General features: G+C 71.3%; 43 protein-coding genes and 1 pseudogene. 20 read left to right on the forward strand and 24 right to left on the reverse strand.

Annotated features, from left to right (window positions below; all coding sequences use genetic code 11):
* Positions 1 to 148: 148 nt before the first annotated feature.
* Positions 149 to 367 carry a DUF2277 domain-containing protein gene (locus ABD296_RS35100; protein WP_344277455.1) on the forward strand — a complete coding sequence of 73 codons (219 nt, stop codon included), beginning with the start codon at positions 149 to 151 and terminating at the stop codon, positions 365 to 367.
* Between the two features lie 10 nt (positions 368 to 377).
* On the opposite strand, the gene ABD296_RS35105 is transcribed toward ABD296_RS35100, so the two are convergent.
* Both ABD296_RS35105 and ABD296_RS35110 read right to left on the reverse strand, forming a co-directional pair.
* Positions 378 to 992, reverse strand: a complete 615-nt coding sequence (locus ABD296_RS35105; RefSeq protein WP_344277458.1) for a hypothetical protein — start codon at positions 990 to 992, stop codon at positions 378 to 380.
* Between the two features lie 107 nt (positions 993 to 1,099).
* Positions 1,100 to 2,119, reverse strand: coding sequence for an aspartate-semialdehyde dehydrogenase (locus ABD296_RS35110; RefSeq protein ID WP_344277461.1), 1,020 nt, complete (start codon positions 2,117 to 2,119; stop codon positions 1,100 to 1,102).
* A gap of 262 nt (positions 2,120 to 2,381) precedes the next feature.
* On the opposite strand from ABD296_RS35110, the gene ABD296_RS35115 reads away from it, so the two are divergent.
* Positions 2,382 to 2,699, forward strand: a complete 318-nt coding sequence (locus tag ABD296_RS35115) for a PspC domain-containing protein (RefSeq protein ID WP_344277463.1) — start codon at positions 2,382 to 2,384, stop codon at positions 2,697 to 2,699.
* Positions 2,700 to 2,708: 9 nt separating this feature from the next.
* Here ABD296_RS35115 and ABD296_RS35120 read toward each other — a convergent pair whose 3' ends face one another.
* The 3 genes and pseudogenes from ABD296_RS35120 to ABD296_RS35130 form a co-directional block, all read right to left on the reverse strand.
* Positions 2,709 to 4,043 (reverse strand): MFS transporter, encoded by a 1,335-nt coding sequence (locus ABD296_RS35120; protein WP_344277466.1) that lies wholly within the window; start codon positions 4,041 to 4,043, stop codon positions 2,709 to 2,711.
* A gap of 112 nt (positions 4,044 to 4,155) precedes the next feature.
* A complete protein-coding gene (locus tag ABD296_RS35125) occupies positions 4,156 to 4,497 on the reverse strand; it encodes a metallopeptidase family protein (protein ID WP_344277575.1) in 342 nt (113 codons plus the stop codon).
* Between the two features lie 117 nt (positions 4,498 to 4,614).
* Positions 4,615 to 5,337 (reverse strand): annotated as a pseudogene (locus ABD296_RS35130) (MFS transporter); the annotation flags it as partial.
* A gap of 339 nt (positions 5,338 to 5,676) precedes the next feature.
* On the opposite strand from ABD296_RS35130, the gene ABD296_RS35135 reads away from it, so the two are divergent.
* Positions 5,677 to 7,596 carry a glycoside hydrolase family 3 protein gene (locus ABD296_RS35135; RefSeq protein WP_344277473.1) on the forward strand — a complete coding sequence of 640 codons (1,920 nt, stop codon included), beginning with the start codon at positions 5,677 to 5,679 and terminating at the stop codon, positions 7,594 to 7,596.
* Between the two features lie 46 nt (positions 7,597 to 7,642).
* Here the strand turns inward: ABD296_RS35135 and ABD296_RS35140 are convergent, their stop codons facing one another.
* Together ABD296_RS35140 and ABD296_RS35145 are read right to left on the reverse strand one after the other, a co-directional pair.
* Positions 7,643 to 8,494 carry a helix-turn-helix transcriptional regulator gene (locus ABD296_RS35140; RefSeq protein ID WP_344277476.1) on the reverse strand — a complete coding sequence of 284 codons (852 nt, stop codon included), beginning with the start codon at positions 8,492 to 8,494 and terminating at the stop codon, positions 7,643 to 7,645.
* A 292-nt stretch (positions 8,495 to 8,786) separates the two neighbouring features.
* Positions 8,787 to 9,659: a DUF72 domain-containing protein gene (locus ABD296_RS35145; protein ID WP_344277478.1), complete on the reverse strand. Its 873-nt coding sequence runs from the start codon at positions 9,657 to 9,659 to the stop codon at positions 8,787 to 8,789.
* 76 nt (positions 9,660 to 9,735) lie between these two features.
* Here ABD296_RS35145 and ABD296_RS35150 point away from each other — a divergent pair, with 76 nt between their 5' ends.
* The 3 genes from ABD296_RS35150 to ABD296_RS35160 all read left to right on the forward strand — a co-directional run bounded on the left by ABD296_RS35150 (position 9,736) and on the right by ABD296_RS35160 (position 11,973).
* Positions 9,736 to 10,569, forward strand: coding sequence for a patatin-like phospholipase family protein (locus ABD296_RS35150; protein ID WP_344277481.1), 834 nt, complete (start codon positions 9,736 to 9,738; stop codon positions 10,567 to 10,569).
* A gap of 76 nt (positions 10,570 to 10,645) precedes the next feature.
* Positions 10,646 to 11,521 (forward strand): 1-acyl-sn-glycerol-3-phosphate acyltransferase, encoded by an 876-nt coding sequence (locus ABD296_RS35155; RefSeq protein WP_344277483.1) that lies wholly within the window; start codon positions 10,646 to 10,648, stop codon positions 11,519 to 11,521.
* A gap of 50 nt (positions 11,522 to 11,571) precedes the next feature.
* Positions 11,572 to 11,973: an RNA-binding S4 domain-containing protein gene (locus tag ABD296_RS35160; protein ID WP_344277486.1), complete on the forward strand. Its 402-nt coding sequence runs from the start codon at positions 11,572 to 11,574 to the stop codon at positions 11,971 to 11,973.
* Positions 11,974 to 11,975: 2 nt separating this feature from the next.
* Here ABD296_RS35160 and ABD296_RS35165 read toward each other — a convergent pair whose 3' ends face one another.
* Positions 11,976 to 13,439, reverse strand: coding sequence for an arylsulfotransferase family protein (locus tag ABD296_RS35165; RefSeq protein WP_344277489.1), 1,464 nt, complete (start codon positions 13,437 to 13,439; stop codon positions 11,976 to 11,978).
* A gap of 143 nt (positions 13,440 to 13,582) precedes the next feature.
* Here ABD296_RS35165 and ABD296_RS35170 point away from each other — a divergent pair, with 143 nt between their 5' ends.
* On the forward strand, positions 13,583 to 14,644 hold the full coding sequence (locus ABD296_RS35170) for a DUF6745 domain-containing protein (protein WP_344277492.1): 1,062 nt from the start codon (positions 13,583 to 13,585) through the stop codon (positions 14,642 to 14,644).
* A gap of 11 nt (positions 14,645 to 14,655) precedes the next feature.
* Complete coding sequence (locus ABD296_RS35175; RefSeq protein ID WP_344277495.1) at positions 14,656 to 15,123, forward strand: hypothetical protein; 468 nt, start codon at positions 14,656 to 14,658, stop codon at positions 15,121 to 15,123.
* A gap of 21 nt (positions 15,124 to 15,144) precedes the next feature.
* Here the strand turns inward: ABD296_RS35175 and ABD296_RS35180 are convergent, their stop codons facing one another.
* The 3 genes from ABD296_RS35180 to ABD296_RS35190 form a co-directional block, all read right to left on the reverse strand.
* Complete coding sequence (locus ABD296_RS35180) at positions 15,145 to 16,926, reverse strand: flavin-containing monooxygenase (RefSeq protein WP_344277498.1); 1,782 nt, start codon at positions 16,924 to 16,926, stop codon at positions 15,145 to 15,147.
* A gap of 133 nt (positions 16,927 to 17,059) precedes the next feature.
* Entirely contained in the window at positions 17,060 to 18,109 is a 1,050-nt protein-coding gene (locus ABD296_RS35185; protein ID WP_344277501.1) for a glucose 1-dehydrogenase, read from the reverse strand.
* 66 nt (positions 18,110 to 18,175) lie between these two features.
* Positions 18,176 to 19,978 (reverse strand): glycoside hydrolase family 15 protein, encoded by a 1,803-nt coding sequence (locus ABD296_RS35190; protein WP_407061549.1) that lies wholly within the window; start codon positions 19,976 to 19,978, stop codon positions 18,176 to 18,178.
* 170 nt (positions 19,979 to 20,148) lie between these two features.
* Between ABD296_RS35190 and ABD296_RS35195 the strand changes: the two genes are divergently transcribed.
* Positions 20,149 to 20,538, forward strand: a complete 390-nt coding sequence (locus tag ABD296_RS35195) for a DUF2267 domain-containing protein (protein WP_344277505.1) — start codon at positions 20,149 to 20,151, stop codon at positions 20,536 to 20,538.
* A 24-nt stretch (positions 20,539 to 20,562) separates the two neighbouring features.
* Here the strand turns inward: ABD296_RS35195 and ABD296_RS35200 are convergent, their stop codons facing one another.
* Positions 20,563 to 21,372 carry a class I SAM-dependent methyltransferase gene (locus ABD296_RS35200; RefSeq protein WP_344277508.1) on the reverse strand — a complete coding sequence of 270 codons (810 nt, stop codon included), beginning with the start codon at positions 21,370 to 21,372 and terminating at the stop codon, positions 20,563 to 20,565.
* 147 nt (positions 21,373 to 21,519) lie between these two features.
* On the opposite strand from ABD296_RS35200, the gene ABD296_RS35205 reads away from it, so the two are divergent.
* Positions 21,520 to 22,584 carry a S1C family serine protease gene (locus tag ABD296_RS35205; protein ID WP_344277511.1) on the forward strand — a complete coding sequence of 355 codons (1,065 nt, stop codon included), beginning with the start codon at positions 21,520 to 21,522 and terminating at the stop codon, positions 22,582 to 22,584.
* On the opposite strand, the gene ABD296_RS35210 is transcribed toward ABD296_RS35205, so the two are convergent.
* The 3 genes from ABD296_RS35210 to ABD296_RS35220 form a co-directional block, all read right to left on the reverse strand.
* Complete coding sequence (locus tag ABD296_RS35210; RefSeq protein ID WP_344277514.1) at positions 22,585 to 23,529, reverse strand: helix-turn-helix domain-containing protein; 945 nt, start codon at positions 23,527 to 23,529, stop codon at positions 22,585 to 22,587.
* Between the two features lie 100 nt (positions 23,530 to 23,629).
* Positions 23,630 to 24,163 carry a 2,4'-dihydroxyacetophenone dioxygenase family protein gene (locus ABD296_RS35215; protein ID WP_344277517.1) on the reverse strand — a complete coding sequence of 178 codons (534 nt, stop codon included), beginning with the start codon at positions 24,161 to 24,163 and terminating at the stop codon, positions 23,630 to 23,632.
* 127 nt (positions 24,164 to 24,290) lie between these two features.
* The gene (locus ABD296_RS35220) at positions 24,291 to 24,848 is read right to left on the reverse strand and encodes a potassium channel family protein (RefSeq protein WP_344277518.1); all 558 of its coding nucleotides are present in this window, start codon (positions 24,846 to 24,848) and stop codon (positions 24,291 to 24,293) included.
* Positions 24,849 to 24,919: 71 nt separating this feature from the next.
* On the opposite strand from ABD296_RS35220, the gene ABD296_RS35225 reads away from it, so the two are divergent.
* Both ABD296_RS35225 and ABD296_RS35230 read left to right on the forward strand, forming a co-directional pair.
* Positions 24,920 to 26,032, forward strand: coding sequence for a glycosyltransferase (locus ABD296_RS35225; RefSeq protein WP_344277520.1), 1,113 nt, complete (start codon positions 24,920 to 24,922; stop codon positions 26,030 to 26,032).
* A gap of 101 nt (positions 26,033 to 26,133) precedes the next feature.
* On the forward strand, positions 26,134 to 26,418 hold the full coding sequence (locus ABD296_RS35230; protein ID WP_344277522.1) for a hypothetical protein: 285 nt from the start codon (positions 26,134 to 26,136) through the stop codon (positions 26,416 to 26,418).
* 60 nt (positions 26,419 to 26,478) lie between these two features.
* Here the strand turns inward: ABD296_RS35230 and ABD296_RS35235 are convergent, their stop codons facing one another.
* From ABD296_RS35235 to ABD296_RS35250, 4 genes are all read right to left on the reverse strand, one after another.
* Positions 26,479 to 26,889 carry a VOC family protein gene (locus tag ABD296_RS35235; protein WP_344277525.1) on the reverse strand — a complete coding sequence of 137 codons (411 nt, stop codon included), beginning with the start codon at positions 26,887 to 26,889 and terminating at the stop codon, positions 26,479 to 26,481.
* 10 nt (positions 26,890 to 26,899) lie between these two features.
* Positions 26,900 to 27,346, reverse strand: coding sequence for a helix-turn-helix transcriptional regulator (locus ABD296_RS35240; protein ID WP_344277528.1), 447 nt, complete (start codon positions 27,344 to 27,346; stop codon positions 26,900 to 26,902).
* 188 nt (positions 27,347 to 27,534) lie between these two features.
* Complete coding sequence (locus ABD296_RS35245) at positions 27,535 to 29,913, reverse strand: excinuclease ABC subunit UvrA (protein WP_344277530.1); 2,379 nt, start codon at positions 29,911 to 29,913, stop codon at positions 27,535 to 27,537.
* Positions 29,914 to 30,019: 106 nt separating this feature from the next.
* The gene (locus tag ABD296_RS35250) at positions 30,020 to 30,370 is read right to left on the reverse strand and encodes a VOC family protein (protein WP_344277532.1); all 351 of its coding nucleotides are present in this window, start codon (positions 30,368 to 30,370) and stop codon (positions 30,020 to 30,022) included.
* A 204-nt stretch (positions 30,371 to 30,574) separates the two neighbouring features.
* Between ABD296_RS35250 and ABD296_RS35255 the strand changes: the two genes are divergently transcribed.
* Together ABD296_RS35255 and ABD296_RS35260 are read left to right on the forward strand one after the other, a co-directional pair.
* Positions 30,575 to 31,972, forward strand: a complete 1,398-nt coding sequence (locus ABD296_RS35255) for a glycoside hydrolase (RefSeq protein WP_344277535.1) — start codon at positions 30,575 to 30,577, stop codon at positions 31,970 to 31,972.
* Between the two features lie 91 nt (positions 31,973 to 32,063).
* Positions 32,064 to 32,423 carry a VOC family protein gene (locus ABD296_RS35260; RefSeq protein ID WP_344277538.1) on the forward strand — a complete coding sequence of 120 codons (360 nt, stop codon included), beginning with the start codon at positions 32,064 to 32,066 and terminating at the stop codon, positions 32,421 to 32,423.
* 8 nt (positions 32,424 to 32,431) lie between these two features.
* On the opposite strand, the gene ABD296_RS35265 is transcribed toward ABD296_RS35260, so the two are convergent.
* On the reverse strand, positions 32,432 to 35,278 hold the full coding sequence (locus tag ABD296_RS35265) for a helix-turn-helix transcriptional regulator (protein ID WP_344277541.1): 2,847 nt from the start codon (positions 35,276 to 35,278) through the stop codon (positions 32,432 to 32,434).
* A 126-nt stretch (positions 35,279 to 35,404) separates the two neighbouring features.
* Here ABD296_RS35265 and ABD296_RS35270 point away from each other — a divergent pair, with 126 nt between their 5' ends.
* Both ABD296_RS35270 and ABD296_RS35275 read left to right on the forward strand, forming a co-directional pair.
* The gene (locus ABD296_RS35270) at positions 35,405 to 35,944 is read left to right on the forward strand and encodes a dihydrofolate reductase family protein (RefSeq protein WP_344277543.1); all 540 of its coding nucleotides are present in this window, start codon (positions 35,405 to 35,407) and stop codon (positions 35,942 to 35,944) included.
* Positions 35,945 to 36,327: 383 nt separating this feature from the next.
* A complete protein-coding gene (locus ABD296_RS35275; RefSeq protein WP_344277545.1) occupies positions 36,328 to 37,134 on the forward strand; it encodes a pentapeptide repeat-containing protein in 807 nt (268 codons plus the stop codon).
* Between the two features lie 50 nt (positions 37,135 to 37,184).
* Here the strand turns inward: ABD296_RS35275 and ABD296_RS35280 are convergent, their stop codons facing one another.
* Positions 37,185 to 37,742, reverse strand: coding sequence for a dihydrofolate reductase family protein (locus tag ABD296_RS35280; protein ID WP_344277548.1), 558 nt, complete (start codon positions 37,740 to 37,742; stop codon positions 37,185 to 37,187).
* 929 nt (positions 37,743 to 38,671) lie between these two features.
* Here ABD296_RS35280 and ABD296_RS35285 point away from each other — a divergent pair.
* From ABD296_RS35285 to ABD296_RS35295, 3 genes are all read left to right on the forward strand, one after another.
* Positions 38,672 to 39,106, forward strand: a complete 435-nt coding sequence (locus ABD296_RS35285; RefSeq protein ID WP_344277551.1) for a DUF6196 family protein — start codon at positions 38,672 to 38,674, stop codon at positions 39,104 to 39,106.
* Between the two features lie 92 nt (positions 39,107 to 39,198).
* Entirely contained in the window at positions 39,199 to 39,465 is a 267-nt protein-coding gene (locus tag ABD296_RS35290) for a site-specific integrase (protein WP_344277554.1), read from the forward strand.
* A gap of 39 nt (positions 39,466 to 39,504) precedes the next feature.
* Positions 39,505 to 39,918, forward strand: a complete 414-nt coding sequence (locus ABD296_RS35295) for a hypothetical protein (RefSeq protein ID WP_344277557.1) — start codon at positions 39,505 to 39,507, stop codon at positions 39,916 to 39,918.
* Between the two features lie 230 nt (positions 39,919 to 40,148).
* Here ABD296_RS35295 and ABD296_RS35300 read toward each other — a convergent pair whose 3' ends face one another.
* Both ABD296_RS35300 and ABD296_RS35305 read right to left on the reverse strand, forming a co-directional pair.
* A complete protein-coding gene (locus tag ABD296_RS35300; RefSeq protein WP_344277559.1) occupies positions 40,149 to 40,376 on the reverse strand; it encodes a hypothetical protein in 228 nt (75 codons plus the stop codon).
* A gap of 171 nt (positions 40,377 to 40,547) precedes the next feature.
* Complete coding sequence (locus ABD296_RS35305) at positions 40,548 to 40,808, reverse strand: hypothetical protein (RefSeq protein WP_344277562.1); 261 nt, start codon at positions 40,806 to 40,808, stop codon at positions 40,548 to 40,550.
* A gap of 353 nt (positions 40,809 to 41,161) precedes the next feature.
* On the opposite strand from ABD296_RS35305, the gene ABD296_RS35310 reads away from it, so the two are divergent.
* Positions 41,162 to 41,374 (forward strand): hypothetical protein, encoded by a 213-nt coding sequence (locus ABD296_RS35310; RefSeq protein WP_344277565.1) that lies wholly within the window; start codon positions 41,162 to 41,164, stop codon positions 41,372 to 41,374.
* 534 nt (positions 41,375 to 41,908) lie between these two features.
* Here ABD296_RS35310 and ABD296_RS35315 read toward each other — a convergent pair.
* Positions 41,909 to 42,325 (reverse strand): hypothetical protein, encoded by a 417-nt coding sequence (locus ABD296_RS35315; protein WP_344277568.1) that lies wholly within the window; start codon positions 42,323 to 42,325, stop codon positions 41,909 to 41,911.
* Positions 42,326 to 42,715 lie beyond the last annotated feature (390 nt).

A 42,715-nucleotide genomic window follows, 5' to 3' on the forward strand; every position in this document is an offset into this window, starting at 1 on the left:
CGGGACGGGATCTCGGCCCGTCCCGCGCGGCCCGCCGCCTTACGGGGACCCGCCCCCCGCCGGGCCCCGGCGCCCCCCACCTCTGCTGGGCGCCGGGGCCCCACGCACGTCCGGCGGGACTGTCGGTGCCGCGGGTCACAATAGAGACATGTGCCGCAGCATCAAGACGCTCCGCCCGCCGTTCTCCGAGGACGTGACCGACCAGGACGTCCGGGCCGCAGCGCTCCAGTACGTCCGCAAGATCTCCGGGTTCCGCTCCCCGGCGGCCCACAACGCGGAGGCCTTCGACCGCGCCGTCGAAGAGATCGCCCGCTCCACCGCCGCGCTGCTCGACTCCTTGGAGGTCAAGGGCCGCCGCGCAGGTTGACCGCGCCCGGTCAGTTGTGGCAGGTCTGGCCGGCGAGGTCGAGCGCGAGGGAGGTGACGCGGCCGCCCTTGAGCAGGAGGCTGTAGACGGCGTGCGGGTTGCCCGAGACGGGCGCCGACGAGCCGTTCACGCCGGTGGCCAGCCTCGGGTAGGCCTGCTTGACCTGCGCCAGGGTGGAGCCGACGCCGATCCCCTGCGGGGTGCGCATCCCGCCGACGGCGAAGATCGTCGCGATGCCGAGGCGGGCGGAGTAGTAGACGCCGGCCGAGCCCTTCGGGGTGCGGTGCGTCCGCAGGTCGTAGCCATCGCAGCCGCCGGCCCGGCCGCGCACCTTGCCGACGAGCAGCCCGCTGCCGCGCAGCTGGCCCGCCTTCATGCCGAGCCGGAGCGTGCCGTAGCCGAGCGGGCCGAGGGTGGCGGCGCGGGGCGGGACCGCCGTCTTGCGCGGCGCCGTCCGCTGCCCGCCGCCGCCTCCGAGATCCGGGGTGCTGGTCGCGCCGATCGCCGGCGCCGACACGGCGGCGGTCCCGGCCCCCTTGACGTCCCCGCCGCCTCCGCCGCCGCAGGCCCCCAGCAGCACCACTCCCCCTGCCGCCCCCGCGGTCATGATCATAAAACGCCTCATCCGGGCTCCCCCACGAACAAACGATCACGTGCCGGCAGTCAGACGGGGCCGGCACGTGATCGGTTCAATTCGCCCGGATTTGCCGGACTTATCCGGCTTTGCTTGCGCTACTCGGCGGCGACCAGCTCGGCGATCTGGACGGCGTTGAGCGCGGCGCCCTTGCGCAGGTTGTCGCCCGAGCAGAACAGCGCGAGCCCGTTGTCCACGGTCTCGTCGCGGCGGATCCGGCCGACGTAGGTCGGGTCCTGCCCGGCGGCCTGCAGCGGCGTCGGGACGTCCGCCAGCACCACGCCGGGCGCGCCGGACAGCAGCTCGCTCGCCCGCTCCGGCCCGATCGGACGCTCGAACCGGGCGTTGATCTGCAGCGAGTGCCCGCTGAACACCGGCACCCGCACGCAGGTGCCCGACACCTTCAGGTCCGGGATCTCCAAGATCTTGCGGCTCTCGTTGCGGAGCTTCTGCTCCTCGTCGGTCTCGGCGAGGCCGTCGTCCACGATCGAGCCCGCCATCGGCAGCACGTTGAACGCGATGGGCCGCACGTACACCTGCGGGTCCGGGAACTCGACCGCCGCGCCGTCGTGGGTGAGCCGGTCGGCGTTCTCCACGACCTTGCGCGCCTGCTCGTGCAGCTCCGACACGCCCGCGAGGCCGCTGCCCGACACCGCCTGGTACGTCGACACGACCAGCGCGGCCAGCCCGGCCTCGGCGTGCAGCGGCCGCAGCACCGGCATCGCGGCCATCGTCGTGCAGTTCGGGTTGGCGATGATCCCCTTGGGACGGTCCGTCGCGGCGCGCGGGTTGACCTCCGCGACCACCAGCGGGACGTCCGGGTCCATCCGCCAGGCCGACGAGTTGTCGATCACGACGGCGCCCGCGGCGGCGACCTTCGGCGCCAGCTCCTTGGACGAGCCCTTCCCCGCGGAGAACAGCACGATGTCGAGGCCCGCGTAGTCGGCGGCCGCCGCGTCCTCGACGGTGATCTCGGTGTCGCCCCAGGGCAGCTTCCGCCCGGCCGACCGGGCCGAGGCGAACAGCCGCAGCTCGTCCACCGGGAATCCGCGTTCCGCCAGGATGCGAAGCATCACGCCCCCGACCTGGCCGGTGGCCCCGACGATCCCGATCCTCATGCCGCTCCCTCTGCTCGTCCTGCTCTGCTCGTGCGTCCGTCCCGCTACCTGGGCCGACGAGTCTGCCGAGGGGCGGTCCGGGACGTCCAGTCATTAACCCTTCACACCGACCTTAAGCGCCGCTCAAGGGTCGCGGGTACTGCGCCCAACGTGCCCGCGACCGCGGGGATTCCCCTCGGGGACCGCCTCAGGGGCGCGGGTCAGGGACGAATCAGGGCGGTTCCGGATGTCGCGTTCCCCCGTTGATGGGCATCATCGAGGCATGGACATGAACAAGGGCACCACCGAACGGCGGCTCCGCCGCACCCGCGACGGGCGGATGCTCGCCGGCGTCTGCTCCGGCGCCGCCGAGTTCCTCGGCGTGGAGGCCAACGTCGTCCGGCTCGTTCTGGCCGTCTTCACGGTATTCGGCGGGGCGGGCATCGCGCTCTACGTGATCGCCTGGCTGCTGATCCCCGAGGAGGGCGCCGCGACGTCCGTCGCCGAGGACCTGTTCAAGAAGGCCCAGGACAACCCGAACGTGCAGGACGCGGTCCAGCGCACCAAGGACGCCGTCAACAAGAACCGGACCCACGCCTGATCTGATCGTTCAGGGTGCGGGGGCGGAGCGGCGGATGCCGGGCAGGTCGTCGTCGCGGGACGCGGGGACCTCGACGGGCCCGGCCCGGTCGTTCATGGTGGTGATGACGCCGGAACGGACCTGGTTCCAGGACAGCGACAGCATCGCGGCGACCGACAGCCCCATGACGCCCGCGAGGGCCACCACCGTCTCGGGGCCGAGGACCTGCGTCGCGGCGCCGCCGACCAGGATGCCGATGCCCTGGCCGGCGAGGATGCCGGACTGGGCGAGGCCGAACGCCTGGCCGCGGCCGGCCGCCGGCACGGCCGCGACGAACGCCGCGTTGGCCGCGAGCTGGTACGCGCTGCCCATGCCGGCCATCGCCCACAGGACGACCACGCCCCACAGCGGCGGATGCACGCCGGCGCCGACCAGCGGCAGGCAGGCGGCCATCGACATCCATCCCATCAGCCGCAGCCGGTTCGTCGGGCGGACGAACCGGCTGAACAGGAACGCGCCGAACACCATGCCGGTCGGCATCGCCGACATCAGGACCCCGACCGTCACGGCGCTGTCGTCGAACGTCGCCGCGTACGGTGCCGCGAGCCCCTCCGGGACGACGTAGAACGCGCACAGCCACGCGAACGACACCAGCGACCGCAGCACCGGGTCGCCGAACACCAGGCGCGCCCCGTCCCGCGTGCCGCGCCACAGGCCGAGCGATTCGCGCTCCCGGCGCTTCGGCGCGGCGCGCGGCCGCAGGCCGCCCACCAGGACCACCGCCGACATGCCGAACGTCAGCGCGTCGATGGCGAGCGCCTGGTAGGGCCCGACGACCGCGACGATCGCGCCGCCGGCCAGGAACCCGAGCATCTGCGTGCCCTGGTGGGTCATGTTGTTGATCGCCGACCCCGCCACGTACCGGTCGCCCTCCAGGACGTCCGGCAGGACGGCGGCGCGCGCGGCGGTGAACGGGGTGCCCAGCAGCACGGTCGCGAAGACCAGCAGGCACAGCCCCGCGAACGGCATCGTCACCAGCGCCATCAGGGCGACCAGGCACGCCCGCAGCACGTCGCAGACGATCATGACCGTGCGGCGCGGGAACAGGTCGGCGAGTCCGGACAGCACCGGCCCGCCCACGATCGGCGGCAGGTACGTCAGCGCGTAGGTGACGGCGGTCTGCAACGCGGAGCCGGTGTGCTGGTACACCAGCACGGCCAGCGCCACCTGCGCCAGCTGATCCCCGACGAACGACAGCGCCTGCGCCAGCCAGAGGGCGCGGAACTCACCCACCGCGAACACCTCGCGGTAGGTCGCCTGCTCCTCCGCCGGACGCCGGTGCCGGCCGGTCTGCCTTCCCGCCACGCGCGCTCCAGTTCGGCTCGTCCAGGGGTGGACGACCCTCCTATTAACTCACGCTGCGTGGCAGTTATGTGACCTACCGTGCCCAAATATTGAAACGCGCTGCCGGTCGGGCTCAATACCCCAGCTCGTGGAGCCGGCGGTCATCAATCCCGAAATGATGCGCGATCTCGTGAATCACCGTGATCCGCACCTCCGCCACGACGTCGTCCTCGGTGTCGCAGATCCGGAGGATCTCCCGGCGATAGATCGAAATGTGATCGGGCAGGACGGCCCCGTACCAGTCACCGCGCTCGGTGAGGGGTACGCCTTGGTAAAGGCCCAGCAGGCCGCGCTCGGGTGCGTCATCCTCGACCACGATGACGACGTTGCGCATGTGCGCGGTCAGCTCGGCCGGGATGGTGTCGAGGGCCTCCCCGACCAGCTCCTCGAACGCCTCCCGCGACATCTCGATCACAGTGCCATTCTGCTCGACGGAAGGATGATCGTTGCCTCCCCGGCCGACCGATCTCGCCGCCCGGCTCCGCACCCTCGCCATCCGGCTCCGCACCCTCGCCGCCTGGCCGCCGCGCGCCGCGTCCGCCCGCCGGGTCTCCCGCGCCCGGACGGCGAGCAGCAGCGCGACGGCGGCGAGCAGCAGATGCGGCGCGTACGGCAGGACGGACGGGGCGGGCGCCCACTGGGCGAGGACCCCGGCGACCAGCGGCCCGAGGCCGAACCCGACGCTCATCGCGATCGTGAGCCGGCGCGGCGCGGCCCCCGCCCGGGACGCCGAGAGCTCCTTGATCCAGGCCGATCCGGCGCTGAACGCGGCGCCGCTCGCGATACCGGCGACGAGCCGTCCGGCGAACAGCCAGCCGGCGCCCGTCCCGCCGAGGACCAGCAGGGCCGTGCCGGCCGCGGACACGGCGAGCGCTGGGACGAGCACCCGGCGGCGGCCGTACCGGTCCGACACCGGGCCGCCGAGCAGCAGGCCGGGGACCAGGCCGAGCACGTACATGCCGAAGGTGGCCTGCACGGTCGTCGCGGTGAGGCCGAGCCTCGCGCGGTACATCAGCAGAAGCGGAGCGAACTGCTGCGCGCCCCAGCCCACCGTCGCGACGGCGAGCGCGGCCCGCCACCAGGCCCGTTCGTCCGGGTCGAAGTCGTCCATGGCGCCATGCTCGCCGGCGCGCCGGTCCGGGACGAGCGTCTGGAACGACAAGGTCCGCACAGTTTCGGACGGCCGCGTCCCAGAGCGCCGGGATCGCGGCCGGGTGTGGCCACCGTGCCGGACGGGCCGCCGGCCGGGTGCCATCCCCGGGCAGCGCGAAGCCGGGGCGGGCGTCACGGGTCCCGGCCCCGGTGCGCAGGCTTAATTCAGCCGATGATTTAAAGGGTGAACTTAGTTCCCGTCAAGCCCCCGCGGCCCATCCTCCAACCAAGATCATCCAGGCGGGGCGGGAGGTGCTTGACAGGTGATCAAGGGCGGGGGAGGTTCCTGGTGACGCTGAAGCCCGCCGCAAGGGGTCATGGCCGTCCGGGCGCGCCGTGACCCCGCCCGCTCCGTCGCGGACGTCCCCGTCCGCCGCGGGCGGGGCGGGCGAGCGGCCCTGCCGGGCCGCGCCGCGTCGCCGTCAGCGACCCAGGAGGGACCTTGCGACACCCCCACAGACGAACGGCCACCCGGACCAGGCGTTCACTGATCGCGATCGCGGTCGCCGCCGCCGTCCTGCCCACGGCGGCGGTCGACACCGCGTTCGCGGGCGCGCCCGCCTCCGCGCCCTACCTGAACCCGCGGCTGCCCGTCGCGCAGCGCGTCTCCGACCTGCTCGGCCGGATGACGCCGCAGGAGAAGATCGGCCAGATGACGCAGGCCGAACGCGGCGCCATCGACTCCGACCCGAGCCAGATCACCGCGCTCGGCCTCGGCTCGGTGCTGTCCGGTGGCGGCTCCGTGCCGGCCGACAACACCCCGTCCGGCTGGGCCGACATGGTCGACCGGTACCAGGCGGCCGCGCTGAACACCCGGCTGAAGATCCCGCTGCTGTACGGGATCGACTCGGTGCACGGCGACAACAACCTCGTCGGCGCCACCGTCTTCCCGCACAACAACGCGATGGGCGCCACCCGCGACGCGGACCTCGTCCGCAGGGAAGAGCAGATCACCGCGACCGAGACCCGCGCGACCGGGCCGCAGTGGGTCTTCGCGCCCTGCGTCTGCGTCTCCCGCGACCTGCGCTGGGGCCGCACCTACGAGTCCTTCAGCGAGGACCCGGCCCTGGTCATGAAGATGGAGACGGCCCTCGAAGGGTTCCAGGGCCGGCGCACCAAGGACCTCGCCGACCCGACGCACGTCCTGGCGACCGCCAAGCACTACGCGGGCGACGGCGACACCAAGTTCGGGTCGTCCACCAGCGGGACGTACACGATCGACCAGGGCGTCACCGTCACCGACCGCCGGACGTTCGACCGGATCGACCTCGCGCCCTACGTTCTCGCGGTCAGGAAGTACGGGGTCGGCAGCATCATGCCGTCGTTCTCCAGCGTCGACTGGACCGAGGACGGCGTCGGCAACCCGGTCAAGATGAGCGCCAACAAGGAGCTGCTCACCGACGTCCTCAAGCAGAAGATCGGGTTCGACGGCTTCCTGATCAGCGACTGGGAGGCCATCCACCAGATCCCCGGCGACTACGCCACGCAGGTCCGCACGTCCGTCAACGCGGGCATGGACATGTTCATGGAGCCCTACAGCTCGCCGCAGTTCGAGCAGACGCTCCTCGCCGAGGTGCAGGCCGGACGCGTCCCGATGTCCCGCATCGACGACGCGGTGAGCCGGATCCTGAAGTCCAAGTTCGAACTCGGACTGTTCGAGCACCCGTACACGGACCGGACGAACATCAAGTCCGTCGGCTCGCCCGCGCACCGCGCCGTCGCCCGCGAGGCCGCCGGCAAGTCGCAGGTGCTGCTGAAGAACTCCGGCGACGTGCTGCCGCTGAAGAAGTCCCAGCGCATCTACGTCGCCGGCGTGAACGCCAACGACATGGGCAACCAGGCCGGCGGCTGGACGGTCACCTGGCAGGGCGGCTCCGGCAACACCATCCCGGGGACGACGATCCTGCAGGGCATCCAGCAGAACGCCAAGAACGTCACCTACAGCGCCGACGCGTCCGCGCCGACGGCCGGCAGTGACGTCGGGGTCGTGGTCGTCGGCGAGACCCCGTACGCCGAGGGCGTCGGCGACGTCGGCAACGGCCACACCCTCAACCTGTCCGACGCCGACAAGGCCGCCATCGACAAGGTCTGCTCCGCGATCAAGAAGTGCGTCGTCCTCGACGTCGCCGGGCGCCCGCAGATCGTCACCGACGAGCTGCCGAAGATGGACGCGTTCGTCATGTCGTGGCTGCCGGGCAGCGAGGGCGCCGGGGTGTCCGACACCCTCTTCGGCCACCGCGCCTACACCGGCCGCCTCCCCGTGACGTGGCCGCGCAGCGAGTCCCAGGAGCCGATCAACGTCGGCGACAAGAACTACCACCCGCTGTTCCCCTACGGCTACGGCCTCCGCACCCACCGCTGATCCGGAACCCTCCGGGGCCGGGCACACGCCCGGCGCCGGGGGGCGATCAGCCGCCGGCCATGGCGAGCCGCAGCCGGGCCTCGTCCGCGCTGCCGGGCGCCGCGGACAAGATCACGATCTTGAGCTCGGAGTCGCCGTCGGTCAGCACGTCGCAGTCCACGTCCACCGGGCCGATCCGCGGATGCTCGACCGTCTTGCGGTCCTCGCGGTGGGCAGCCACCGTGCCGCTCGCCCACAGCCGGGCGAACGTCGGATTTCCCGCGACGAGCAGCCGGACCAGCTCGGCCAGGCGCGCGTCACGGGGAAAGCGGCCGGTCGCGCGGCGCAGGTCGGACACGATCGCGAGGTCGGAGCGCTCACTGTCGTGCGCGAGCACCGGCCAGGAGGCGATGCGCGCGTCGTCCGCACCGACCGGGAACCTCTCCCGGGCGAAGTTCCGCAGCTCCGGCGGCCTGGCCGACGGGTCGCCGAGGAGCGCCGCCCAGCCGGGGTTCCACCAGATCATCCGCCAGTCCGCGGCGAACACCGCGACCGCGACGTCCCCGAGCCGGTCCAGCACCCGCCGGACGCCGGACGGCAGGTGGTCGGACACCGGATCGTCGCTCGGGGCGGCCAGCCCGGCCATGCGGTAAAGGTGGTCGCGCTCGGCTCCGGTCAGCTCCAGGGCGCGCGCCAGGGAGGCGACGACCTGGGCCGACGGCGCCGTGGACCGCCCCTGCTCCAGGCGCACCACGTAGTCGACCGACAGCCCGGCCCGCTCGGCGAGCTCCTCGCGGCGCAGCCCGGCCGCGCGCCGGGCCCGCCCCGACGGCGGCCCCGCGACCGGCGGCACCAACCGCTCCCGCCACGCGCGGATCGTCGCCCCCAGCCCGCCCCGCTCTGTCGTCCTCGTCGCCATACCGTCCATCCTGCGCGATCCCCCTCAGTGCCCGAGACCCGCAACCGAGGTCAGGAGCACGTGGAGCGGTGAGGCAGATCGGGCACCGCCCGTCCGGCGAGAACGCGGCGGGCGGCGGGCTGCTGCCGTCCTGGACGGCCACCGCCGCGAGCGGGGGACCCTTGCGCCTGTCGGCCCGTTGGACGTGGTGTCCGCCGCTCAGGTTTATCTCAGCGGCGCTGCGGGTCCATGTAATTGTCCACAGGCTGTGGACGGCGCTTCGGCGGTGGCGTTGTTGCGTGATCTCCGCTGGTCACGATGCTAGAAGGTCGGTGAAGCGGGTGGCGTTGCGTTGGGAATGGTCGGCGCAGCAGTTGTTGAAGACGACGTAGGTCGTTTCGACGCGGTCGGCCAGGTCGCGGATCCGGGGCGCCCAGGAGCGCATCTCGGCTTCGGTGTAGAGGTAGCCGAAGCGTTCGCGGACGTCGGTGGAGTCCCAGCGTTCGCTGTGGCCGTGGAAGCGGACGACGGCCGCGTCGCCGGTCGCCGCGAGGACGGGCGGCATCGAGGACCGGTGGCCCTGCGGCATGTCCACGCCGACGTAGGGAATGCGGTGGCCGGACATGAAGGCGAGCGTCGCGTCGCGGTGCTCGTCGTCCATCCAGGCGGCGTTGCGGAACTCGACGCAGATCGGCATGGGGGCGCAGCGGTCCCGCACCCGGAGGATGCGCTCGCGGTTGCGGTCGCCGGGCGGAAACCAGACCGGGAACTGGAAGAGGAGCAGGCCGAGTTTTCCCGCGTCGTGGAGGGGCTGGAGGGCGCTGAGGAAGCGGTCCCAGACCTCGTTCTCCACGTCCTCCGGAACGTCTTTCAGATAGACGTTCCGTTTGTCCGGGACTTTGTCGCGGAGGTTCTTGTAGAGGGAGCCGGGGCGGGTCGGGTGGCCGGTGAGGAGGGAGAACGCCTTGACGTTGAAGACGAAACCGGGCGGGGTGCGCTCGGCCCAGAGGCGGGCGGTCCGTTCCGCAGGGGGCGCGTAATAGGTGGCGTCCACCTCGACGAGCGGGAACTGGGAGGCGTAGTAGCGCAGGCGGTCCTCGGCGGTCCTGGCCTCCGGCGGGTACCAGCCGGAGGAGAGCAGCGTCTTGTCCGTCCACGAGGCCGTGCCGACCAGGATTCTCCCCATGGCGGGAGGCTATGACTGATCGTGTTGGTTCGTCCGGGCTTCTGGGGGGATGACCGGGGCGTCGAAGGAGGGACGGGTGGCGGAGTCCGGGAAGACGGCGTTCGTGCTGGGCGGCGGTGGCGTGCTCGGCGCGCACGAGGTGGGGATGCTGCGGGCGCTCGAGGAGGCCGGGGTGCGGCCCGACCTGGTGGTGGGGACGTCGATCGGGGCGCTGAACGGGGCGTTCGTCGCGGCGGAGCCGGACACGGCGGTCGGGCGGCTGGCCGGGTTGTGGTCGGACGACGCGGCGCGGGAGGTGTTCGGGGCGCGGGTGTGGGAGCGGCTGTGGACGCTGGCGCGGTCGGGCACGCATCTGCATTCGGCGGAGCCGCTGCTGCGGATGATGGACCAGTTGCTGCCCGCCCGGACGTTCACGGAAATGGCCGTGCCGTTCCAGTGCGTGGCGGCCGGGATCGAGACGGCGATGGCGCACTGGTTCTCCGACGGGCCGGTGATTCCGGCGGTGCTGGCGTCGTGCGCGGCGCCCGGACTGCTGCCGCCGGTGCGCATCGACGGAAGGCATTACTTCGACGGCGGGCTGGTGCACAGCATTCCGGTGGGGCGCGCGGTGGCATTGGGCGCCACGACCATCTACGTTCTGCAGGTAGGGCGGATCGAGCGGGCCCTGGCGCCGCCGCGCAGGCCGTGGGAGGTCGGAATGGTCGCGTTCGAGATCGCGCGGCGGCACCGGTTCTTCGAGGAGATGGCGGCGCTGCCGGACGGGTTGACGGTGCACGTCCTGCCGGCGGGCGGCGAACGGAAGGCGGGGGTGGACTACTCGCAGTTGCGGTACCGGAACGCGTCCGGTATCACGGCGCATATCGAGCGTGCTTACGAGGCGTCGATGAAATACCTCAAAGAACAGGCGTGAAATGGTACCGCCCCCCATTGCCCGGCGGCTGGTTTGCACGCCGGTGCTGCTCTTGCTGACCCTGATTGTCGTCGTTGTGTTTCCGGTCGTCTGGGTGTGCGGCGCGCTGTTCGGACGGAAGCGTAAGAGGGCCGTCCGGTTCCTGTGGTTCGCGCTGGCGTGGGGGACGCGGGAGTCGGCGGCGGTTGCGGAGTGCGCATGGCTGTGGTGCACCGGACGCGGCCACGACGACCGGCATTACGACGTCATCCGCCGCTATGTCGCCGGGCTCTACGGGGTCGCGGGGCGGCGGCTCGGCCTGCGGGTCGAGGACGAGGGGAGCTGGGACGGGACGGGCGCCGACCGGCCGCTGATCGTCCTCAGCCGGCACGCCGGGCCGGGCGACGCGCTGATCCTCGTCCACCACCTGCTCACCGGGTACCGGCGGCGGCCCCGGGTGGTCATGAAGGCGGAGTTGCAGCTCGACCCCTGCATCGACATCGCGGCCAACCGGATGCCGAACGTGTTCGTCGAGCACGGCGGCGCCACCGAGAGCATCGGGCGGCTCGCGGAGGGCCTCGGGCCGCGCGACGCGCTGCTGATCTTCCCGGAGGGCGGCAACTTCTCGCCGGAGCGGCGGCACCGGGCGATCCGGCGGCTGGCGCGCCACGACCGGCCGCGCGAGGTCGCCCGCGCGTCCCGGATGCGGAACCTGATGCCGCCACGCCCCGGCGGCGTCCTCGCCGCGATCGACGCGGCGCCCGGCGCGGACGTCGTGTTCGTCGCGCACGTCGGCCTGGACCGCATGGCCACGGCCGGCGACATCTGGCGGCGGGTCCCGCTGACCGAGCCGGTCCGCGCCCGGTGGTGGCGGATCCCCGCCGAGGACGTCCCCGAAGAACGGGAGGCCCGCATCAACTGGCTGTACGCGCAGTGGGAGCGGGCGGACGCCTGGATCACCGCCCACCGGTGATCGAATAAGCCGTTGACGGGGCACTTCGCGCGGTCAATAGACTCCGGTGCATGGCGGACGAGGGGACGGTGCGGGTCGATCTGTGGATCTGGTCCGTCCGGCTGCTGAAGACCCGGTCGATGGCGACGACCGCGTGCCGCGGCGGGCACGTGCGGGTGAACGACGAGCGCGCCAAGCCGTCCACCGCGGTGAAGATCGGTGACGAGGTGCGGCTGCGGCACGACGGCCGGGAGCGCATCGTCGTGGTGCAGAAGATCGTCCGCAAGCGGGTCGGGGCGGCCGCCGCGGCCGAGTGCCTGATCGACAAGAGCCCGCCCCCGCCGCCGCGCGAGGCGCTGATCCCGGTCGGCCGCCGCGACCGGGGCGCCGGGCGGCCCACCAAGCGCGACCGCCGCGAGCTGGAACGCCTGCGCGCCCTGAACTCCACGCTGGACCGGCCGCCCGGGAGCTGAGGTCAGACGCTCACGGCCTGGACGGCCGACCGGGCGAGGACCCGGCCGTTCGAGGCGAGCGCCTCCGCGACGACGCGCGGCGCGACCGGCATCGTCGCGGCCGTCTCGAACCCGGTCCGCCGGACGCTCGCCGCGGTCGTGAAGCGGGCCGCGTTCGCGTCGGTGAGGAAACGCCACGCCGCGACCTCCGTCGCGCCGTTCCAGCTCGCGTGCACCCGCATCCGCCCGCCCGACACCGACGCGATGGCGACGGACGGCACGGTCCTGGGCTGCGCCGACCAGGGCGCCCGGTACGCCCGGTACGAGCCGGCCCCGGTCATCTCCATGACCGGGCGCCCGTCCGGCCCGAACTCGATCACCGTGGCCGTTGAGCCGTAGCCGACGACCGCGTTGCCGTTCTCGAGCAGCTGCACGTTGCCCATGTACTGCCCGTAGGTCTTGCCGTCGGTGTACTCCCGCAGCAGCGTCGCCTTGCGGGCCTTCTCGTCGATCTTCAGGACGACCCCGCGCGACGCGCCGTCGCCGACGTTGGTGATGTGGTTGTCGAACAGCGTGATCGTGGTGGCGTCGTGGCGGCGGGCGTTGTGCTGCCAGGCGAACGCGGCACGCGACCCGACCGTGAAGTCGCTGCGCCTGCCGCCGAGCCGCCACCGCACCGCACCGGTCCGCCGGTCGATCGAGTACAGCGCGCAGGTGTCGCGCGCGGAGATCAGCAGCGTGTCGCCGTAGGCCTGCACCGAGTTGACGTGGACCGGGTCGAACGTCTTGCCCTTCGTCCCGTCGGTGTCCTTGGTCATCGGCATCTTCGTCTCGGCGATCTCGATGTGGTCGAGCGCGTTCCAGTCGAGCAGCACCTTGCCGGTCTCCACGTCGACCTCCTGGACGTGGCAGCCGTAGACGTGCCCCTCGCGGGGCCCGCCGATCGGCCGCAGGTCCGCGATGACCTCGGGGTAGGCGGTGAGGAGCGCGGTGCCCTGGTCGGTGAGCTGGAACTCGTGCAGGTCGCCCTGCATGCCCTCGCCCGCCCGGACCTCGGCGATCTGCTGGTAGCTCCGGTCGAGGACGATCCCGGTGCCCGCGCCGTGCCCGCCGACGAGCCGCGCGCCCTCCCAGTACGTGAGCGCCGGCTCGCCCTTGTAGGTCTGCACGCGCAGGTCCGTCACGAGGTCCTTCGAGCCGCGGAACCACACCGGCTCGCCGTCGTCGTCGACGATGAGGGCGTCGGCGTAGTCCGTCCCGCGGAACGGCCCGAGGAACACCAGCCCCGCCGCGACCTGCCCGGTCCGGCGGACGGTCACCTTCGGCGGCTGCGTGCCCGGCAGCGTCAGGTAGCCGCTCGGTTCGGCGGCGGTGGCGGCGGTGGCGTCCGAGCCGCCGCCGCGTTCGAGCGTTCCCGCCGCCCCCGCCAACGCCGCCCCACCGGCCAGCACCGTCCCCACCAGAAACCCGCGACGCGACAATCCCATACCTGACGGTCTATGGGGCGAACCTGGGCACTTGCTGAACGCGGACTGAGGTAACCCTCTGGACATGCCGTGTGGGGGTCTGTCAGCATGCGGGGCATGATCGATGAGAGGGGCGCTGCCGCCCGCATCCGATGAGCGGAGCCGTGCAGCGGGAAGCTGCCGCCGTCCGCGAGGAATGGCTGGGCCGGGCACTGTCCGTGCGGCCCGCCGACCGTCCGGCCGCCGAAGCGGCCATCTCCGGCCTCTACCGGCTGGCCGGGCTCGATCCACCCCGATTCCACTGGGTCCCGTCGCCGCTCGCGGCCTTCGAGACCGTCCCGCCCGGCATGCGCCTGCGCGCGCACGGTGCCGGCGTCCTGGAGGGGCCCGCGGTGCGCGCGCTCGGCGCCTCCCTGGCCCGGCTGCGCCTCGATCTCGATGAGGAGATCAGGGGGCACTGCTCCGGTCTGGCGGGCCTGTTCCGGCAGCAGGTGCAGTTCTCGCTGGCCACCTCGGTGCGAGGCACGCTCGGCCTGGCCGCGCGTTCGGCGCACGACCCGGAGCGCGCGGCGGGCACCTGGTACGACCGGTTGTGCGTCTCCCGGATCGCCTACTTCGACGTCGTGCGCCGGGTCGCGGGTGTGCCGTTCGCGCCCGAGCGGGTCCGGCACCTCGACCTGTGGGCCGCGGCGCTGTCGTCGGCCGGCTGGTGGTGGCCGCACGAGGACGTGTGCGTGGTGTCCGAGCGGCCCGCCGTCGTCCGCACCGAGGTGTGCGGGGACGACGGCGAGGTGCGCCCGCACGCCCCGGACGGCCCGGCGATCCGCTACCGCGACGGCTGGGACGTGCACGCCTGGCACGGCAGGCCGGTGCCGTCCTGGGTGATCGACGACCCCGCCCCGGACCGCATCGAACGCGAGACGAACGTCGAGATCCGGCGGTGCGCGATCGAGCACCTCGGCTGGCCGGCCTACATCGAGGGCGCCGGGCTGCGGCTCGTCTCCACCGCCCCCGACCCCGGCAATCCCGGCTCCGAGCTGCGGCTCTACGACCTGCGGCCGGAGACGCGCGTGCTGCTGGCCGTCAACGGGTCGGTCGAGCGCGACGGGCACCGCCGCCGGTACGGGCTGACCGTGCCGGGCGCGATCCGCGATCCGGTCGCCGCGGCGGCCTGGACGTACGGCCTGTCCGCCGAGCAGTACTCCCTCCTCGCCCGCCGAACCTGAAGGTGATGACCATGACGCAGACACTCCAGTCCCTTTCCCAGCAGACCGGCGTGACCGTGCTCGACCATCTGGAGCGGTCGATGCGCATCCCGGTCGTCGACGGGCTCCAGGCCCAGGGCGACCTGATGGTCGTACCGCTGCACCTCGTCGCGCAGTCCGTGACCGTTCCTCCCGAACGGCCCGGCTTCACGCACCCGAACGCGCGCTGGCGGGACGTCCCGCCCGAGGGCGTCGAGCTGCTGCGCGCCGAGGCCGGCGGCAACACCCACACGCTGGTCGCCGAGCCCGGCACCTGCCGCTGGACGATCAACGTGCTGGACGACACCCGCCTCGCGATCGGCGTGTTCGAGGCCTCCGAGGTGGTCTACCTGCTGCATCCCGAGCACGGCGCGTCGGGCTGTGCGCCGGGGACCTACGTCGTCCGGCGGCAGCGCGAGCACGACCGGCGCCGCGGCGGCATCCGGTTCGTCGCCGACTGAGCCGACTGAGCCGACTGGGGCTCAGCGGAACTCCAGGCCCTCGAACGTCCCGGACGAGCGCCACCGCTCCAGGTAGGAGAAGTAGGCGGTGGCGCCCGCCGGGTAGCCGACGTTCAGCAGCGACCACGGTGACGGCGCCTGGCCTTCGTTGTTGTAGTACCCGGGCGTGCAGTCGGGGAGGAACCGCATCGTCGGCGCGGCGTGGCCGAGGACGTCGAGCCAGGCGTCCTCGGCCTCCCGCGTCACCTCGACCTCGGTGAACCCGTGGTCGAGGGCGTGCCGGATCACCGCCGCGATGGTCGCGCCGGCCTCGGTGAGGTTGTGCGGGATGTTGGAGATGAGGTTCGCGCCCTGCGCGGGCTGCGCGACGAACGCGTTCGGGAACCCGTGGACGTGGGTGCCGTGCAGGGTGCGCATCCCCTGCGACCAGTACCGCGACAGCTTCAGCCCGTCGCGGCCGGTCATGTCGTAGCCGGTGCGGCGGGTGTACTCGGTGCCGACCTCGAACCCGGACGCGTAGATCACGCAGTCGACCGCGTACTCGCGTCCGCCGGCGACGACGCCGGACGGGGTGATGCGGTCGACGCCCCTGCCGTCGGTGTCGACCAGATGGGTGCCGGGGACGTTGAACGCCTGCAGGTACTCGTCGTGGAAGCACGGCCGCTTGCACAGCTGCCGGTACCAGGCCTTGAGCCCGCCCGCGGTCTGCGGGTCGTGGACGATCGCGTCGACGCGGGCGCGGATCTCCTCCATCTTCTCATGGTCGGAGTCCTCGTAGACCTCCATCATCTTCTCGATCGTCGCCTCGCCCGGCCCGAGCGCCGCGTACCGGGCGCGGATGCGGCGGCTGAGGTCGGTCCAGCCGTCCATGACGAGGTCGATCTCGGCGGTGCCGCCGGCCTGGTTGGAGGTGAAGTTCTCCAGCCAGCGCCGCTGCCAGCCCGGCGTCGCGATCTCCGCGAACCACTCCGGGTCGATCGGGTGGTTGTTCCGCACGTCCACCGATGAAGGCGTCCGCTGGAAGACGTACAGCTCCTTGCAGGCCCGCGCGAGATGCGGGACGCACTGGACGGCCGTCGCGCCGGTCCCGATGATCGCGACGCGCTGGTCCGCCAGCCTGTCCATGGGCGCGCCGGACGCGTCGCCGCCCGTGTAGGCGTAGTCCCAGCGGCTCGTGTGGAAGGAGTGCCCTTCGAACGCGTCGATGCCGTCGATGCCGGGCAGCTTCGGCACGTGCAGCGGGCCGGTGCCCATCGCGACGAACTGCGCGGTGAACGCGTCGCCCCGGTTCGTCCGGACGATCCACCGCGACCGCGGCGCGTCCCATTCCAGGTCCTCGACCTCGGTGTGAAAGAGCGCGTTGTCGTACAGGCCGTACTGCTTGCCGATGCGGCGGCAGTGCTCCAGGATCTCCGGGCCGTGCGCGTACTTCTCGGTCGGCATGTGCCCGGTCTCTTCGAGCAGCGGCATGTAGACCATCGACGCCGTGTCGCACTGGGCGCCGGGGTAGCGGTTCCAGTACCAGGTGCCGCCGAAGTCGCCGCCCTTCTCGACGATCCGGACGTCGTCGACGCCGGCCTCCTTCAGCCGGGCGCCGGTGACGAGCCCGGCGAAGCCGCCGCCGATGAACGCGACCGTGACGTGGTCGGTGCGCGGGCCGCGCGGCGCGACGGGCGTGTGCGGATCGGTGAGGTAGCGGGCGAACCGGCCGGTCAGCCGCTTGTACTGGGCGTTGCCGTCGGGGCGGAGGCGCTTGTCGCGTTCGGTGCGGTACCTGCGGCGGAGGGCTTCCTTGTCGATCATGCGTGCTCCGGGGGGGCGGGCCGGCGGGCGGCGCGCGTCCGCCCTCGTCCCGACCAGAATGACATTCAGGTGCGTCCCCTGGCGACACTCGTGAACGACCGGCCCCGGACGCCCGCCCCGCCCCGGAGCGGGGTCAGTCCAGCGTGATGACGACCTTCACGTCGTCCTTGTCCGGCGTGAACGCGTCCTGGAACCCCTCCAGCGGGACGCGCCGCGACACCAGGCGGCCGAGCCAGTCCAGGTCGGCCTTGGCCAGGGCGTCCGCCGCCGCCGCGTAGTGGGTCAGGTTGGCGTTCACCGACCCGACGATCGCGTCGTTCTCCAGCACGATCTCCCGGTTGATGCTCCCGGCGTCCACGGTCAGCTTCCGGCCCGTCGGCGACACCCCGGTCAGGCAGACGATGCCGTAGGCGCCGGTCGAGGCCATCGCGCCGAACACCAGCTGCCCGACGCCGGTCGCCTCGATGACGATGTCCGGCTTGGCGTGCGCGACGGCGGCGTCCATCCCCTCGCTGTGGTAGGTCGCGCCCAGTCTCTTGACCAGGTCGGGCTTGGGCCCGTCCACGACCTGGTCGAGGACGTGGACGTCGAGCCCGCGCTGGACGCCGAGCAGCGCGGCCAGCAGCCCGATCGGCCCGGCGCCGGTGACCAGCGCGGACTTCGGCTGGTACCAGGCCCGGGAGCCGACCTTCTCGACCTGCTCCCACGCCTTCGCGACCACCGTCGTCGGCTCCATCAGCATGCCGACGTCGGCGAGCCGCGGGTCCAGCTTCACCGCGTAGTCCGCCTTGACCGTCCACGCCTGGCTCGCGTAGCCGTCGATCTCCTTGATGCCGCGCTCGGTGTACCGCCCGTTGCGGCACATGTCGAACTGCCCGTGCGCGCAGGCCCCGCAGGGCACCGGGTCGGGCCGCCGGACCACGCCGACCACCAGGTCGCCCTCCGCGAACCCGCCGCCGGACGGCGCCCGCCGCACCCGGCCGAGCGACTCGTGCCCGATGACCAGCCGGTCATGACCGGGCGGCGCCCAGCCGTACTCGCCGGACGCGATCTCCCGGTCGGTGCCGCAGACCCCGACGGCCAGCCCGTCCACCAGCAGTTCCCCGTCGCCGGGCTCGGGATCGGGGACGTCCCGGACGGCCAGCGAGTCCTTCTGCCCCGGAACGACGGTCAAGGCGCGCATGTGCGGTTCTCCTTCGGCTCTGCCTCGTATCGGTTCGGTCGTCGGTTCTCCATCGGCCCGCCGGACTCAGCCCGCCGCACCGGCGGCCCGCGACGTCTGCGCCGCCGCGGCCGTGCCGCTCAGATGCCGGGCGGTGTTGACGAGCCCGACGTGCGAGTACGCCTGCGGGGTGTTGCCGACGTGCCGGCCCGTCGCGGTGTCGTACTCCTCGCTGAGCAGCCCGAGGTCGTTGCGCAGGCCCAGCAGCCGCTCGAACACCTCGGTCGCCTGCTCGCGCCGGCCGATGCCGGCCAGCGCGTCCGCGAACCAGAACGTGCAGGCCAGGAACGCGCCCTCCGACCCCGGCAGGCCGTCGACGCCGCCGTCGGCCTGCGTGTCGTAGCGCAGCACGAACCCGTCCCGGAACAGCTCGCGCTCCACCGCGTCCACGGTGCCCACCACGCGCGGGTCGCCCCACGGCAGGAAGCCGGTCTGCGGGATCAGCAGCAGCGCCGCGTCCACCCCGCGCGACCCGTAGAACTGGGTGAACGTGCCCCGGCCGCCGTCGTAGCCGTTCTCGCACACGTCCGCGTGGATCCGGTCGCGCAGCTCCCGCCACCGGTCCGCCGGGCCGTCCAGCCCGTGCTTCTCGACGCCCCGGACGGCCGCGTCGACGCCCGCCCACGCCAGCACCTTGGAATGCACGAAGTGGCGGCGCTCGCCCCGCACCTCCCACAGGCTGTTGTCCGGGTCGTCCCAGTGGCCCTCAAGGAAGTCGAGCAGCGCCTTCTGCACGTCCCAGGCGTTCTGGACCGTCCCGATGCCGGCCTCCCGCCCGAGATGCAGGCCGTGCAGGACCTCGCCCCAGGTGTCCAGCTGGAACTGGCCGGACGCGGCGTTGCCGACCCGCACCGGCGACGACCCCTCGTACCCGCCGAGCCAGTCGAGGGTGTACTCGGGGAGCCGGCGCGTCCCGTCGATGCCGTACATGATCTGCAGGTCGGCGGGGTCGCCGGCGACGGCGCGCAGCAGCCAGTCCCGCCAGTCCCGCGCCTCGTCGACGAACCCGGTGCCGAGCAGCGCCTGGAGGGTGAACGTCGCGTCGCGCAGCCAGCAGAACCGGTAGTCCCAGTTGCGCGGCCCGCCGAGCTGCTCGGGCAGCGACGTGGTCGCGGCGGCGACGATCCCGCCGGTCGGCTTGTAGGTCAGCCCCTTCAGCGTGATCAGCGAGCGCCGGACGGCGTCCTCCCACCGCCCGTCGTAGCGGAAGCGGCCCGTCCACTCCGCCCAGAACGCCTTGGTGTCGCGGAGCGCCTGCTCCGGGTCGACGTGGCGGGGGCGCGGCTCGTGCGACGGCTTGTAGGTCAGGACGAACGGGACCCGGTCCCCTTCCGCCACCGTGAACTCGGCGAATGTCGACATGTCGCGGCCCTCCAGCGGGACGGGCGTCTTCAGCCACGCCGCGTCCGGGCCCGCGACCGCCTCGAACTGGCCGTCCAGGTGGCGCACCCACGGCACGATCCGGCCGTAGTCGAACCGCAGCCGCAGCGTCGTGCGCATCGGCACCCGCCCACTGACGCCCTCCACGACGCGGACCACGTCCGCCGCCTCGCCGCGCGGCGGCATCGCGTCGATCAGCCGGACGGTGCCGTCCGGCGTCTCCCACTCGGTCTCCAGGATCAGCGTGTCCCCGCGGTAGCGGCGCCGCGTGCACATCCCGCCGGACGCCGGCGCGATCCGCCAGAACCCGGCCGCGTCGTCGCCGAGCAGGGCGGCGAAGCAGGCCGGCGAGTCGAACCGCGGCAGGCACAGCCAGTCGATCGAGCCGTCCTTGCCCACGAGGGCCGCCGTCTGGAGATCGCCCAGCATGCCGTAGTCCTCGATGCGCAGCGCCAACGTTCACCTCCGTGCTCGGTCTCCCGTCCCTACTGCACTACCCGTGGGCCCGGATCCATGTCAGGAGGCGGGTGATCCACCACGTCACGCCCCGCATGGAGGCCGCGTTCACGGGCACCCCGGCAGAGAGGACCGGACGCATGCGACCGGAGAGGGGACAGACCATGAAGTACGGGCAGTTCATCGCGACGGTCCGCGACAACGGGGACTACAGCGGCCGCGAGGAGGCCGAGCGCGTCACGGAGGCGGTGCTGGCCGTCCTGCGGGACCGGCTCACCGAGGAGGGCGCCGACCACCTGGCGGCGCAGCTCCCCGAACCGCTGGACGAGCTGATGCGCGACCGCCACGGCCAGGCCGAGTCGTACGGCTCGGCGGAGTTCTGCCGCCGCGTCGCTGGCATGACGGGCGCCACCGAGCGCACCGCCGAATGGGACGCCGACGCCGTCCTGAGCACGGTCGCGGGGACCGTCTCCGGCGGGGAGCTGAACCACCTGCTGAGCCAGCTGCCGTCCGGCTACGCGCCGTTCTTCGGCAAGAACGACCTCAGCGACTGAACGGGGATCAGGGGGAATCGGGGCTCAGGGGGAAAGGACGGCGACCGCCTCCAGATAGGCGGACGGGACCTCGACGGTGCCACCGGGCGCGGTGGCGGCGGCCTCGATGTGCCGGGTGAGGTCGGCGGTCAGCGCGTCCCGCCCGGCGGCGTCGAGGACGTCGAACGCGACCTTCAGCGGGCCGAAGTGCGCCCGGAAAAAGCCGATCATGTCGGCGGGGGAGCGGAACCGGAACCGCCATTCCCGCTCGGTGCACTCCAGCGCGGACGCGTGCGGCCCGAGCAGCCGCTCCAGGTGCTTCGCGGTGCCCCACAGCGTGGGCGCCGCGTCCCCGGACGCCCCGGCGGTGTACCGGTCGACGAGGCGGAGCAGCTCGCCGAGGTAGCCGCCCGGCGACCAGCTCGCCAGCGCGATGCGCCCGCCCGGCCGGACCACCCGGAGCAGCTCGGCGGCCGCCTTCTCCTGGTCCGGGACGTACTGGACGCCGAACGTCGACACCGCGACGTCGAACGCGCCGTCCGGGGCTGGCAGCTCCAGCGCGTCGCCGGCCGTGAACCGCACGTCGAGGCCTTCGGCGGCGGCACGGGCCCGCGCGTGCTCCAGCAGGGCCGGGACGTAGTCGACGCCGGTCACGTCGGCGAACCGGCGGGCGGCGGCCAGCGCGGTGTTCCCGGTCCCGGTGGCGACGTCGAGGACGCGCTCGCCGGGCCGGATCCCGGCCGTCTCGCAGAGCAGCTCGCTCACCAGCAGCCAGCGGTTGCCGACGCGGGCGTAGTCGCCGCTCGCCCAGGTGCCGCCGGCGCCGGTGTCGACCCCGCCGATGTCGTCGCGCATGGACCCGTCTCCCCTCGAAGGCGATCTTGATCGTCCGGCATCGCGGCCGGAAGGGCAAGGGGCGCCGAAACGCGATCACGTCGTGGCAGGTCGGGGGTGCCTTCGCGGTGGAAAAGGGAAGGACCGGGTCGGGGGAGGGGAGTTCTGGTGGACCGAAATGTCAGGCTTGTCGCGGGGGTCCTCGCGGGGACGGCGCTGCTGGTGGCGGGCTGCGGCGGCGGAGGCGGGGAGCACAGGGCGAGGACGGCCGCCGCCGCGCCGTCGCCGTCGCCGACCGCGGGCGGGGCGCAGCTCCAGCAGCAGTACGAGCAGGTCGTCGCGGCCGTGCTGCCCTCGGTCGTGAAGATCGAGACCGACCAGGGCGAGGGGTCCGGCGTCGTCTACGACACCAAGGGCGACATCGTCACGAACGCGCACGTCGTCGCGGGGGCGAAACAGATCCGGGTGACGGCGTCCAGCGGCGGAAGCCCGCTGAAGGCGAGCCTCGTCGGCTCGTTCGTGGCCGACGACCTCGCGGTGGTGAAGGCGAGCGGCGGGAACCTGCGCCCCGCCTCGTTCGGCGACTCCACCCAGGCCAAGGTCGGGCAGATCGTGCTCGCGATGGGCAACCCGCTCGGCCTGGCGGGAAGCGTGACGAACGGGATCGTCTCCGCGCTGAACCGGACGGTGTCCACCAAACAGGAGGGCGCGTTCCCCGGCGCGACGATCGGCGACGCGATCCAGACCAGCGCGCCGATCAACCCCGGCAACAGCGGCGGCGCGCTCGTCACGCTGGACGGCCGGGTCATCGGCATCCCGACCGCCGCCGCGTCCGACCCGCAGATCGGCGGGGCCGCCGCCGGCATCGGGTTCGCGGCGCCGAGCGACACCGTCAGGAAGATCGCCCCGCAGCTGATCCAGAACGGGAAGGTGTCGCAGTCCGGGCGGGCCGCGCTCGGCGCCACCGTCCGGACGATCGTCGACCCGAACAGCGGCGAGCAGTCCGCGGTCGCGGTCGTGGAGGTGACCAAGGGCGCCGGCGCCGACAAGGCCGGGATCAAGGCCGGCGACCTGATCCTCGCGGTCAACGGCACCGCGACGCCCGACCAGACCGCGCTGGCCGCCGTCCTCGCGGGCCTGAAGCCGGGTGCCACCGTGAAGGTCCAGATCGAGGAGCCGAGCGGGTCGAAGAAGGACGTCCAGGTCAAGCTCGGCGAGCTGCCCGGCGGCTGATCACGCGCGGGCGTCGGTCGGCGTGACGCCGAACCGGGCGCGGAAATGCCGGGCGAAGTGCGCCTGGCTGGAGAAGCCCCAACGGTGGGCGACGTCCGCGATGGTCGTCCGGGCCGTCCCGCCGCCGGTGAGCTCCTCGTGCGCGCGCTGGAGGCGGCGCTCCAGGATGTGCCGGGACGGGGTGGTGCCCGCGGTCTCGAAGATCCGGCCGAGGTGCCGGACGGACACGCCCACCACCCGGGCGACCTCGTCCGGCGCGAGCGACGCGTCGTGCAGGTGCCGCTCGATGTAGTCCTCGGCGATGATCAGCCGGCTCCGGTGCCCGGCGGGCGCGGGCCGCCCGCCGGACCGCTCGTCCGCCAGCAGCCGCAGCACGCCGAGGACCGCGCCGCGCGCCCCCTGCGGATCGGCGGCAGCCGGGCTCTCCAGCAGCGACCGCAGCCCCACGACCAGTTCGCCCTCGCGCGCCGTCCCGCGCCCGAACAGCATCGGCGCGGGCACCCCGTCCGCCATGCACTCCCGGACGAACAGCTCGCGCGGCACGTCCACCAGGAACTGCCGCATCGACGAGGAGAACCCGAACAGGTAGGGCCGCCGCGTGTCGTAGACGACCAGGTCGCCGGCCGTGGCGGCGAGGCAGCCGTGCTCGTGCAGGAAGACCGCCTCGCCCTTCACCAGCAGCGAGGCGAACACCGAGTCCTTGGGCGCCGACCGCGCGACCTGCGGCGTCCGCTCGATCGCGTGCGCGTTCCCGCTGATGTCGGCCAGCCGGACGTCCCCGAGCCGGTAGTTGGCCTGCCGCGCGACCAGCCCGCGCTCGGAGTAGGACGTGCAGGACAGCCCGACCAGCGCCCGCCGGTTGTAGTCCTCCCAGAACCCGATGCGCTCGCGCGGATCGACGTCCTCCGTGGTCCCTGCGGAGATCATGAGGGCGGCGGCCGGCATGGGTGCTCCCGATCGCGAGGGGTCTCTCCTGAGAGGGAGCCTACGTCGGGTCCGGCGCGGAGTGGTGCGGAGCGGCGTCGCCCGGCGTCGCCCGGTGTCGTCAGCGGAACAGGGAATCGACGTAGTCGGCGCCCAGGCCGACCTCCTCGTAATGCGTGCGGCACATGCCGATGTAGTCGTGGACGTCGAAGTACCCCTCCGGGTCGCCGTTCTCGTCCAGCCAGACCAGCGGCCCCTTGACGATGAACAGCGTCTTCATCGGTTCGCCGGACTCGTAGGCGACCAGCGTGTGGCCCTCGCCGGGCGACTCGTAGACGAAGTCCCCGGCGGTCGCCGTCCACGGCCGCTCCAGGTACCCCCACTTGCCGGAGATCGTGTAGGCGAACACCTCGTGCGGGTGGTAGTGCCGGTTGACCAGCCCGGCCCGCTTGGCCCGCAGGACGTCCGACCAGGTGTTGTCCTTGACGTTGATCCACAGCGGCCGCGACCCCACCGTCTCGGTGAACGGCACGTAGTACCGGTCGTCGTCGGTGGCGACCTTCGGCAGGTACACCTCCGGCAGCGCGTCGGGCTTCAGGGAGTTCTCGATCGGCCTGAGGTCCTTCCAGAACTCAGAACCGGCTGCTTCCGGCATCGGAACGGCTCCTCCCGCTCGCGGTCCTCGCTCGTGCCGCGAGTGAACCCCGCAGGGGCCGTCCTCGTCTTTCCCGTGCCGGACGCCACCGTTTGCCAATTCCGGACATTTCCCTCCGACGCGGCGGTCACCGGCCGCGCTCGCGCCGCTCCAGGCCCTGCTCGCGCCGCTCCAGATCGCGCTCGCGCCGCTCCAGGCCCTGCCGCACCGCCTCCAGCAGCACCTTCACCGCCACGCCGAGCAGCACCAGGTCGGCGAGCATCTGCACCATCGTCAGGATCCGCGCGGCCCGCGTCGCCGGCACGATGTCCCCGAACCCCACCGAGGCGAACACCGTGACGGCGAAGTACAACGCGTCCACCCTGGTCAGCGGCTCGCTGAACGATCCCGGCGAGCCGTTGTCCATCAGCCGGTACGCCGCCGCGAACAGCACCAGGAACAGCACGACGGACGTCGCGAGCGCCTCCACCGCCCGTATCCGGGGCGACGGCGACCGCACGATCGCCCGCGCCTGCCACCAGACGAGCGCGCCCAGCGCGACCAGCGCCCCGAACAGCGCCGCCACCGTCCCCGGGCCGAACCGGCGGTCCAGCGGCGCGACGGAGTACAGCACCAGCACGCAGGCCGACGTCACCAGCGTGCGCACGACCGTCGTCACCAGCGGCCGGCGCGACCGAGTGTCCACAGCCTGTTGATCCCCGCATCACTCCCGGTAATGCTGGACGTCCGCCATCAGCGGATGCGAGGCTGCCGCACGTGCTGATCTTGGACGTCCTGGCACCGGCCTCCCTCGCCGCCTGGCTCTACCTGGCGGCCGCGCACGGCGGCTTCTGGCGCACCGGCCCGTGCCTCCCGGACGGCCCGGACCCGCCCGCATGGCCGCACGTCGCCGCCGTCATCCCCGCCCGCGACGAGGCCGGCGTCCTGCCGGGTACGCTCCCGACCGTCCTCGCCCAGGACTACCCCGGCCGCTTCGACGTCGTCGTCGTGGACGACGCCAGCACCGACGGCACCGCCGAGACCGCCGCCGGGCTCGGCGCGTCCCAGGTCGTGGCGGCCCGCGACCGGCCCGCCGGCTGGGCGGGCAAGGTGTGGGCGATGTCCGAGGGCGTCCGGGCGGCCGGCAAGCCCGACTTCTACCTGTTCACCGACGCCGACATCGCCTACGCCCCCGGCGCGCTCACCCGGCTCGTCCGCGACGCCCACGACCGCGATCTCGTCTCCCGGATGGCCACCCTCAACACCACCACCGCCTGGGAACGCCGTATCGTCCCCGCGTTCGTCTACTTCTTCGCGCAGCTCTACCCGTTCCGCCGCGTCTGCCGGGGGCGCCGAACCGCGGCGGCGGCCGGCGGCTGCATGCTCGTCCGCCGCGAGACGCTGCTGCGCGCGGGCGGACTGGACGCGATCCACGACGCCCTCATCGACGACGTCGCCCTCGGCCGCCTCCTCAAGCGCGCCGGCGCCCGCTGCCGCCTCGACCTCGACCGCGGCGTCGTCAGCCGCCGCCCCTACCCGCACCTCCGCGACCTGTGGGCCATGATCGCCCGCAGCGCCTACCACCAGCTCCGCTACTCGCCGCCGCTGCTGGCCGCCACCGTGCTGGGGCTCCTGCTGGTCTATGCAGTCCCGCCCGTCGCGGCGCTGGCCGGCCTGGTCGCCCTCGACCCCGTCCCGGCCGCCGCCGGCCTCCTCGCCTGGGCCCTGATGACGGTCACCTACGTCCCCATGCTGCGCTTCTACCGCCTTTCCCCGATGCGGGCGCCGGCGCTTCCTCTGACGGCCCTCATGTACGCCGCGATGACCGTCGATTCCGCCCGCCTGCACTGGAAGGGGAAAGGCGGCGCATGGAAGGGCCGCGTCAGGTGAGGAGCCGCGTGATGCCGATGCGCCGACCTTGCCAGTAATCACTGGAAAGTTGTGCGTGCGGTGACAAGAAATCCCGCCGGCCGGCGGACAGGATCGGTCCCATGAAGAAGATCACCGCAGCCGGGGCCGCCCTGGCGCTCGCCGGAACCCTTGCCCTCGGCGCCGCCCCCGCGCAGGCGGCCCCGAAGCCGAAGCAGGCCCCGCCGGCGGACGTCCTGAAGCGGCTCCCCGCCCCCGTCCAGAAGGCGGTCGGGGAGACCTTCGGCACCCTCGGCTGGGACGAGAAGGGCCCCTACATCGTCTGGGGCTCCATGTCGTGCCACCTGCACTTCCTGGACCCGAACGAATGGTCGTGGGCCTGGGACACCGGCCCCTGCTGGTTCTGACCGGCTGGTTCTGACCGGCTGGTTCTGACCGGCTGGCCCTGACCGGCGGGCCCAGGGCGCTCAGGGCAGCTGCTGGATCCGGATCAGGTTGCCCGCCGGGTCGCGGATGGCGCAGTCGCGGACCCCGTACGGCTGGTCGGCCGGCTCCTGCACGACCTCCGCGTCCCCGGCCTGCAGCCGCTTGAACGTCCCGTCGAGGTCGCGCGTCGCCAGCTGGACGAGGGCATAGGTGCCCTTGGCCATCATCTCGGTGATGGTGCGGCGCTCGTCGTCGGTGATGCCGGGGTCGGCGCCCGGCGGGTACAGGACGATCGACGTGGCCGACTGGTCGGCGGGACCGACCGTGATCCAGCGCATCCCGCCGTACCCGACGTCCAGGCGGACCTCGAAGCCGAGCACGTCGCGGTAGAAGGCGAGCGACTCCTCCGGATCGGTGTGCGGGAGGAACGTCGAGTGAACGGTGATGTCCATGCTGGTCAGGCTAACCCGGCGGCTCGCCGTCCGGCGGCCTCCGGGTGCGGACCGGCCGGGTCACCTGCTTGGCCACGCACGCCGGCATCCCGGCCGTCGCGCGCGCCCCCTCGCGCCGGTAGACGCTCGGCGGCACCCCGACCAGTTCGGTGAAGCGCGTGCTGAAGGTGCCCAGCGACGAGCAGCCGACCGCGAAGCAGACCTCGGTGACGCTGAGGCCGCCGCGGCGTAGCAGCGTCATCGCGCGCTCGATGCGCCGCGTCATCAGGTAGCTGTACGGCGATTCGCCGTAGGCCTGCCGGAACGCGCGGCTGAGGTGCCCGGCCGACATGTTCACGCCGCGGGCGAGCGCCTCGACGTCCAGCGGCTGCGCGTAGTCCCGGTCGATCCGGTCGCGGACGCGGCGCAACCGCGCGAGATCGCGAAGGCGCTGCTCGGCGGCCGGTTTCGAGGTCACAACCGGATCGTACGACGTGCCTGCGACAGCGCGGCGCCCCCGGCGCCCCGCCAGCCGCCCGCGCGCCCGCTGGCGCGGGACCTCGAACGCCATCCGCCCGAAATGCACCGTCTTCACCACCGTTCGAGGCCGCCGCCGAGCCGGAACCGACGGCAGAACGCGTCTCACGACGTCGGCGAAGGCCACGTTCAGGCGCCGATATATTCCGCGAGGTGCTCGCCGGTGAGTGTGGAGCGGGCGGCCACCAGGTCGGCAGGCGTGCCCTCGAAGACGACGCGACCGCCGTCGTGGCCGGCGCCGGGACCGAGGTCGATGATCCAGTCGGCGTGCGCCATGACCGCCTGGTGATGCTCGACGACGATGACCGACTTGCCGGCGTCGACGAGCCGGTCGAGCAGGCCGAGCAGCTGCTCGACGTCGGCGAGGTGCAGGCCCGCGGTCGGCTCGTCCAGCACGTAGACGCCGCCCTTGTCGCCCATGCGGGTGGCCAGCTTGAGCCGCTGCCGCTCGCCGCCGGACAGCGTGGTGAGCGGCTGCCCGAGGCTGAGGTAGCCGAGCCCGACGTCGGCGAGCCGGCCGAGGATCTTGTGCGCGGCCGGCGTGCGCGCCTCCCCGGCGCCGAAGAACTCCTCGGCCTCCGTCACCGGCATCGCGAGCACCTCGCTGATGTCCCGGCCGCCGAAGCGGTACTCCAGCACCGACGCGTCGAACCGCTTGCCGTCGCACTCCTCGCAGGTGACGGGGACGCCGGCCATCATCGCCAGGTCGGTGAACACGACGCCGGCGCCGTTGCAGCCGGGGCAGGCGCCCTCGGAGTTGGCGCTGAACAGCGCCGGCTTCACCCCGTTGGCCTTCGCGAACGCCTTGCGGATCGGGTCCAGCAGGCCGGTGTAGGTCGCCGGGTTGCTGCGCCGCGAGCCGCGGATCGCGCCCTGGTCGATCGACACCACGCCCGCGCCGGCCGGGATCGACCCGTGCACCAGCGAGCTCTTGCCGGATCCGGCGACGCCCGTCACGACGACGAGCACCCCGAGCGGCACGTCCACGTCGACGTCCCGCAGGTTGTGCGTGCTCGCCCCGCGGATCTCCAGCGTGCCGGCCGGCTTGCGCACCGCGTCCTTGAGCGCCGCCCGGTCGTCGAGATGGCGGCCGGTGATGGTGCCGGCGCCCCGCAGCCCCTCGACGGTGCCCTCGAAGCAGACCGAGCCGCCCGCCGTGCCGGCGCCCGGCCCGAGGTCGACGACGTGGTCGGCGATCGCGATCGTCTCCGGCTTGTGCTCCACGACGAGCACCGTGTTGCCCTTGTCCCGCAGCCGCAGCAGCAGGTCGTTCATCCGCTGGATGTCGTGCGGGTGCAGCCCGATCGTCGGCTCGTCGAAGACGTAGGTGACGTCGGTCAGCGACGAGCCGAGGTGCCGGATCATCTTGACGCGCTGCGCCTCGCCGCCCGACAGCGTGCCCGACGGCCGGTCCAGCGACAGGTAGCCGAGCCCGATCTCCACCAGCGACCCGAGCGTCCGTCGCAGCGCGGTGAGCAGCGGCGCCACCGACGGCTCGTCCAGGCCGCGGACCCACGCGTCCAGGTCGCTGATCTGCATCGCGCAGGCGTCGGCGATCGAGATCCCCTCGATCTTCGAGGAGCGCGCCGCCTCGGTGAGCCGGGTGCCGTCGCAGTCGGGGCAGACGGTGGTCGTCGTCGCCCGCTCCACGAACGCCCGGACGTGCGGCTGCAGCCCGTCGGCGTCCTTGGACAGCATCGACTTCTGGATCTTCGGGATCAGGCCCTCGTAGGTCAGGTTGATCCCGTCGACCTTGATCTTGGTCGGCCCCTTGTGGAGCAGGTCGTCCAGTTCCCTCTTGGTGTACTTGCGGATCGGCTTGTCCGGGTCGAAGAAGCCGCAGCCGCGGAAGATCCGGCCGTACCAGCCGTCCATGCTGTAGCCGGGGATCGTGAGCGCGCCCTCGTTCAGCGACTTGGAGTCGTCGTACAGCTCGGCGAGGTCGATGTCGGAGACCGATCCCCGGCCCTCGCAGCGCGGGCACATGCCGCCGGTGATGCTGAACGCGCGCCGCTCCTTCACCGTCCTGCCGCCGCGCTCCACCGTGACCGCGCCCGCCCCGCTGATCGAGCCGACGTTGAACGAGAAGGCCTTCGGCGAGCCGATGTGCGGCCGGCCGAGCCGGCTGTACAGGATCCGCAGCATCGCGTTGGCGTCGGTGGCGGTGCCGACCGTGGAGCGCGGGTCGGCGCCCATCCGCTGCTGGTCGACGATGATCGCGGTGGTCAGCCCGTCGAGCACGTCCACCTCGGGCCGCGCCTGCGCCGGCATGAACCCCTGCACGAACGCGCTGTACGTCTCGTTGATCATCCGCTGCGACTCCGCGGCGATCGTGTTGAACACCAGCGAGGTCTTCCCCGACCCGGACACCCCGGTGAACACCGTCAGCCGGCGCTTCGGGATCTCGATGCTGACGTCCTTGAGGTTGTTCTCGCGGGCGCCGTGCACGCGGATCAGGTCGTGCGTGTCGGCGACGTGCGGCGCGTCCGTCCTGGTGGTCATGCTCATCCCGTCTCGGTCGGTGGGCGGTCCCCGTCCGGCGTCCCCCGGCTCGGACCGACAGTATGTCCGGTTCGCCGGAGCCCCGGCCGTGCTCCGGCCGGGGCGCGGCGGGTCACCGGTCCTGGACCAGCCCGAGGACGTTGCCGTCGGGGTCGGTGAACGTGGCGACCAGGCGCCCGCCGCCGACGTCGTGGGCGGCCTCCTGCACCTTCGCGCCCGCGGCCGTCACCTCGGCCAGCTTCGCCTCGATGTCCGCCACGTGCCAGTAGGCCACCGGCGAGGTCATGCCCTGGGGCCCGCCGCTCGGCACCAGCCCGATGTGCTGCCCCTCGGCCTCGAAACCGACGTAGTAGGACGAGTCGGCCTCCGGCTGGACGCCGAGCAGCGCCGCGTACACCGGCTTCGCGGCCTCCAGGTCGGACACCGGGTGCAGCACGGTCTTGATCCCCTGCGTGGAAGTCATGATCACTCCTGAGTTCGCCTTCCGGGCGCGGAGCCCGGCCATGCCGACGACGCTATGCGCGGCCCGGTAAGCGGCGCTTCTTGATTCCTGACCGGTCTGGTCACCTGTGGTGCGCGGAACGATCGAGCAAAGTTCTGGAAAGCGCCGGATAGCGCCTCCCCGTCCGAACACATCCCGGATGGACGGACGAGCGGGGGCGTGGACATGTCCGACGAACGGGTCATCGATCCGCAGGGCGCGTACACCTGGGACGGCTGGGGCACCTGCCTGTCCTGGTGGGCGAACACCGAGCTGGGCACCCGCGACGACCTGGCCGCCGCCCTGTTCGGCCTGGACACGGTCGAGGTCGGAACCGCCGGACTTCCCGGCCTGGGCCTGAACATCGTGCGCTACAACCTGGGCGCCTGCACCTGGGCGCCCGGATCCGCGATGGTCGAGTCGCCCGCCATCGTCCGCCGCAAGCAGATCGAGACGTTCAGCGACGGTGCCGCATGGAACTGGTCCGCCGACATCCACCAACGGACCATGCTGACGAAGGCGCGCGACGCGGGCGCCGACATCTTCGAGATGTTCTCGGTGTCGCCACCGTGGTGGATGACGGTCAACGGGAATCCCTCCGGCGCCGAGCAGGGCACCCAGGACAACCTGGAATTCCAGTACCAGGAGGAATTCGCGCGCTTCATCGCCGCGGTCGCCAGGCGGGCCCGCGACGCATGGGGAATCCGGTTCGCGTCCGTCGAGCCGTTCAACGAGCCGTCACTGAACGCCTGGCACGCGCGTCAGAACCAGGAGGGCTGCCATTTCACCCTCGGCGCGCAGGAGGCGGTCATCGAGTACCTGCGCCGCGCGCTGGACGAGCACGGCCTCGGCGACGTGCTGATCGCCGCGTCCGACGAATGCCATTACACCGACGCGGCGGACACCTGGCAGAAGCTCACCGAAAGCACCAGACGGCTCATCGACCGCGTCAACGTGCACGCCTACGAACGCGACGAGGACTGCCGCAGCCGCACCAGACTCCGCAAAACCGTCGGCGAGACACCGGTATGGCAATCGGAGTATTCCGAAGGCGAGCCCGACGGAATGGCGATGGCACTGAGCATCGGCCGCGACCTCCGCCATCTCCGGCCCCGCGCATGGGTCTGCTGGCAGCCGGTGGAAGCCCTCGACTGGGGCCTGCTGGACGGCGTGTACGACGACCAGACCCCCAACCCGGCCGGCGGAGCCAAAGGCACGCTCAAAGGCCGGGTCGGCGGCGTCAACACCAAGTACCACGTCCTCGCCCACTACACCCGCCACATCAGGCCGACGTCCCGAATCCTCGACTCCGGCCACACGAACACCGTCGCCGCCCACGACGCAAAGACCCACCGCCTGACCCTGGTAACCGCCAACAACGGCCCCCAACAAACCATCACCTACGACCTGAGAAACCTGACCGAGAGCACGACCGCGGCCCACACGTGGGTCACCGACACCGACACCTCGGGCACCCGCCGATACACCCGCGAACCCGACACCCAAGTCCACGCCGGAATGCTCACGGTCACCCACGCCCGGAACACGATCACAACCCTGGAACTCAACGACATCCAACCCTGACCAGCGACACCGAGCGCATATAGACGCGACCTCGCGTGTGAGAGAGTGATTCATGCCCTTGAGCGCGTATGAACTCAGGACTTCGATCGCCGTGTCCGACATACAACAGGCGGTCGCGTTCTACGAAGGCAAACTGGGCCTGGAGGCGCTGTGGTCCGGCCCCAGTGCCCACGTCGTCGGCGGCAGCCGCATCTACGGTTCCGGTGGCGGCCCGGCGCTGAACGTGTACCAGTCGGACACCGCCGGAAAGAGCCCGGCGACACTGGCGACGTGGTACGTCGACGACATCGACCAGATCGTTGACGAGCTGACCTCGTCCGGCGTCGAGTTCGTCCGCTACGACCAGTACGAACCCGACGCCAAAGGGATCTCCGAGCGGGCCGGCGGTGGACGGATCGCCTGGTTCCAGGACCCGGACGGCAACACCTTCGCCATCGAAGCCGACATCTGACCGGGCGGTCACTTCTCGTCGAAGAGGTGCGTCCGGTGGGCCCATGCGGCGGCTTCCAGGCGGGTCGACACCGTGAGCTTGGCCAGGATGTTCGAGACGTGGACGCCGGCGGTCTTGGCGGAGATGAACAGGTGCTCGCCGATCTGGCGGTTGCTCAGGCCGGCCGTCAGGAGCTCCAGTACTTCGAGTTCACGGTTGGTGAGCCCGGCGGGAGCCGCCTGCCGGCCGGGTGCGTCCACGAGCATGCGGGACCGCTTGGCCAGCCTCTCGATCTCGGTGCGGAGCGGATCCGCCCCTAGGCCGGTCGCGATCGACGCGGCTTCAGCCAGGAGGAGGGCCGCCTGTTCTCTGTCCTGGACGGACAGCGCGGCGCGGGCGGCGCGCAGCAGCGTCTCGGCCAGCGCGTAGGGCTGCTCTAGATCGCGCCATGCCGCGATCGCCCGGGGCCACCCGTCGATGCCTGCCTGCTCCGTCTCCGCCTCGAACGTCACCTTGTAGGCCTGCTGAAGCCTGCCGGTGGCCGTGAGCTTCCTGCTCCAGGCGACCAGCCGCTCGATCAGGCCCTCGGCCTGCCGGTGATCGTTCAGGCTCTGTGCGGCGGTGAGCAGCAGGGGCCAGCCGTAGCGGGGGCTGACCAGCAGATCGTGATCACTGAGGACGTGGCCGATGACCGCGGCCACGGCACCGGCGTCCTGCTTGACCTGGGCCAATCGGCAGTCCAGCAGGTCGGGTTCCAGGCACGACTCCTCGCCGCGGTTGTTGCCGCGCAGGGCGGCCCTGGCCTGCTCGGCCGCCCTCTCCGCCTGGCCGATGTCCCCGCGTCGGACGTCGACGGTCGCCTGGATGATCCGCAGGTACGCCTGGTAGAGCGGCGGCGGCGCCAGGCCCAGCGCGTCCCGGTTGACCTCGCTCGCCGCAGGCCAGTCACCGAGCGAGAGCAGCGATTCGGAGAGGTTCGGTGCCAACAGGGTGCCGCGGGTGCGGGCCAGCCCCAGGCTGTCGGCCAGGGCCATGCCCTGCCGCGCGACCTGCGCCGCCCGGGCATGCTCGCCGGCGGCCTCCAGGGCGTCCGACTCGGTGATCGCCACGAGCAGCCGGGTGTCGTCCGCGCCGGCGTCGCGGGCGGCCGCGCCGGCCTGCGCGAAGAGGTCTTTTGCCGTCGGCAGGTCGGCGTTCGCGGCGGCCAGCGCGGCGAGCGTGACGAGCGCCTTCGCCTGGACGACGCGGTCGCGCGTCCGGCGTCCGATCTCCAGCGCCTCCTCGGCGGACGCCCGGGCTGCCGCGAGCCGGCGGTGGTTGCGCTGCGAGGTCGCCAGCTCGGCCAGCACCCGTCCGCGCACCGCCGAGGCCGGGGCGGCCGGCAGCGACCGGGCCGCTTCCAGCAGATCGGGCAGCGGGTCCTGGCCGTCGCGGTCGCGCATCGCCGCCCGCGTCACGAGCAGCGCGGCGGCCCGCTCCGCGTCCGGCGACTCGCCGAGCGCGGCGGTCGCCACGGCGATCCCGTCGTCCAGCTCACCGGCGTTCAGGCAGGCCTCGGCGGTCATCTCCATGACCGTGAGCCGGTCGGCGCCGATCCGGTCCGGCAGGTCCGGCAGCCGGTCCCAGAGCCGGAGGACGCGATCGAGCATGCGGTGGCGCTCCGCGTGCGCGTACGCCCGGCGCGCCGATTCGGCGGCCTGCCAGGCGGCCTCGGCGGCGCGGGCGTCCGCGCCCGCCGCGTACCAGTGCACGGCGATCTCGACGGGTGCGCGGTCGGCCGGGACCAGCCGCCGGTCGGCGCTGATCGCCTCGGCGCAGCGCCGGTGCAGCCGCACGCGTTCACCGGGCAGCAGCTCCTCGTGGACGGCCTCGCGGATCAGATCGCGGCGGAAGGCGTACCCGCCGTCGACCACCTCCAGGAGCCGGCGGCGGACGAGAGGCCGGAGCGCGTCCTCGAACTCCAGATCGTCCATCTCGACGAGCGCGGCCAGCAGGCCGTGCGCCACCGGGCTGGCGGCGACCGCGGCGGCGTGCACGATCCGCCGGCTGGGCTCGGGCAGTCGCTCGACGTCGGTCAGCAGCAGATCGCGCAACGACAGGGCGGGCGCGTCGCCGGCGGCCACCAGCGCTTCGACGAAGAGCGGGTTCCCCTCGCTGCGCCGGAAGATCCGCTCCACCCGCGACTCCCCGGGGTCGTGCCCGAGCAGCGCGGTGACCTGCTGCGCCACCGCGTCCCGGTCCAGCCCGGTCAGCGCGATCCGGCGCACGTTCTCGCCGCGGGCGACCAGCGGACGCAGCGGATGCGTCGCGACGATCTCGTCCGGCCGGTACGTCCCGACCAGGAGCAGGCCCGGCCCGCTGAGGTTCTGCGCCAGAAAGGACAGCAGTTCGCCGGTGGACCGGTCGGCCCAGTGCAGGTCCTCCAGCGCCACGACCAGCGGACGGTCGGCCGCGCCGCCTTCCAACAGCAGCAGGACCTCTTCGAAGAGCCGGGCGCGGCCGAGGTCCCGGTCCGGGTCGCCGTCGTCCTCGCCCAGCTCCGGTAACAGCCGGGCCAGCCCGCGCCGTCCGCCACCGGGAAGCAGGCCCGCGGCCGCCGGGACGCCCATCGCCCGCACCAACCGGCGGAGGGCCGTGACGAAGGCCCCGAACGGCGGCCCGTCGGTGCCGAGATCGGTGCACCCGCCCGCCACCGTCCGCGCGGACGCGCCGAGCCCGGACGCGAACTCCCGGACCAGCCTGGTCTTGCCCATGCCGGCCTCACCGTCGACGAGCACCACCGTCGCCTCCCGCGCGGCATCACCGTGCGCGGCGAGCAGCGCAGCGCGTTCCCGTTCCCGGCCCACCAGAACCGGGCTCACCGAACGGCTCGCCATCGCCACAGAGTAGCCCGCGCCCCGGAATCTAAAGAGGCGCCAACGCCCCGACTAAGGCATCAGCCCAATGTGCCCGGTCACCGCACCGGACACCCTGGAAGGGCACACCACCGATAGGAACCTGCCATGCGCATCCGCACCCACATCGCCGTCAGCGTCGACGGTTTCATCGCGTCGCCGGACGGGCTGCCCACCATCCTGACCGCACCGGACTTCGAGTCCGGCCTCTCGCACGGCCACCCGGAGTTCATCGCCGACTGCGGCGCGGTCCTCATGGGCCGCAACACCTTCGCGCCGGCGGTCGGCTCGCCGCACTGGCCGTGGCCGAACCTGCGCGTGTTCGTGCTGACCAGCCGGCCGCTCCCGGAAGGAACGCCCGACGGGGTCGTGTCCGCCGCCGACCCGGCCGAACTGCTCCGCCTCATGCGGGACGCGGACTTCACCGGCGACGTGCACCTGGTCGGCGGCCAGCAGACCATCCAGGCCTTCCGCGACATCGATGCGCTGGACGAACTCGGCGTCGTCATCATGCCGACCCTGCTGGGCGAAGGCCTCCGCCTGACCCCGCCCAAAACCGCCACCACCCCCCTCCAACTCACCGCCACCCGCACCTTCCCGGACGGCTCCGTCGAACACGTCTACACCCCGTCCCCCAACCAAAACTGACAGGGACACGGGGAGACTCTCCTCCCGAAGTCACCCGCGACCACGCCGCACGAGCAGCCTTTCGGGGCGCCGGCGTGAACCAGGCCCAAGAGCACCTGGTCCTCATCGCATCCGAACAGGTAGTACGGGCCGCCGTCGAAACCGCCGCGGCCCTCCGCAACCTCCGCGACCGCATTTGTACAGACCAGGACCACACCCCCGTCGACTGAAACGCCATCCACCAAGACCTCGGCGTGAGCACCCTCCACCGACAAGCCCCAATCTGACCCGCCAAACCCGCTCGTCCACCACCAGCCTGGCGGGACCCCAAACGCTCACGCCCCCCGCCCCCAGGCCGCCCCTTCAAGCACCACTGGCCACCCGGGCCGTACGAGAATCGACGAATGCTGTCCATCAACGCGGCCGCGACGGTGTGGCGCATGGAGCGCTGGGCCGAGCCCTTCATGGCCGACCGGCTGGAGGAGGCACTGGAAGCGGCGTTGACCGGCGGGGACTGGGCGGCCGTTCTGTTCGAGTGGCCGCCGTTCGAGTTGGAGCCCGACCTCGGCGGCGCGCCACTCGCAGGCCGCGACCTCACGGCCATCGACCTGACCAGCGCCGCCCTGGACTTCGCCGACCTGAGCGAGCCGACTAAGGGAGGCACGCCTCACGGTTACCGTGCGCAGAGACTACGTGCCCTCCAAACAACGGTCCTGAGCTGCGACCTCACCCGAATCGACCTGACCGCCGCGGACCTCACGGACGGCATCTGGACCGGCAACCTCACCGACCCCGCCGCCTGCGACGCGGCCGTCACCACCGGCATGCAGGACAGCCATCCCGCGACGACACGGCACGCAACCTCACCCCGGCACAGCGAGGCGCTGCCGGCCCTGGCCCGCGAGCGCGACATCACCCGCGGCCGCTGGGCCGACCCCGCGCAGGCCGCCAACCTGGAGGACGTCATCCGAGCCGCCAGACGCGGCGATGACTGGACCGACGTCCGCTATCCCGCCGGCGACGGGAACTACACCGACCTGCAGGGCGCCCCTCTCACCGGACGCGACCTGCGCGGCGTGGACCTGACCGGCGCCGAACTCGACCACGCCGACCTGTCCGGAGCCGACCTCACCGGCGCCCGGCTCAGCAAGGTCACCACAGTCGGCGCCGACTTCACCGGCGCCACCATCACCGACACCATGGCCCATTGAGCAGACACATCCGACGGATGCCATCGTGGCTGTGCGTCGCCTACCGGGTCCTACTTGTCGGCCGGCGCGTACACCAGTTCGAGGATTCCGGACGGGAAGGCCGTGCTTTTCACCAAGCGCAGGTTCAAAGGCTGATCCATCTCGGGGAACAGTGGCGCGCCCTTGCCGGTGGCGGCGGGCAATACCCACAGCCGGTACTCGTCGGCCACGCCGAGCCTGATCAGGGAGTGCATGAACTCGGTGCCGCCGGCGGCGACGAGGTCCTTGCCGGGCTCGGCCTTGAGCTTGGCGATCTCCTCCGCCGTGTCACCGCCGGCGATCCGGGTCTCCGGCCAGTCGTCGGCCGTTTCGAGGGTGCGGGAGAACACGACCTTGGGAATCTCGTTCATGGCCCTGGCAGACGGGTGGTCGGAGTTGGGCCAGTAGCCGGCCATGATCTCGTAGGTGTTCCGGCCCATGAGGAAGGCCCCGGCCTCCCACAGCCGGCTGACGAAGTACTCCTCCTGCTGGGGGTCGTCGATGCTCACCATGACGTCCCGGATCCCGTTGTCCCCGTCAGCGCTCTTCCCGTCGAGCGAAACGTAAAAGCCAAGAATTAGCTTCCGCATCTGATGCCTCCATTTGTTCTCCCGCGCTGGGACGCTCCCAGCGCGGGGCTCAACGCCCCAGGGACGCTCGCATGAACTCCTCACCGATCAGCGCCTACCGTTCGATCAACTCGGCGCCCAGTGCTTGTTCACACACACTCAGACCACCGGTCCCCCCCAAAAACTCATCGCCCACCACGCCATCGACACCGTGGCAAGCCGCCTCCTCCCACCACAACCGCCCAGGTGGTTCCCAACTCCCGAAAATTCGTGCGGGTGGCGAGGTGGCCCGGAATGCTGGGGCCGACGTCCCATCCGGGAAGGATCACATGTGACCAACCAGGACAAGGACGAGCCGCAGGGCGAGCTGGTCGAGAAGGCCAGAGCGCAGGGGGCGCCGCTGGTCGGGCCGCCGTTCCATTCCGCTAGTAGAGCTGCAGGCCGAACTTCTGATAGCGGCCCTCCTCGACAGCGGAGACGGTTTGAGATCCGGATGCGATGGCCTCCCCACTTGGAGAGTCGGCCTCTATGGCACACGGTCCGTCGCTATCCCCCATGGAGCCACTAGGTCACCTTCGCGATGCTTGCCCACGCCTTCCTGAGCCTGTGCCGACGAAAACGCCTCCGTCCTACGACAAGACCCAGCGCCTGTTCGTCACCCTCGTCATCAAGCCCCTCCAGGACACGGCCCGCGGAGGCAGCTGATCCGACCGGCGACGCTGTCACCAGGAGGGATCACGCCCAGCCGTTACCCGGCGACAAGGCGCTCAACGGGTTGGAGATCGCGGTCTTCCTTGCCGGCCTTCCGAAGACGAGGAAGGCCGCATGCGAAATAGGCGACACGACGAGGACGTTGCCACGACGGCGCCCTTCGAGGAGCCTTCGTTCCGGCGGGGGACGCGATCGCGCGACGATCCCCGGGCGGGTTCACGGATCAAGGAGTTTCGTCGATGGTCAGTGTGAGTATGGAGACTGGGGAAGAGACAGAAGAGCGGCTACGTAGCGTGATCGCTCAGGCTGAACTGGTCGTGCACGACGGCGTCTGGTGTTTTGAGGAGTCTCCGGCCGACCAACCACCGACACTCACCCCCGAGACTCTTGCAGTTGTTCGGGACCAAGAGAGTTGGAGTCGCCTGGTCCCGCTCACCCAGCAGGACGACGGTATCGAACACTTCGGAATCTTCTCCTTTCACTTTAGCGACCAAGTGGACAACAGCGGTTTCGTCGGCTGGCTGGCCACCCGCCTCAAAGTTGAGTTGGGGACCGGCGTATTTGTTGTCTGCGGTAGCAACCGCGCCCGCGGCGGCATTTATGACTACTGGGGTTGTCCCATCGACTTGCTGCCCCAGGCCATCACGGTCGTCGAGACACTACGAGCCCGCTGACCTGCACGAGGACCGGTGAGGCAGACGACCGAACGCGCGGACGCCTGGGACGACGGGAGGACTGAGGCCTCGTCTTCCCGTCCCGGCGCGGCATGCCCGTGAAGCCGAACGGCCCCCGCCGTTTCTGGGGCCGCGTCCGCGCCGCTGCCGGCATTGAGTCGGTGCACTTCCACGGCATGCAGCACACCTGCGTCTCTCCGCTGCCGCACCTCGACATCGCGCCCAAAATCGTCCGCGAGATCGAGGTGACGATGAAGATTTACGCGCACACGCCCCTCGACGGCAAGCGGCCTACCTTCGCAAGCCAAGGGTGCGCTCGGCTGTTCCTTAACGGCCCGGATGCGCGTCCGGGCCGTTAACCGTTTGGGCCTGCTATGGGAGCGCACTAAGGTCGGCGGATGCGCTACCTGCCGATGTCACTTGCGCTGGGGGCTCTGCGTCATGGGCGGGGGATAGAGCAACTCCTCGGCGGTTTTGAGGAAGGCGAGCGCCGAGGAGTGAGGTACGCAGTGATCAGCCCAACCAGCAGCGGCGTCCTCTACGTAACCTGCACGGCCGTCGAAGACACGGTGGATCTGGCCCGGCACAGCGCCTTTCTCTATCCGAGTGATGACGCCTTCTACCCGGAGGACGCCAACAGAGAAGGCGCCCGGACGATAGGTACCGCCACGACTCCGGAGGAGGCGCTGATGCTGGCTGAGCGGGAGTTGGGCGCCGATCCGCGCTGGTGGGTCGACCTTGGGATGCTCGGTTACGAGTACAGGGACTTCATCGTGAGAGGCCGGCCGCTCGGCCCGTGGCAGCCGTCATGAGGGGCCGTTGTCGTCAAAAACGCCCCGGTGCCGTCTGACTCCGGGGCGTTTTGGCTGGTCATCGAGGTGGGCAGGGGCGGGGTCGAACCGCCGACCTTCCGCTTTTCAGAAGTGGCAACCGCCCTGCTCGCGGAACGTTCGCCGAGGTAGACGGTGCCTCAAGGTCGCCGTTGGTGCCCAGTGTGGGTCCGTTGTCGTCAGGACTGTCATCAGCCTCGTTGGTGTCGACCTCAGGCTTTGAGTCGCCGCACGTGTCGCTCGTGCTGCCCGGCTCGGCGTCGCTGGGCGCGGTCCACGAACAACGTGCGTGGACCGGCTGCCAGCTCGTACAGCTCAACCTCGAACGGGTCGGCGTCGTACTCGATGAGACGGGCCAAGGTGTCCCGGTCCTGCTCGGCGGTGGACCGCTGCCGCACACCTTCACGCCAGACCTGCCCGCTGAACGTCGCCTCGTCCACCCAGCGAAAGCTACCTCCTGATCACCCGGATGGGGACCACTGCGGCACACCCTGCCCGGCACGCCCTGGTCCAGCCCGTGACGCTTGTTCCCGTCAGCCCGCATGAGCCGCCGTGAGGGATCGTTGCGATACTTTCGTGCCGTACAGCGATTGCGGGGGCGGGACGGCCTCTCAGTCCGAGTCGGAGATGCCGTGTGCCTGCTCGTAGGCACGGATGATCTTCCGAGGGATCGGAGGTCGTCCAAGCTCGCGGACCTCGACAGAGATCACAGTCTCACCACAAACGTCGATCTCCAGGTACGTGGCCGACGCTGGATTCGTGGGATCCCAGCGTGTCCTCACATCTGGCTGGAGGCCGACGGAGTCCATGGCTTCGAGCATGGCCTCGAAGAGTAGGTCGTAATCGACTTCAGGGCCGTACTCCAACCGCAAGGGCTCGATCGGCGTGGCGCATAAGGCATTCGCGATCAGCCTGACCAGCTCCGTACGGTCACAGCACTCATCAGCACGAACCCCTCTCTGAGAGCAGGCCCCAAGCCCACGCTCAGGCCCTGGCAACACCTGGCCAAGTGCATGGGGAAACGAGCACCGGTTGGCCAACTCGGGCGGCAAGGTCAGCGGGTTTACAGTCCTACCGCCAAACCGCCTCAACCTGCAGCTATGCCGATCGACCGTCGAACTTCGGCAGGTATTCGGCACGGCAGCCGCCTCCCACGCTCTCCGCACTTCAGTCGGCTTCGTACTACCGTGAACTTCGGAGCAGCGGACCTTTTGAAGGGCGCGCGATGGCAGAGATCGTAGTCAAGAGGTGGAGCGCCGACCACTTCACTCTGAGGGCGGAGAAGAGCCGGGCGGGCAAGTGCGCTCAAGGCGGTACTGGAGCCTGCGGGCGTGATGCGGAGTTCACGATCGTCTACCCAACCGGTGAGTCGATCGCCACGTGTCCGGACCACCTCATCACGTACGTCCGCACGAGGATCAACGACGACGAACGCTGAACCCAGACCTTTGAGGACGAGTACGGGGACGGTGGCGAGACCGTTGGGGGGACGGCATCCGCTGAAGAGACGATCGCCCTTGCTGAGCGGGAACTCGGTGCCGTTGCAGGGCGATGGCTCAACCAGGGGGTTCTTGCGGACGAGTATCACGACTTCGTCAGGTGCGGCCGTCCGTTGGGCCGCTGGAAGCCCGGTGTGAGACGGCGTTGTCGTCAGGGCTGTCGTCAAAAGGCCCGGAACCTGTGAGGTTCCGGGCCTTTTGGCTGGTCATTGAGGTGGGCAGGGGCGGGGTCGAACCGCCGACCTTCCGCTTTTCAGAAGTAGCAACCACCCTGCCGCCACCCCGTCCACCAAGGTCAGACGGTGTCTGACGTGCGCCCGTGGTGTCGGGTGGTTGCCGTCGTTGCCGTCAACGTTGCCGTCACGCTCCGGCCCGTCAACTCTGCCGTCTAACCGCTGTAGGCGCCGCCTCGTGTTGCCCGACTCGTTGCTGCGGGAGCCGGTGGGCAAGCGTAGGGAGCGGCTGGGAGCCGATCATCTCGCCCTGCTCGTCTCCTCGTCGCTCGCGGCCGGGAACGACGTAGGGAAGAGACGCGCAACTATCTGGTGGGAGGTCCCGATCAATCCCAGAGCTGCGCCGTAGGGCAAGTACATGACGTCCGACGGGTGAGACAACGAGTTGCGCAGCTCGCGGCCGTAGTCGATCAAATCACGCTTGGCTTCGTCGGGTTCGCGCTCCATGAGGCCAAGCGAGATCGCACGCTGGAAAAGATCACTCCAAGACAGCGGCCGGCCGTGCGCGTTGGAGTCAGACCCCCCGCTCGCCAAGATCCTTTGTCGTATAGCGGCTTCTACAGCGTGCAGCGACGACAAGACGCCGTCAGTCAGCAACTCACGACTGATCAGACCACAGAGTGCAGCAACCTGGCTCTTGCGGAGCAGGTTGCGCACGTTGCTTGGGGTCTCGGGTGTCACTGGCCATGCCGCCATCACATCCCGAAGCATGACCTGAGTGACGAGACGGGGATATCCTTCCTCATCGACTCCGTAGCATATGCCACGAGTGACGGGGTCTCTGGGCAGTACTACGAACTCATGCACACGGGCATTCTGGACTGGGTTCTATCGGAAAGCATCCGGTTATGCAGCGCTCATCTGATCCGTAGCAAGATCAGGCCCGTCCAGGGAAGTCCCCAAGGGTCCGCTGACCAGCGCGGCCCCCTCCCGCGAGTCCACACCCGTCCAAGATCATCCAACCCCGCTGTTAGAGGTCCTAACAGAATCAGCGGACGAGGCGTCGCCAGCAGATGATGGCTGCGGCGAGGGTCATGAAGGCTTCGT

This window comes from Actinomadura napierensis, from assembly GCF_039529375.1.
Lineage (GTDB): Bacteria > Actinomycetota > Actinomycetes > Streptosporangiales > Streptosporangiaceae > Spirillospora > Spirillospora napierensis.

What these genes read in the sequence shown, in the direction of transcription:
- ABD296_RS35175 (WP_344277495.1), top strand. Translation starts at nt 14,656, where the DNA reads ATGACGCAGACACTCCAGTCCCTTTCCCAGCAGACCGGCGTGACCGTG.
- ABD296_RS35290 (WP_344277554.1), top strand. Translation starts at nt 39,199, where the DNA reads ATGCCCGTGAAGCCGAACGGCCCCCGCCGTTTCTGGGGCCGCGTCCGC.
- ABD296_RS35270 (WP_344277543.1), top strand. Translation starts at nt 35,405, where the DNA reads ATGCGCATCCGCACCCACATCGCCGTCAGCGTCGACGGTTTCATCGCG.
- ABD296_RS35230 (WP_344277522.1), top strand. Translation starts at nt 26,134, where the DNA reads ATGAAGAAGATCACCGCAGCCGGGGCCGCCCTGGCGCTCGCCGGAACC.
- ABD296_RS35295 (WP_344277557.1), top strand. Translation starts at nt 39,505, where the DNA reads ATGCGCTACCTGCCGATGTCACTTGCGCTGGGGGCTCTGCGTCATGGG.
- ABD296_RS35280 (WP_344277548.1), bottom strand. Translation starts at nt 37,742, where the DNA reads ATGCGGAAGCTAATTCTTGGCTTTTACGTTTCGCTCGACGGGAAGAGC.
- ABD296_RS35145 (WP_344277478.1), bottom strand. Translation starts at nt 9,659, where the DNA reads ATGGGGAGAATCCTGGTCGGCACGGCCTCGTGGACGGACAAGACGCTG.
- ABD296_RS35160 (WP_344277486.1), top strand. Translation starts at nt 11,572, where the DNA reads ATGGCGGACGAGGGGACGGTGCGGGTCGATCTGTGGATCTGGTCCGTC.
- ABD296_RS35255 (WP_344277535.1), top strand. Translation starts at nt 30,575, where the DNA reads ATGTCCGACGAACGGGTCATCGATCCGCAGGGCGCGTACACCTGGGAC.
- ABD296_RS35115 (WP_344277463.1), top strand. Translation starts at nt 2,382, where the DNA reads ATGGACATGAACAAGGGCACCACCGAACGGCGGCTCCGCCGCACCCGC.
- ABD296_RS35215 (WP_344277517.1), bottom strand. Translation starts at nt 24,163, where the DNA reads ATGCCGGAAGCAGCCGGTTCTGAGTTCTGGAAGGACCTCAGGCCGATC.
- ABD296_RS35275 (WP_344277545.1), top strand. Translation starts at nt 36,328, where the DNA reads ATGCTGTCCATCAACGCGGCCGCGACGGTGTGGCGCATGGAGCGCTGG.
- ABD296_RS35140 (WP_344277476.1), bottom strand. Translation starts at nt 8,494, where the DNA reads ATGGCGACGAGGACGACAGAGCGGGGCGGGCTGGGGGCGACGATCCGC.
- ABD296_RS35110 (WP_344277461.1), bottom strand. Translation starts at nt 2,119, where the DNA reads ATGAGGATCGGGATCGTCGGGGCCACCGGCCAGGTCGGGGGCGTGATG.
- ABD296_RS35105 (WP_344277458.1), bottom strand. Translation starts at nt 992, where the DNA reads ATGAGGCGTTTTATGATCATGACCGCGGGGGCGGCAGGGGGAGTGGTG.
- ABD296_RS35165 (WP_344277489.1), bottom strand. Translation starts at nt 13,439, where the DNA reads ATGGGATTGTCGCGTCGCGGGTTTCTGGTGGGGACGGTGCTGGCCGGT.
- ABD296_RS35195 (WP_344277505.1), top strand. Translation starts at nt 20,149, where the DNA reads ATGAAGTACGGGCAGTTCATCGCGACGGTCCGCGACAACGGGGACTAC.
- ABD296_RS35285 (WP_344277551.1), top strand. Translation starts at nt 38,672, where the DNA reads ATGGTCAGTGTGAGTATGGAGACTGGGGAAGAGACAGAAGAGCGGCTA.
- ABD296_RS35250 (WP_344277532.1), bottom strand. Translation starts at nt 30,370, where the DNA reads ATGACTTCCACGCAGGGGATCAAGACCGTGCTGCACCCGGTGTCCGAC.
- ABD296_RS35200 (WP_344277508.1), bottom strand. Translation starts at nt 21,372, where the DNA reads ATGCGCGACGACATCGGCGGGGTCGACACCGGCGCCGGCGGCACCTGG.
- ABD296_RS35235 (WP_344277525.1), bottom strand. Translation starts at nt 26,889, where the DNA reads ATGGACATCACCGTTCACTCGACGTTCCTCCCGCACACCGATCCGGAG.
- ABD296_RS35185 (WP_344277501.1), bottom strand. Translation starts at nt 18,109, where the DNA reads ATGCGCGCCTTGACCGTCGTTCCGGGGCAGAAGGACTCGCTGGCCGTC.
- ABD296_RS35310 (WP_344277565.1), top strand. Translation starts at nt 41,162, where the DNA reads ATGGCAGAGATCGTAGTCAAGAGGTGGAGCGCCGACCACTTCACTCTG.
- ABD296_RS35265 (WP_344277541.1), bottom strand. Translation starts at nt 35,278, where the DNA reads ATGGCGAGCCGTTCGGTGAGCCCGGTTCTGGTGGGCCGGGAACGGGAA.
- ABD296_RS35180 (WP_344277498.1), bottom strand. Translation starts at nt 16,926, where the DNA reads ATGATCGACAAGGAAGCCCTCCGCCGCAGGTACCGCACCGAACGCGAC.
- ABD296_RS35245 (WP_344277530.1), bottom strand. Translation starts at nt 29,913, where the DNA reads ATGAGCATGACCACCAGGACGGACGCGCCGCACGTCGCCGACACGCAC.
- ABD296_RS35100 (WP_344277455.1), top strand. Translation starts at nt 149, where the DNA reads ATGTGCCGCAGCATCAAGACGCTCCGCCCGCCGTTCTCCGAGGACGTG.
- ABD296_RS35210 (WP_344277514.1), bottom strand. Translation starts at nt 23,529, where the DNA reads ATGCCGGCCGCCGCCCTCATGATCTCCGCAGGGACCACGGAGGACGTC.